Origin of the sequence: Dactylosporangium sp. NPDC051541, assembly GCF_044454505.1 — a bacterium.
Taxonomy (GTDB): Bacteria; Actinomycetota; Actinomycetes; order Mycobacteriales; family Micromonosporaceae; genus Dactylosporangium.
This window is the reverse complement of the sequence record NZ_JBITDU010000012.1, coordinates 1-54,657: the sequence shown is the minus strand read 5'-3', so window position 1 is coordinate 54,657 and position 54,657 is coordinate 1. Positions and strand designations below refer to the sequence as shown.

The 54,657-nt window shown below is 69.1% G+C and carries 63 protein-coding genes, 3 tRNA genes and 2 pseudogenes (1 of these 68 only partly in view); 42 read left to right on the top strand and 26 right to left on the bottom strand.

All coding sequences use genetic code 11. The features are described from left to right. The 9 genes and pseudogenes from ACIA8L_RS40310 to ACIA8L_RS40270 all read left to right on the top strand — a co-directional run. A pseudogene (locus ACIA8L_RS40310) lies at positions 1-999 on the top strand (cation acetate symporter); its annotated part reaches 481 nt to the left of the window's first position; the annotation flags it as partial. Between the two features lie 361 nt (positions 1,000-1,360). Then, positions 1,361-2,329, top strand: coding sequence for an NAD-dependent epimerase/dehydratase family protein (locus tag ACIA8L_RS40305; RefSeq protein WP_395912986.1), 969 nt, complete (start codon positions 1,361-1,363; stop codon positions 2,327-2,329). A gap of 201 nt (positions 2,330-2,530) precedes the next feature. Then, on the top strand, positions 2,531-3,634 hold the full coding sequence (locus ACIA8L_RS40300; RefSeq protein ID WP_395912985.1) for an LCP family protein: 1,104 nt from the start codon (positions 2,531-2,533) through the stop codon (positions 3,632-3,634). A gap of 324 nt (positions 3,635-3,958) precedes the next feature. Further along, positions 3,959-5,035, top strand: a complete 1,077-nt coding sequence (locus ACIA8L_RS40295; protein ID WP_395912983.1) for an LCP family protein — start codon at positions 3,959-3,961, stop codon at positions 5,033-5,035. A 9-nt stretch (positions 5,036-5,044) separates the two neighbouring features. Next, positions 5,045-5,383: a rhodanese-like domain-containing protein gene (locus ACIA8L_RS40290; protein WP_395912981.1), complete on the top strand. Its 339-nt coding sequence runs from the start codon at positions 5,045-5,047 to the stop codon at positions 5,381-5,383. After that, entirely contained in the window at positions 5,364-6,182 is an 819-nt protein-coding gene (locus ACIA8L_RS40285; RefSeq protein WP_395912979.1) for a glycerophosphodiester phosphodiesterase, read from the top strand. The genes ACIA8L_RS40290 and ACIA8L_RS40285 overlap by 20 nt, the downstream gene beginning before the upstream one ends. A gap of 55 nt (positions 6,183-6,237) precedes the next feature. After that, on the top strand, positions 6,238-7,725 hold the full coding sequence (locus tag ACIA8L_RS40280) for an ATP-binding protein (protein ID WP_395912977.1): 1,488 nt from the start codon (positions 6,238-6,240) through the stop codon (positions 7,723-7,725). A gap of 4 nt (positions 7,726-7,729) precedes the next feature. Continuing rightward, on the top strand, positions 7,730-8,131 hold the full coding sequence (locus ACIA8L_RS40275; protein WP_395912975.1) for an ATP-binding protein: 402 nt from the start codon (positions 7,730-7,732) through the stop codon (positions 8,129-8,131). A 99-nt stretch (positions 8,132-8,230) separates the two neighbouring features. Continuing rightward, positions 8,231-9,118 carry a DUF5926 family protein gene (locus tag ACIA8L_RS40270; protein ID WP_395912973.1) on the top strand — a complete coding sequence of 296 codons (888 nt, stop codon included), beginning with the start codon at positions 8,231-8,233 and terminating at the stop codon, positions 9,116-9,118. 11 nt (positions 9,119-9,129) lie between these two features. Here ACIA8L_RS40270 and ACIA8L_RS40265 read toward each other — a convergent pair whose 3' ends face one another. Beyond that, positions 9,130-10,320, bottom strand: a complete 1,191-nt coding sequence (locus tag ACIA8L_RS40265; RefSeq protein WP_395912971.1) for an arginine deiminase — start codon at positions 10,318-10,320, stop codon at positions 9,130-9,132. A gap of 191 nt (positions 10,321-10,511) precedes the next feature. On the opposite strand from ACIA8L_RS40265, the gene ACIA8L_RS40260 reads away from it, so the two are divergent. The 5 genes from ACIA8L_RS40260 (at position 10,512) to pheA (ending at position 13,726) form a co-directional block, all read left to right on the top strand. Then, a complete protein-coding gene (locus ACIA8L_RS40260) occupies positions 10,512-11,213 on the top strand; it encodes a hypothetical protein (protein ID WP_395912969.1) in 702 nt (233 codons plus the stop codon). A 97-nt stretch (positions 11,214-11,310) separates the two neighbouring features. Next, entirely contained in the window at positions 11,311-11,739 is a 429-nt protein-coding gene (locus ACIA8L_RS40255; protein ID WP_395912967.1) for a hypothetical protein, read from the top strand. Positions 11,740-11,821: 82 nt separating this feature from the next. Further along, a complete protein-coding gene (locus ACIA8L_RS40250; protein ID WP_395912966.1) occupies positions 11,822-12,211 on the top strand; it encodes an ACT domain-containing protein in 390 nt (129 codons plus the stop codon). Between the two features lie 36 nt (positions 12,212-12,247). Then, on the top strand, positions 12,248-12,769 hold the full coding sequence (locus tag ACIA8L_RS40245; protein WP_395912965.1) for a hypothetical protein: 522 nt from the start codon (positions 12,248-12,250) through the stop codon (positions 12,767-12,769). Positions 12,770-12,778: 9 nt separating this feature from the next. Then, positions 12,779-13,726, top strand: coding sequence for a prephenate dehydratase (gene pheA / locus ACIA8L_RS40240; RefSeq protein ID WP_395912963.1), 948 nt, complete (start codon positions 12,779-12,781; stop codon positions 13,724-13,726). Between the two features lie 25 nt (positions 13,727-13,751). Here pheA and ACIA8L_RS40235 read toward each other — a convergent pair whose 3' ends face one another. The 4 genes from ACIA8L_RS40235 to ACIA8L_RS40220 all read right to left on the bottom strand — a co-directional run bounded on the left by ACIA8L_RS40235 (position 13,752) and on the right by ACIA8L_RS40220 (position 16,195). Next, positions 13,752-14,465, bottom strand: coding sequence for an AIM24 family protein (locus ACIA8L_RS40235; protein ID WP_395912961.1), 714 nt, complete (start codon positions 14,463-14,465; stop codon positions 13,752-13,754). A 79-nt stretch (positions 14,466-14,544) separates the two neighbouring features. Then, entirely contained in the window at positions 14,545-15,270 is a 726-nt protein-coding gene (locus tag ACIA8L_RS40230) for an AIM24 family protein (RefSeq protein WP_395912959.1), read from the bottom strand. Positions 15,271-15,363: 93 nt separating this feature from the next. Then, positions 15,364-15,711, bottom strand: a complete 348-nt coding sequence (locus ACIA8L_RS40225) for a metallopeptidase family protein (protein ID WP_395913353.1) — start codon at positions 15,709-15,711, stop codon at positions 15,364-15,366. A 58-nt stretch (positions 15,712-15,769) separates the two neighbouring features. Next, positions 15,770-16,195 carry an OsmC family protein gene (locus ACIA8L_RS40220; RefSeq protein WP_395912957.1) on the bottom strand — a complete coding sequence of 142 codons (426 nt, stop codon included), beginning with the start codon at positions 16,193-16,195 and terminating at the stop codon, positions 15,770-15,772. 68 nt (positions 16,196-16,263) lie between these two features. On the opposite strand from ACIA8L_RS40220, the gene ACIA8L_RS40215 reads away from it, so the two are divergent. The 4 genes from ACIA8L_RS40215 to ACIA8L_RS40200 all read left to right on the top strand — a co-directional run bounded on the left by ACIA8L_RS40215 (position 16,264) and on the right by ACIA8L_RS40200 (position 19,069). After that, positions 16,264-16,731 carry a hypothetical protein gene (locus ACIA8L_RS40215; protein ID WP_395912955.1) on the top strand — a complete coding sequence of 156 codons (468 nt, stop codon included), beginning with the start codon at positions 16,264-16,266 and terminating at the stop codon, positions 16,729-16,731. Further along, complete coding sequence (locus ACIA8L_RS40210) at positions 16,724-17,350, top strand: hypothetical protein (protein WP_395912954.1); 627 nt, start codon at positions 16,724-16,726, stop codon at positions 17,348-17,350. The genes ACIA8L_RS40215 and ACIA8L_RS40210 overlap by 8 nt, the downstream gene beginning before the upstream one ends. 103 nt (positions 17,351-17,453) lie before the next feature. Further along, positions 17,454-18,272, top strand: a complete 819-nt coding sequence (locus ACIA8L_RS40205; protein WP_395912953.1) for an HAD family hydrolase — start codon at positions 17,454-17,456, stop codon at positions 18,270-18,272. Further along, the gene (locus ACIA8L_RS40200) at positions 18,269-19,069 is read left to right on the top strand and encodes an HAD family hydrolase (RefSeq protein WP_395912952.1); all 801 of its coding nucleotides are present in this window, start codon (positions 18,269-18,271) and stop codon (positions 19,067-19,069) included. The genes ACIA8L_RS40205 and ACIA8L_RS40200 overlap by 4 nt, the downstream gene beginning before the upstream one ends. Positions 19,070-19,116: 47 nt before the next feature. Here ACIA8L_RS40200 and ACIA8L_RS40195 read toward each other — a convergent pair whose 3' ends face one another. Continuing rightward, complete coding sequence (locus tag ACIA8L_RS40195) at positions 19,117-19,656, bottom strand: bacterial proteasome activator family protein (RefSeq protein WP_395912950.1); 540 nt, start codon at positions 19,654-19,656, stop codon at positions 19,117-19,119. A 132-nt stretch (positions 19,657-19,788) separates the two neighbouring features. On the opposite strand from ACIA8L_RS40195, the gene ACIA8L_RS40190 reads away from it, so the two are divergent. Together ACIA8L_RS40190 and ACIA8L_RS40185 are read left to right on the top strand one after the other, a co-directional pair. Beyond that, entirely contained in the window at positions 19,789-20,607 is an 819-nt protein-coding gene (locus ACIA8L_RS40190; protein ID WP_395912948.1) for an alpha/beta hydrolase family protein, read from the top strand. A gap of 109 nt (positions 20,608-20,716) precedes the next feature. Continuing rightward, complete coding sequence (locus ACIA8L_RS40185; RefSeq protein ID WP_395912947.1) at positions 20,717-21,928, top strand: ABC transporter substrate-binding protein; 1,212 nt, start codon at positions 20,717-20,719, stop codon at positions 21,926-21,928. 7 nt (positions 21,929-21,935) lie between these two features. On the opposite strand, the gene ACIA8L_RS40180 is transcribed toward ACIA8L_RS40185, so the two are convergent. Both ACIA8L_RS40180 and ACIA8L_RS40175 read right to left on the bottom strand, forming a co-directional pair. Beyond that, positions 21,936-22,328, bottom strand: coding sequence for a hypothetical protein (locus ACIA8L_RS40180; protein WP_395912945.1), 393 nt, complete (start codon positions 22,326-22,328; stop codon positions 21,936-21,938). Positions 22,329-22,350: 22 nt separating this feature from the next. Beyond that, a complete protein-coding gene (locus ACIA8L_RS40175; RefSeq protein ID WP_395912944.1) occupies positions 22,351-22,785 on the bottom strand; it encodes a PaaI family thioesterase in 435 nt (144 codons plus the stop codon). A gap of 96 nt (positions 22,786-22,881) precedes the next feature. Here ACIA8L_RS40175 and ACIA8L_RS40170 point away from each other — a divergent pair, with 96 nt between their 5' ends. Both ACIA8L_RS40170 and ACIA8L_RS40165 read left to right on the top strand, forming a co-directional pair. Continuing rightward, positions 22,882-24,231: an ABC transporter substrate-binding protein gene (locus ACIA8L_RS40170; RefSeq protein ID WP_395912942.1), complete on the top strand. Its 1,350-nt coding sequence runs from the start codon at positions 22,882-22,884 to the stop codon at positions 24,229-24,231. Positions 24,232-24,319: 88 nt separating this feature from the next. After that, positions 24,320-24,562 (top strand): hypothetical protein, encoded by a 243-nt coding sequence (locus ACIA8L_RS40165; protein ID WP_395912940.1) that lies wholly within the window; start codon positions 24,320-24,322, stop codon positions 24,560-24,562. 42 nt (positions 24,563-24,604) lie between these two features. On the opposite strand, the gene ACIA8L_RS40160 is transcribed toward ACIA8L_RS40165, so the two are convergent. Both ACIA8L_RS40160 and ACIA8L_RS40155 read right to left on the bottom strand, forming a co-directional pair. Further along, the gene (locus ACIA8L_RS40160) at positions 24,605-26,005 is read right to left on the bottom strand and encodes a hypothetical protein (RefSeq protein WP_395912938.1); all 1,401 of its coding nucleotides are present in this window, start codon (positions 26,003-26,005) and stop codon (positions 24,605-24,607) included. A 106-nt stretch (positions 26,006-26,111) separates the two neighbouring features. Beyond that, entirely contained in the window at positions 26,112-27,593 is a 1,482-nt protein-coding gene (locus tag ACIA8L_RS40155; protein ID WP_395912937.1) for a glycosyltransferase family 39 protein, read from the bottom strand. Positions 27,594-27,745: 152 nt separating this feature from the next. On the opposite strand from ACIA8L_RS40155, the gene ACIA8L_RS40150 reads away from it, so the two are divergent. Then, positions 27,746-28,075, top strand: coding sequence for a PadR family transcriptional regulator (locus ACIA8L_RS40150; protein WP_395913352.1), 330 nt, complete (start codon positions 27,746-27,748; stop codon positions 28,073-28,075). Then, positions 28,072-29,109 carry a hypothetical protein gene (locus ACIA8L_RS40145; protein WP_395912935.1) on the top strand — a complete coding sequence of 346 codons (1,038 nt, stop codon included), beginning with the start codon at positions 28,072-28,074 and terminating at the stop codon, positions 29,107-29,109. Before ACIA8L_RS40150 ends, ACIA8L_RS40145 begins: the two co-directional genes overlap by 4 nt. Positions 29,110-29,181: 72 nt before the next feature. Here the strand turns inward: ACIA8L_RS40145 and ACIA8L_RS40140 are convergent, their stop codons facing one another. The 5 genes and pseudogenes from ACIA8L_RS40140 to ACIA8L_RS40120 all read right to left on the bottom strand — a co-directional run bounded on the left by ACIA8L_RS40140 (position 29,182) and on the right by ACIA8L_RS40120 (position 31,232). Further along, positions 29,182-29,457, bottom strand: a complete 276-nt coding sequence (locus tag ACIA8L_RS40140; protein WP_395913350.1) for a transcriptional regulator — start codon at positions 29,455-29,457, stop codon at positions 29,182-29,184. Between the two features lie 14 nt (positions 29,458-29,471). Continuing rightward, positions 29,472-29,588, bottom strand: a pseudogene (locus ACIA8L_RS40135) (XRE family transcriptional regulator); the annotation flags it as partial. Between the two features lie 384 nt (positions 29,589-29,972). Further along, entirely contained in the window at positions 29,973-30,176 is a 204-nt protein-coding gene (locus ACIA8L_RS40130; RefSeq protein WP_261962032.1) for a hypothetical protein, read from the bottom strand. A gap of 376 nt (positions 30,177-30,552) precedes the next feature. Continuing rightward, the gene (locus ACIA8L_RS40125; protein ID WP_395912933.1) at positions 30,553-30,870 is read right to left on the bottom strand and encodes a helix-turn-helix domain-containing protein; all 318 of its coding nucleotides are present in this window, start codon (positions 30,868-30,870) and stop codon (positions 30,553-30,555) included. Beyond that, entirely contained in the window at positions 30,867-31,232 is a 366-nt protein-coding gene (locus ACIA8L_RS40120; protein ID WP_395912932.1) for a type II toxin-antitoxin system RelE/ParE family toxin, read from the bottom strand. Before ACIA8L_RS40120 ends, ACIA8L_RS40125 begins: the two co-directional genes overlap by 4 nt. A gap of 996 nt (positions 31,233-32,228) precedes the next feature. On the opposite strand from ACIA8L_RS40120, the gene ACIA8L_RS40115 reads away from it, so the two are divergent. Together ACIA8L_RS40115 and ACIA8L_RS40110 are read left to right on the top strand one after the other, a co-directional pair. Continuing rightward, the gene (locus tag ACIA8L_RS40115) at positions 32,229-33,215 is read left to right on the top strand and encodes an HNH endonuclease (RefSeq protein ID WP_395912930.1); all 987 of its coding nucleotides are present in this window, start codon (positions 32,229-32,231) and stop codon (positions 33,213-33,215) included. A gap of 172 nt (positions 33,216-33,387) precedes the next feature. Next, positions 33,388-34,188: a hypothetical protein gene (locus ACIA8L_RS40110; RefSeq protein ID WP_395912928.1), complete on the top strand. Its 801-nt coding sequence runs from the start codon at positions 33,388-33,390 to the stop codon at positions 34,186-34,188. 274 nt (positions 34,189-34,462) lie between these two features. On the opposite strand, the gene ACIA8L_RS40105 is transcribed toward ACIA8L_RS40110, so the two are convergent. Genes ACIA8L_RS40105 through ACIA8L_RS40095 form a run of 3 tightly spaced genes read right to left on the bottom strand, consistent with a single transcriptional unit; the run spans position 34,463 to position 36,437 of the window. Next, the gene (locus ACIA8L_RS40105) at positions 34,463-35,020 is read right to left on the bottom strand and encodes an NUDIX hydrolase (RefSeq protein WP_395912926.1); all 558 of its coding nucleotides are present in this window, start codon (positions 35,018-35,020) and stop codon (positions 34,463-34,465) included. Positions 35,021-35,046: 26 nt separating this feature from the next. After that, positions 35,047-35,919 carry a DUF5919 domain-containing protein gene (locus ACIA8L_RS40100; protein ID WP_395912925.1) on the bottom strand — a complete coding sequence of 291 codons (873 nt, stop codon included), beginning with the start codon at positions 35,917-35,919 and terminating at the stop codon, positions 35,047-35,049. Between the two features lie 29 nt (positions 35,920-35,948). Beyond that, positions 35,949-36,437 (bottom strand): GntR family transcriptional regulator, encoded by a 489-nt coding sequence (locus ACIA8L_RS40095; RefSeq protein ID WP_395912923.1) that lies wholly within the window; start codon positions 36,435-36,437, stop codon positions 35,949-35,951. A gap of 228 nt (positions 36,438-36,665) precedes the next feature. On the opposite strand from ACIA8L_RS40095, the gene ACIA8L_RS40090 reads away from it, so the two are divergent. From ACIA8L_RS40090 to ACIA8L_RS40030, 13 genes are all read left to right on the top strand, one after another. Continuing rightward, positions 36,666-36,986 (top strand): DUF6284 family protein, encoded by a 321-nt coding sequence (locus ACIA8L_RS40090; RefSeq protein WP_395912921.1) that lies wholly within the window; start codon positions 36,666-36,668, stop codon positions 36,984-36,986. Between the two features lie 10 nt (positions 36,987-36,996). After that, positions 36,997-37,368, top strand: coding sequence for an RRQRL motif-containing zinc-binding protein (locus ACIA8L_RS40085; RefSeq protein WP_395912919.1), 372 nt, complete (start codon positions 36,997-36,999; stop codon positions 37,366-37,368). Next, positions 37,365-38,033, top strand: coding sequence for a DUF4097 family beta strand repeat-containing protein (locus tag ACIA8L_RS40080; RefSeq protein ID WP_395912917.1), 669 nt, complete (start codon positions 37,365-37,367; stop codon positions 38,031-38,033). Before ACIA8L_RS40085 ends, ACIA8L_RS40080 begins: the two co-directional genes overlap by 4 nt. Before the next feature lie 15 nt (positions 38,034-38,048). Further along, complete coding sequence (locus ACIA8L_RS40075) at positions 38,049-38,855, top strand: ABC transporter permease (RefSeq protein ID WP_395912916.1); 807 nt, start codon at positions 38,049-38,051, stop codon at positions 38,853-38,855. Between the two features lie 91 nt (positions 38,856-38,946). Next, entirely contained in the window at positions 38,947-40,977 is a 2,031-nt protein-coding gene (locus ACIA8L_RS40070; RefSeq protein ID WP_395912914.1) for a cell division protein FtsK, read from the top strand. Positions 40,978-41,237: 260 nt separating this feature from the next. After that, the gene (locus tag ACIA8L_RS40065; protein WP_395912912.1) at positions 41,238-41,534 is read left to right on the top strand and encodes a hypothetical protein; all 297 of its coding nucleotides are present in this window, start codon (positions 41,238-41,240) and stop codon (positions 41,532-41,534) included. Beyond that, positions 41,531-41,836 carry a hypothetical protein gene (locus ACIA8L_RS40060; protein ID WP_395912910.1) on the top strand — a complete coding sequence of 102 codons (306 nt, stop codon included), beginning with the start codon at positions 41,531-41,533 and terminating at the stop codon, positions 41,834-41,836. Before ACIA8L_RS40065 ends, ACIA8L_RS40060 begins: the two co-directional genes overlap by 4 nt. Continuing rightward, complete coding sequence (locus tag ACIA8L_RS40055; protein WP_395913348.1) at positions 41,836-42,984, top strand: bifunctional DNA primase/polymerase; 1,149 nt, start codon at positions 41,836-41,838, stop codon at positions 42,982-42,984. The genes ACIA8L_RS40060 and ACIA8L_RS40055 overlap by 1 nt, the downstream gene beginning before the upstream one ends. Then, positions 42,981-43,718, top strand: a complete 738-nt coding sequence (locus tag ACIA8L_RS40050) for a DNA cytosine methyltransferase (RefSeq protein ID WP_395912909.1) — start codon at positions 42,981-42,983, stop codon at positions 43,716-43,718. The genes ACIA8L_RS40055 and ACIA8L_RS40050 overlap by 4 nt, the downstream gene beginning before the upstream one ends. Positions 43,719-43,722: 4 nt before the next feature. Further along, positions 43,723-44,928, top strand: a complete 1,206-nt coding sequence (locus ACIA8L_RS40045) for an AAA family ATPase (RefSeq protein ID WP_395912907.1) — start codon at positions 43,723-43,725, stop codon at positions 44,926-44,928. Then, a complete protein-coding gene (locus ACIA8L_RS40040) occupies positions 44,925-45,221 on the top strand; it encodes a helix-turn-helix domain-containing protein (protein ID WP_395912906.1) in 297 nt (98 codons plus the stop codon). The genes ACIA8L_RS40045 and ACIA8L_RS40040 overlap by 4 nt, the downstream gene beginning before the upstream one ends. 14 nt (positions 45,222-45,235) lie before the next feature. Beyond that, positions 45,236-46,495, top strand: a complete 1,260-nt coding sequence (locus tag ACIA8L_RS40035) for a tyrosine-type recombinase/integrase (protein ID WP_395912904.1) — start codon at positions 45,236-45,238, stop codon at positions 46,493-46,495. Between the two features lie 114 nt (positions 46,496-46,609). Beyond that, on the top strand, positions 46,610-47,104 hold the full coding sequence (locus tag ACIA8L_RS40030) for a hypothetical protein (protein WP_395912903.1): 495 nt from the start codon (positions 46,610-46,612) through the stop codon (positions 47,102-47,104). A gap of 112 nt (positions 47,105-47,216) precedes the next feature. Here the strand turns inward: ACIA8L_RS40030 and ACIA8L_RS40025 are convergent. From ACIA8L_RS40025 to ACIA8L_RS40010, 4 genes are all read right to left on the bottom strand, one after another. Continuing rightward, positions 47,217-47,290 (bottom strand) — tRNA-Phe (locus tag ACIA8L_RS40025). 26 nt (positions 47,291-47,316) lie between these two features. Further along, positions 47,317-47,390 (bottom strand) — tRNA-Asp (locus ACIA8L_RS40020). A gap of 26 nt (positions 47,391-47,416) precedes the next feature. Then, positions 47,417-47,489, bottom strand: a tRNA-Glu gene (locus ACIA8L_RS40015). A 121-nt stretch (positions 47,490-47,610) separates the two neighbouring features. Next, positions 47,611-48,204: a polysaccharide deacetylase family protein gene (locus ACIA8L_RS40010; protein WP_395913346.1), complete on the bottom strand. Its 594-nt coding sequence runs from the start codon at positions 48,202-48,204 to the stop codon at positions 47,611-47,613. Between ACIA8L_RS40010 and ACIA8L_RS40005 the strand changes: the two genes are divergently transcribed. Further along, positions 48,203-48,508: a hypothetical protein gene (locus ACIA8L_RS40005; RefSeq protein ID WP_395913385.1), complete on the top strand. Its 306-nt coding sequence runs from the start codon at positions 48,203-48,205 to the stop codon at positions 48,506-48,508. The two genes, ACIA8L_RS40010 and ACIA8L_RS40005, sit on opposite strands and share 2 nt — an antisense overlap. Before the next feature lie 131 nt (positions 48,509-48,639). Here ACIA8L_RS40005 and ACIA8L_RS40000 read toward each other — a convergent pair whose 3' ends face one another. The 3 genes from ACIA8L_RS40000 to crtI are packed head-to-tail and all read right to left on the bottom strand — an operon-like array spanning position 48,640 to position 51,546. Continuing rightward, positions 48,640-49,527 carry a MerR family transcriptional regulator gene (locus ACIA8L_RS40000; protein WP_395913344.1) on the bottom strand — a complete coding sequence of 296 codons (888 nt, stop codon included), beginning with the start codon at positions 49,525-49,527 and terminating at the stop codon, positions 48,640-48,642. After that, complete coding sequence (gene idi / locus ACIA8L_RS39995; RefSeq protein ID WP_395912901.1) at positions 49,524-50,054, bottom strand: isopentenyl-diphosphate Delta-isomerase; 531 nt, start codon at positions 50,052-50,054, stop codon at positions 49,524-49,526. Before idi ends, ACIA8L_RS40000 begins: the two co-directional genes overlap by 4 nt. 1 nt (position 50,055) lies before the next feature. Further along, positions 50,056-51,546 carry a phytoene desaturase family protein gene (gene crtI, locus ACIA8L_RS39990; RefSeq protein WP_395912899.1) on the bottom strand — a complete coding sequence of 497 codons (1,491 nt, stop codon included), beginning with the start codon at positions 51,544-51,546 and terminating at the stop codon, positions 50,056-50,058. 101 nt (positions 51,547-51,647) lie between these two features. Here crtI and ACIA8L_RS39985 point away from each other — a divergent pair, with 101 nt between their 5' ends. Together ACIA8L_RS39985 and ACIA8L_RS39980 are read left to right on the top strand one after the other, a co-directional pair. After that, complete coding sequence (locus ACIA8L_RS39985) at positions 51,648-52,610, top strand: phytoene/squalene synthase family protein (RefSeq protein ID WP_395912897.1); 963 nt, start codon at positions 51,648-51,650, stop codon at positions 52,608-52,610. Positions 52,611-52,621: 11 nt separating this feature from the next. Next, a complete protein-coding gene (locus ACIA8L_RS39980; RefSeq protein WP_395912895.1) occupies positions 52,622-53,872 on the top strand; it encodes a cryptochrome/photolyase family protein in 1,251 nt (416 codons plus the stop codon). Here ACIA8L_RS39980 and ACIA8L_RS39975 read toward each other — a convergent pair. Next, positions 53,865-54,203 (bottom strand): hypothetical protein, encoded by a 339-nt coding sequence (locus ACIA8L_RS39975; protein WP_395912893.1) that lies wholly within the window; start codon positions 54,201-54,203, stop codon positions 53,865-53,867. The two genes, ACIA8L_RS39980 and ACIA8L_RS39975, sit on opposite strands and share 8 nt — an antisense overlap. Between the last annotated feature and the right edge of the window lie 454 nt (positions 54,204-54,657).

Genomic DNA, 54,657 nt, shown 5'->3' with positions numbered 1-54,657 from the left:
GCATCAAGGCGGGCGACACCTTCCTGGGCATGAGCGCCGAGACTGCGAAGATCGTCACGATCGCGCTCATCGGCGTGCTGATGATCGTGTACGTCACGGTCGGCGGCATGAAGGGCACGACCTACGTGCAGATCGTCAAGGCGTTCATGCTGATGATCGGCGCCCTGATCCTGACGCTGCTCGTGCTCGCGCACTACAAGTTCAACCTGTCCAGCCTGCTCGGCGAGGCCGCAGCCAAGTCGGGCCGGGCCGACGCCTTCCTGGAACCGGGGCTCCGGTATGGCCGCGAGTTCGCCGGCAACGCGGTGGCGACGGCGTGGAGCAAGCTGGACCTGATCTCCCTCGGCCTGGCCCTGGTCCTCGGCACCGCCGGCCTGCCGCACATCCTGATCCGCTTCTACACGGTGCCCAACGCCAAGGCGGCCCGCAAGAGCGTCGTCTGGGCGATCGGCCTCATCGGCGCGTTCTACCTGATGACCCTGGCGCTCGGCTTCGGTGCCGCGGCGCTGGTCGGCCGGCAGGCGATCGTCGCGCAGGACGCGGCCGGCAACACGGCCGCTCCACAGCTGGCGCAGGTCCTCGGGCAGGACTATCTCGGCGGTGACTTCGGCGGATCGCTGCTCCTGGCGATCATCGCGGCGGTCGCCTTCGCCACCATCCTCGCCGTCGTCGCCGGGCTCACCCTGGCCTCCTCGTCCTCGCTGGCGCACGACCTCTACGCCAACGTGCTGCGCCGGGGCCGGACCGACGAGCGGCAGGAAGTCCAGGTCGCACGGTGGTCGGCCCTCGGCATCGGGGCCATCTCCATCGTGCTCGGCATCATCGCCCGCAACCTCAACGTCGCCTTCCTGGTGGCGCTGGCGTTCGCGATCGCCGCGTCGGCGAACCTGCCGGCGATCCTGTTCTCGCTGTTCTGGAAGAAGTTCAACACCCGCGGCGCGACCTGGGGCATCTACGCCGGCCTCATCGCGGCCGTCGGCATCGTGCTGATGAGCCCGATCGCCTGGGGCGGCGTCAGCAGCGCCCGCACCCCGGCAACGCTCAACGCGGCGCAGGCCAAGACCTGTGGTGTGCCCGTGGACAGCAAGCAGGTCTCCAACGCCACGGCGCTGTTCAGCTGCACGACGGCGGCGCCGATCCCGCTGGAGAACCCCGGTCTGATCTCGATCCCGATCGGCTTCCTCTTCGCCGCCATCGGGGCCCTGACCAGCAAGGAGCGGGACTCGGACAAGTACGCGGAGCTGGAGGCCCGGTCGCTGACCGGCGCCGGCGCGCACTGACGTCCATCCAAATGTGCATCGGGTCTGAGGGAGCCGCCGAGCCCTCAGACCCGGTGCCGGGACACGATAGGCTGTCGCTCATGGTCGTTGCGCAGCGTTACGGCGAGGGCCACCGTGTCCTGCTGACCGGTGGTGCCGGGTTTGTCGGATCCCACCTCGCGGATGCCCTGATCGCCCGGGGGGCCGAGGTCGTCGTCGTCGACAACTTCCTCACCGGGAGCAAGGACAACGTCGCGCACCTGCACGACAACGCGCGCTTCACCCTGGTCGAGGCCGACGTCACCGAGCCGCTGCCGGCCGTGGAGGCCCTCGGCGGGCGGTTCGACGCGATCATGCACTTCGCCTCGCCGGCCAGCCCGACCGACTTCGCCGACCTGCCGGTGGAGATCCTGCGGGTCGGCTCGGTGGCCACCCTGCAGCTGCTGGAGCGGGCCGTGGCCGACGGCGCCCGGTTCATCATGGCCTCGACGTCCGAGGCCTACGGCGACCCGCTGGTCCACCCGCAGCCGGAGACCTACTGGGGCAACGTCAACCCGATCGGCGTGCGCAGCGTCTACGACGAGGCGAAGCGGTTCTCGGAGGCGGCCGTCATGGGCTACCACCGCGGCCGCGGGGCCGACGTCGGCATCGTGCGGATCTTCAACACCTACGGCGAGCGCATGCGCCCCGACGACGGCCGCGCGATCCCGACCTTCATCTCCCAGGCGCTGCGCGGCGAGCCGATCACGGTCCACGGCACCGGCACCCAGACCCGCTCGATCACCTACGTCTCCGACCTGGTGCGCGGCATCCTGCTGCTGCTCGACTCCGGCGAGACCGGCCCGATCAACTGCGGCACCACGCACGAGATGACCATGCTCGAGCTGGCCGAGACGATCGTGCGCATATGCGACAGCTCCTCCCGCGTGGCGCTCGTCGACCGCACCGCGGACGACCCGGAGCGCCGCCGGCCCGACCTGACGAAGGCCCGTGAGCTGCTCGGATACGAGCCTCTCGTCGGTCCGGATGAGGGGCTGGCGCGCACGGTGGACTACTTCCGCAGCCGCTGACTCTCCCGGGTTCGTGCCGCGCCCGCCGCGTCGCGTGGCGCGAGGGCATCCAATTCGTATCGTTGACTTATGCCCAACACGCCTAGCTCACGCGGCCCCTCCGCGGGTCGCGCCTCGGTGCCCGGCGCGCTCGCTCGGACGTCGGGCGCTCGCGCCCGCGTCTCCGCAGCCAACGCCCCTACGAGCCCGTCGTCGCCTGGTGTGTACGGGCGGCCGTCCTCGTCCCCGCCGCCGCCTCCGAGCCGCCCCGGCCGCACGCCGGGCGGTGGTGGCGAATACTCGGGCCGCAAGAAGATCCGCCCGCGCTGGGGCCGCATCGCCCTGGTCGCCGGGGCCGGCGTCCTCATCCTGGCCCTGCTCGCCGGCATCGGCGGCTACTTCTACTACCGCAGCGTCGACGCCGGCCTCAACCGCGACGACCCGTTCTCGCAGATCACCGACGGCCGCCCGCCGAAGGTGGTCGACGGCGCGCTCAACATCCTGCTGCTCGGCAGCGACTCCCGTGACCCCGACAACGGGGGCAAGGCCGGTGAGTGGCGCACCGACACGATGATCGTCCTGCACATCCCGGCCGACCACCAGAAGGCCTACCTGATCTCGATGCCACGCGACCTCTACGTGCACATCCCCAAGAGCAAGACGACGCCGTACGGCAACACGAACGCCAAGCTCAACGCGTCGTTCTCGTGGGGCGGCACGCCGCTGACCGTGCAGACGATCGAGGAGTACACCAAGGTCCGGATGGACCACGTGCTGCTCATCGACTTCGGCGGCTTCAAGCAGGTCATCGACGCGCTCGGCGGCATCGACATGAACGTCGAGAAGGACATCACCTCCGTACACCCGCCGAAGCGGCAGTTCAAGAAGGGCATGAACCACCTCAACGGCGACGAAGCGCTGGACTACGCGCGGCAGCGATACCAGTTCGCCGACGGCGACTTCGCCCGCATGCGCCACCAGCAGGAGATGATGAAGGCCATCCTCGACAAGGCGGTCTCCTCCGGCACGGTGACCAACCCGTCGAAGCTCAACTCGTTCCTCAAGGCCGTCACCAAGGCCATGACCGTGGACAAGGACTTCTCGCTGGCCGACATGGCGCTGCAGTTCCGCAACCTGCGCAGCGACGACCTGACGTTCATGGTGAGCCCCAACGACGGCAGCAAGAAGATCAACGGCGAGGACGTCGTGGTCGCCAACAAGGAGAAGGCCGCCGCGCTCTACGATGCGGTCGCCAACGACAAGATGGGGGACTGGATGACGGCCAACGGCCCGAAGCCGTCCACCGCCCCGTCGAAGTCCAAGTAGCGGCGCTTAAATCGGACAAGCCCGGGCATGTCTCCCTCGTCGAGGGTTGCATGTCCGGGCTGTCGTCTACATCTCATTGCCTGAGCACGGTGTGAACGAGTAGAAATCGCCCATCAATGCCCGTGCCGGGGATTCGCGGTCGGCGGTTTTGGGCACGCGAACGTAGACTCGTATGGATTCCCGCCCGTGTGCGGGTGGTGGGCTCGGGGGAAGCGCATGACGGAGCTGGAAGGCACGCCCGGCACGGTCTCCGTTGCGAGCGATGGTAACCCGGAAAATGCCGAAATTTCAGGATCCGCGGCGAAGAAGGCCAAGCAGCCGAAGGTGAAACTTCCAGGGCGCGACCCGATCTGGGCCAAGCTGCTCATCGCGGCCGGCCTCATCGTCGTGCTCGCCTCCGGGACCGCGGTCGCCGGCGTCAACGCGCTCAACGCGCGCTACTCCTCCAGCGTCAACCAGTCGACGCTGCTCGGTGACAACTCCCGGGCCGGCAAGCCCGACGAGGTGCACCACAACACCGTCGAGGGCCCGCTCAACTTCCTGCTGCTCGGCTCGGACCTGCGCGCCCTCGACCCCGAAGACGGCCAGCGCTCCGACTCGATCATCATCCTGCACATCCCGGCCACTATGGACCGGGCCTATCTGCTGTCGATCCCGCGCGACCTGCGGGTGAAGATCCCGGCGTTCGCGCCGACCGACTTCCGGGGCACGTCGCACGAGAAGATCAACGGCGCGTTCCAATACGGCGGCGGGGGCGAGGGCGGCGTCCAGCTGCTCGCCGAGACGCTGCACGACCTGCTCGGCATCCAGTTCGACGGGGCCGCGATCGTCGACTTCGACGGCTTCAAGACCGCCGTCGACCTGCTCGGCGGCATCGACATGTGCATCGACCAGAAGGTCACCTCGATCCACCTCGGCTGGGACGACAACGGCAACTACCTCTCGCCGGCCAATGGCGGCCACCCGGCCGTCTACGAGCCCGGCTGCCACCACCTCGAGTCGTGGCAGGCCCTCGACCTCGTCCGGCAGCGCAAGAGCCTGGCCAACGGCGACTACGACCGCCAGAAGAACCAGCAGAAGTTCATCCGGGCCATGCTCGACAAGGCCAAGTCCAAGGGCCTCACCACCAACCCGCTGGCGGCTGACAAGTTCATCCGGGCGATCGGCCAGGCGCTGACCGTCGACACCAACGGCGTGTCGCTGGCCGACCTGATGTTCGCGCTGCGCAACGTCAGCCCCGACAACCTGATGGGCCTGCAGGTGCCGTCGGAGCCGCAGGACATCGGCGGCATCTCCTACGTCATCGGCCTGCCGGAGGCCGAAGGGCTCTACACCGCCGTCCGGGAGGACCTGCTCGACTCTTGGGCGGTCGAGAATCCCACCTGGGTCAACCACATGTAGCCTGGCTTGGTGTTCAGCCGACCTTCCCTCCCGACCACGACCGTCCGGGACGTTGCCGACGATGCCTACCTGCTCGATGTGCGCGAGGACGACGAATGGCAGGCCGGGCACGCCCCCGGCGCCGTGCACGTGCCGATGATGCTGATCCCGCACCGGATCGACGACATCCCCGAGGATCGCGACGTCGTCGTGGTCTGCCGGGTCGGCGGCCGGTCCGCACAGGTCGTCGCGTTCCTGCAGCAGAACGGGCGGGACCGCGTGATCAACCTCGAGGGTGGCATGCAGAGCTGGGCCGCTGCCGGCAAGCCCATGGTGAGCGAGGACGGCGGTGCTCCCCGAGTCGTCTGAGCCCTGGACGCCGCTGGTCTTCGCCCATCGGGGCTCGTCGCGGCGGCACGCGGAGCACACCCTGGACGCCTACCTCCTCGCGATCGAGGAGGGCGCGGACGGGCTCGAGTGCGACGTCCGGCTCACCCGGGACGGGCACCTGGTCTGCCTGCACGACTCGCGGATCGACCGCACCAGCGACGGCCGCGGCCGGGTCAGCACCCAGACCCTGGCCGAGCTCGACCGCCACGACTTCGCGTCCTGGCGCACCGACCTGTCCGGCGAGGGCCTCATCACCGGCCGGCGCGGCGGGGTGCTCACCCTCGACCAGCTGCTCGGCGTGGCCACCGACGCGGGGCGGCCGATGCGGCTGCTCATCGAGACCAAGCACCCGGTGCGATACGGCGGTGCGGTCGAGTCGGCGCTGGTGCAGCTGCTGCGACGGTACGGCCTCGACCGCCCCGACCCGGAGCGTCCCCTGCGGGTGACGGTCATGTCGTTTTCGGCCAACGCGGTCAAGCGCGTCCACCAGCTCGCGCCGCGGCTGCCGATCGTCATGCTCATCGACGTGTGGTCCGTGCCCAGCCGCATCGGCTGGCTCCCGCCCGGCAGCACGATCGGCGGGCCCGGGGTGCAGCTGCTGCGGGCCGCGCCCGAGCTGGTCGAGCGCCTCCACCGGCGCGGCTGCCCCGTCTACGTGTGGACCGTGAACGAGCCCGACGAGGTCGACCTGGTGGCGAAGCTGCGGGTGGACGGCATCATCTCGGACCGCCCCGCCTACGTGATCGACCGCCTCCGCGACATGGGCCACCGCAGCTGATACAAGTTTCGCATTCGACCTTTCAAAGCGTGACGAGGCGAGGCAGACTCGCACCATGGTCGATGGTGGCTCCGCCTTCGGTGGCCCGGTTTTCGGAGGGCTCGCCGAGGTCACGGAGGCGCTGAACTCCGGTGGCGGCGGCCTGCCCGGCGTGCAGCGCTCCGTCGAGGTGGCGGTCCTGGTCACCGGGGCGACGGGGGCGGCCTTCATCGAATACGCCGCCGACAGCGGGCGCGTGATCGCCGCCGCCGGTGGGCTGGACTGGGCTTTGGGCCGGCCCGTCGACCTCATCCACCCCGCGGTCCGCGGCCTGCTGCAGTTCGGCACCCGGGTCCGCGAGTTCCCCAGCAGCCTGATCGGCACCCCCGGCGGGCTGCAGCTGGCCGGCCGGGGCCTGGACCGGGTGATGGCCTCCGAGGCGACCGCCAACGGCACCGGCGTCGGCGTGCTCTTCGTGGCCTACGACGACGCCGAGCAGGAGTCGGGCGAGCGGGAGAAAGCCGCCCTGGGCTTCCTGGCGTCGTTCATCGGGCTGCAGTACGGCCTGGGGCGGGGCCTGCCCGTTTACAGCGATGGCCCGGCGGTCAAACCCGCGGGGGAGCCGTTCGCCCTGCTGGACACCGACCACCGGGTCCGCGCCTGGAACCCGCCGGCCGCCCTGCTGACCTCCCTGCCGGCCGAGACCGTCATCGGCGAGCCGTTCCCCTTCCCGCTGCCGGCCGGGGACGCGACCATCGCGCACAAGCTGCCCTCCGGCAGCTGGATCGAGATCCGCACCGCCCGGGTCGCGGACTCGGAGGAGCTCGCGGTGTCCTTCCGGGCCCGGCCGGCGCCGCCCGCCGACGGCCGCGACCTCTTCATCGCGCTGACCGGGCACGAGCTGCGGACGCCGGTCACGGTGATCCGGGGATACGCGGACACGCTCGTCGACCACTGGGAGTCCCTGTCCGAGGAGTCCCGCCGCGAGTCCATCCAGGTCGTCGGGCAGCGCGCCCGCGAGCTCAGCCGCCTGGTCGACCGGCTGCTCAACGCGGTCGGCGACGACGGACCGACCGTCGAGTCCACCACGTTCCTGCCGTTCGACCTGGTCGAGTCGCTGTCCGCCGCGGTCGAGGAGCTCAACGCCGAGCAGCGCCAGGCCTTGACGGTGTCGCTGCCGGAGTCGCTGCCGAAGACGCGAGGGGACCGGCCGAGCCTGGCGACGGTACTCGCGGAATTGGTGACGAATGCTGGTAAATACTCCCCAAAATGGGTACAGATCGAGCTGACTGCCGGTGCTGACCTGCGTACTGTCTGGTTCCGTATATCGGACCGCGGCATCGGCATCCGGCCGGAGCACGTGGAGCGCGCCTTCGACCGGTTCTGGCAGCTGGAGACCGGCGACCAGCGCTCGAGCGGCGGCGTCGGCCTGGGTCTTTACCTGGTTCGCCGGATCGTCGAGCGTCAACATGGATGGGTATCATTGCGACCACGTCGAGGGGGAGGGACCGTCGCCGAGGTGCGACTGCCCCGAGCTGACGCCGACGGCCCCGGGGAGGCTTGAGAGCGTGTCCACAACCATCGCGGAACCGCGCGCCTGGTGTGTCGTGGTGCCGCACCACGCCCGCGGGGCGCACGTCGCCCGGCACCGCCTCGCCGACGAACTGGACGCCCTGGTAACCGCGGACCGCCTGGACGACGCGGTCGCGATCGCGGCCGAGCTGGTCGGCAACGCGGTCCGGCACGGCGCACCCCTCCCGGGCGACGTCATCCGGGTCGCCTGGCGCCTGCTGCAGGACGGCACCCTCGAGATCCGCGTGACCGACGGCGGCTCGACGGCCGGCCCGCAGCTGCGTGTCGCCACACCCGACGCGCTCGACGGGCGCGGCCTGACGATCGTGGCCGCGCTGTCCACCGGCTGGGGTGTGGAGCGCGACGGCCTGGGCCAGTGCGTCTGGGCGACGCTGTAGCGGCATATGTCGCATTTGTGGGCTTCTTAAGGTGATTGACGCGCCGGTAGGCGGTGGTGTGCGCCCATAGCGTTCGATGAACGCCTAGGCTGGGTCGCCGTGAGCAAGCGTGCAAAGACCCCCCGTGGCCGCGCCAGCAGCGGCGAGAAGCGCGAGAAGATCCGGGACGTGTACGTCGGCCGCCCGTTCGAGGGCCTGGCCGACGAACCCGAGTGGGTCGCCCTGCGAGAGCTGGTCCCGGCCGCCTCGGCCCCGCTGAAGCTTTCCCCGGCCTTCGCCGAGAAGTACGGCGACCGCCAGGTCACGCTGGCGACGGTGCTGCCGATGGCGTGGCCGGCCATGACGAAGCCGGACGGCCGCGTGCTCATCGGCCTGCAGCGGCACGTCCAGTCCGGCGACGTCTCCCGCGACCTCGCCGTGGCCCTGCAATGTGCCCTGGAGACCCCGTCGGGCAAGACCGTGGACATCCCGGCCCTCCCGGGCATCGGCGACCGCCTGCAGGACGTCATCGAGAACGCCCCGCTGGAGATCACCATCCACGACGGCTTCGAGTTCTGGCTGGACGAGAACGCCACCGACGACCCCAACGTGCGGGCCTCCCTCGAGCGGGCCAACGCCAGCATCTTCCCGACCGTGAAGCTCGCGGCCGCGCCGGCGACGTACTGGTGCCGGGTCGCCGACCGCTCGCACGTGCGGCTGGTCCTGGGCGACGACGAGGACCCGGCCCTGGACGCGCTGTCCCGGCTGTCCGCGGCCGGCGAGCTGCTGCTCGGCGAGAACACGAAGTTCGCCGGGATGTTCCGGGCCCATGGCCTGCTGGCGCCGGTCTGGGACCTGCCGCTGGAGGTCGAGGCGGCGCACTGGGAGGGCCCGGTGGCCGACTTCGACAAGCGGTACAAGGAGGCGCTCGCGGTGACCGAGCCGCTCACCGCCACCGAGCGCCGCAGCAAGCAGGGCCTGATCGGGCGCCTCCAGCCGCTGCGGTGATCAAGCCCTGATCAAGCGCGCTGGATCGGGGCGGACATGCACCGCGGTCCGCCCCGGCCCGAGCCCAGCTCCGAGCCCGGGATCCGGATGACCTCGATACCCTGGCGCTCCAGCTGGGCGTTGGTCTCGACGTTGCGCTCGTAGGCCACACACAGCCGCGGCGCGATGGCCAGGGTGTTGTTGCCGTCGTCCCACTGCTCCCGCTCGGCCGTCACCGGGTCGAGGCCGGTGTCGATGACCCGCAGGGTGTCGATGCCCATCGCGGCCGCGGCGGCGGTGAGGAACGGCTCCGGACCCGTGCATGAATCGGGCGTGAGCGTCCACGCCCGCAGGGTGTTGGCGATGTTCGGATACATCACGACGGCATCGACGTCCACCATCGTGCAGACGGTGTCGAGGTGCATCGTGGCCCGCTCCTGGGCGATGGGGACCACCAGGACGGTGTGCGCCAGCCCGGCCGCGAAGCAGCGCCCGGCCAGCCGCTCGGCCCCGGACGGGCGGGTGCGCTCCCCGACGCCGACCGCGATCACGCCGGGCGCCAGCAGCAGGACGTCACCGCCCTCCAAATGCTCGAGCGAGGGTTCGTACAGCAACGTGGTGCCCGCGAACCGCGGGTGGTGCCGGTAGATCGCGTGGGTGAGCGTGGTCTCGCGGCGGCGGGCGTGCATGGCGAGGCTGGTGACCGCCGCCTGCGGGCCGATCCAGACGGATGAGTCCCGCGTGAACAGCAGGTTGGGCAGCGGGTCGATGACGAAGTCGCCGGGGGCCATGAGGGCGTGTACGAGGCCGAGGTCCGGTTGGGGTGGGTCAGCAGCACGGCTGGCCCCGAGCTCGGCCCGGCTCAGCCCGGCGACAAGCGTCGTGGCCAGCTCCGCGGGGGAAAGTGCAGCCAGGTAAGACCCGACCTTTTCGCGCAGCACGTCGCCGAGGCGGAAGTCGGCCAGCACCGCGGCGCTCACCTCGGCCCGGGCCGCCTCGAGGGTCAGGGTCTCGGCCAAAAGGCTTGACACGTAGAGGACCTCGACACCGTGGGCGCGCAGGGCGGCCGCGAACGTGTCGTGCTCCTCCTGGGCGCGGCCGACCCAGGGAATGCCGTCGAAGAGCAGCGAGTCGTTGTTGCGTGGCGTCAACCGGGACAGCTCCGCTCCCGGCCGGTGCAGCAGCACCGTGACCAGGCGTCCGACCTCTGTGGTGACACTCATGGGGTCACCTTAATGGTCGATCCGATATCGTCTGGTTGGCGCTATGTGAAATTCACCAGGCGACGTGAATGTGGCATTCATCCCAGTCACTCCATGTCATTCCGACCACACGTGGTGCCATGCGTGGGCCCCCTCACGTACGGTGTTTGAACACACACGCAACCGAAGCGGCGACATCGGAGGTGTGCGACATGACCGACGTCCTGTACCGCGGTCAAGATTCGCAGCCCGAAGGGTACGAGAACCGCGTCATCGTCGACGCGGGCCGGCCGACCCCCATCGACTGGGTTCGCACCCGCAAGGCCGAGCGCGACTCGCGCCGGGAAGAAGCGGCGCACAGCCGTCTCTACCGACGGGTCGGCTCCCTCATCGGGCACCTTGGCGATGAGTGGCACGTGCTGGACCTGCGCGAGCTCGGGGGCACCGAGCGCACCGGGTTCCTGGCGGTCGGGCCGGGCGGCGTGTTCGCCGTGACGGTCAAGGACCACGGGCGCAGCCGGGTCGCGTTCGCCGGAGACGTCGTGCAGATCGACGGCAAGCGGCCGCGATACGTCGAGGAGGCCCGCCGTGAGGCCCGGGCCGCGTCCGAGGCGCTGTCCCGCAGCGCGGGCGTGTCGATCCCGGTGATGCCGGTCCTCGCGTTCGCCGGCAGCGGAAAGATCAGCTTCTACGGCGTGCCTAAGGGCTGCCTAGTCACGGCCTATCACGAGCTGCCGCGCGTGCTCAACGCCCGCGGCCAGCGGCTCGCCGTGGAGACCGTCGACAAGGTGTTTGAGCTGGCCATGCACCCCGCGACCTGGTATCAGGCGGATTACAGCGAGCTGGCCGAGGGCTACCGCTGGTATCGAGCAGGTGAGCAGGTGGGCACTGACAAGCGGGGTCACGCGGAGTAGCCTCTTCGAGGTGGCCGGACGCGATGCGATGAAGATTCACGATCGGGCCCGGACACCGGGTGTTCGCATTCGCACGACCGGTGCCTGAGGAGGCGCTGTGCCGCAGCACGTCGAATTCTCCATCTCCGACCTTCCCCCGGCGGTGCCGAGCCTCGAGCTCTGGGGCGCGACCGTGGACGGAGCCGCGGAGGAGGCCTGCTTGGTGATCGACGCCGAGCAGGTGGTGGTGGCGATGTCCGCATCGTTCGAGAAGATGCTCGGCCTGGCCGACTCCCCGGTCGGCCGGCCCCTGCTCGAGGACGACGGCGTGCTCCAGCTCCTCGACTTCGGCGACGGCCAGGCGCTCGAGCAGACCGAGGTCGCGCGCATGCCCCCGGTCCTGGCGGTCACGTCGAGCCGGCTCGCCCGCGGCCTGATCCGCATCCGCTGCGCCAACGGGCCGTGCACGTTCGACGCCGTCGCCACCCCGCTCATGGAAGACGGCGTGACGGTCGGCTCGCTCACGTTCTTCTCGCTTGTGAATTAACTGCGGTCAATAAATTCACGGCAAGAGTTACGGTCGTCACGCATCCCGCCACGGAGCGCGTTCAGACCGTAATCTCCTTGTCATGCTGGACCTTGCCCTCCTGCCGGGTGACTACGCGATCTGCCGCCTGCCGGCCGGGTCCGCCATGCCCGCCGGGTTCGCCGAGGCCGGCACATCCGGTGCCGTCGTGTCGGTGACGTGGACGCCGGAGGAGGTCTCCATCCTCTGCCCGGCCGACCTGGCCCCCGCGGGCGCCGCGGTCGAGACCCCGTGGCGCTGCCTGCGGGTCGCCGGCCCGGTCCAGCTGACATTGACCGGCGTGCTCGCCTCGATCGTCTCGCCGCTGGCCGACGCCCGCGTCAACATCTTCGCCTTCTCGACCTTCGACACCGACTATCTGCTGGTCCCGGCCGTGCGGCTGAACGAGGCCCTGTCCGCCTTGTCCGCCGCCGGCCACCGCGTGACCACCTGAGTTCAAACCGCGATCCAGCACTCCTACGATGTGCGCATGCGTACCGGGGCCGCCGCACTCGCGATCGTCAGCCTTGGATGCCTGCTGGCCGCGTGCACGCACAAAGACGAGGTCGTGGCGCCGCCGGCGGTGAAGCCGAGCCGGCTGAGCCAGGAGCCGCTGGTGCCGGTGCAGCCGCAGCCGATCGAACCCACGACGGAGCGGGCGGTCCCGTCGGGGTCCGCATCCGCTTCCGGTTCGCCGAGTCCGACCGGCTTCTCGGAGGCCTACGTGGCGTTCTGCAACGGGCGGCCGAGCGGTGAGCAGGTCATCGCGGCCGTGCGCCGGGCGCGGCCGACGCTCCCCGCGGGCTCCGGCGTGACGATCCAGAAGGCGCCGGTGTGCTCGGGTGTATGGCAGTACACCATCCTGAATGTCAAAGACAGCGAGCCGATGCGCGTCATCACCAAGGGGGCGCCGACCTCGCTCGCCGTGGTCACCATCGGCACCGACCCGTGCACGGTCGAGGTGCGCGCCACGGCGCCCCAGGCGTTCTTGGACGCCGTCGAGTGCAACTAGAGTCGAACCATGCCTGGTGTACCGCCAACGCGGTTCGTGTTCCTGGGTCCGGAGGGCACATTCTCCGAACAGGCGCTCAAGACCGTTCCGGCCGCTGACCGCGGCGTCCTGACCGCCGCCCGCAGCGTGCCGGAGTGCCTGGACGCGGTGCGCGGCGGCGACGCCGACGCCGCGCTGGTGCCGCTGGAGAACTCGATCGGCGGCCAGGTCGGTGTGACGCTCGACGAGCTGGCCAACGGCGAGCCGCTGTTGATCACCCGCGAGGTGGTGCTGCCGGTGCAGTTCGTGCTGGCCGCCCGCGACGCCCGGCCGCTGGACGGCATCCGCACGGTCGCGGCCCACCCGCAGGCCGGCATCCAGTGCCGCGAGTGGCTGCGCACCCACACGCCGGGCGCGGCCGTGGTCGACGTGCTGTCCAACGCGACGGCCGCGATCGGTGCGGCCGAGGGCGAGTTCGACGCCGCGATCTGTGCGCGGATCGGCGCGGAGCGATATCGGCTGCATGTGCTCGCGAAGGACATCGCCGACAACCCGGACGCGATGACCCGCTTCGCGCTGGTCTCCCGGCCCGGCCCGCCGCCCCCGCCGACCGGCGACGACCTGACGACGCTCGCGGTGTACATCTCCCACGACCGGGTCGGAGCCCTGCTCGCGGTGCTCACCGAGCTTTCGGTCCGCGGCATCAACATGACCCGCATCGAGTCCCGCCCGACGGGGGAGCGCCTCGGGCGTTACGTCTTCTTCCTGGACTGCGGGGGCCACGTCGCCGACCTGCAGATGGGCGAAGCCCTGCAGGCATTGCGCCGGATCTGCGCCGATGTCCGGTTCCTGGGCTCATATCCCCGCGCCGACGTCCATGCCGAGCCCCCGCCCCGCCCCGCCCCCGGGCTGTCCGATGCGGACTTCGCCGACGCGGCGGCGTGGCTGCGTCGAATTCGCGGGGGCGAGACGGGGTAAGGCGAGGCGGGAAACGGCCGAGGGGTCAGCCGCCGAGGACGTTGCCGAGCAGGCCGCCGCCGCTGCTGGACTGGGCCGGGGCCGGCTTGCCCTCGCTGGGCTGGACGATCACGAAGCCCTGGCCCTGCAGCGCCAGCTGGAACAGCTCGCCCGAGCCGCCGCGCAGCATCGACTTGAGGCTCTGGTTCTTCTGGATGGTCGTCTGCAGGCTGCTCGACCAGCCCACGACGGCGTCCGTGTCGACGCAGACCGGCGCCTGCGGGCTGACCGGGATCACGATCGGCGCGCCCTCGGAGACGATCGCCAGCCGGCCCTGGCCGGTGAAGACGCAGTTGAAGAGGCCGCCGCCGAACATGCCGGCGCCGCGCACCATCTGGATGTCGTAGCGCAGCGACGGATCGAAGCAGATCACGTTGCGCCCGTTGATCGACAGGGCGTCGTTGGGCTCGATGTCCAGGATGAAGCAGTCGGCCGCGCCGGAGGCGAACCAGACCTCGCCCTGGCCGCGGACGGCCATGAGGGACACGCCCTCGCCGGTGACGGCGCGCTTGAGGAAGTTGCCGACGCCCTGGCTCTTCACCTCGAACTGCAGGTTGCCACGGAACGCGACCATCGCGCCCTGGCGGGCCAGGACCTCGCCGTTGACGGCGTACTTGACGCACTTGGAGTGTTGCAGGCTCATGCCTGCCTGGGTCGGGGGTTGGGCCATGTTCTCGGCCTTGAAGATGTCACCTCGCACGACCCGCAGCGTAGCGAACGGCAACGGCCCCGCCATGTCCTGGTGGCGGGGCCGTTATCAAAGCTTGGCGAGCGTGTGCTCAGCCGCCGAGCAGACCGCCGAGCACGCCACCCTGCTGCTGCTGGGACTGCGCGGCACCGGGCGGGGGCTCCTCCGAGGGCTGGACGACGACAAAGCCCTGGCCGGCGAAGCTCATGGTGAAAGCCTCACCGGTCGAGCGGCCCAGCAGCGTGCCCAGGCCGAGCTGGTCGGCGCGGTGGTAGCCGGTCTGCAGCGAGGCGGACCAGCAGATCGCGGCCTGCGGGTCGACGTAGGTCGGGGCGTCGACGGTCAGCACGACCGGGGTGCCCTTGGTGGTGATCGCCAGCCGGCCGCGGCCGGTGAAGACGCAGTTGAACAGGCCGGCCGAGGACATCATGCCCATGCCCTGGACCATCTTGATGTCGTACTGCAACGTGGACTCGAAGGCCAGCACGTTGGAGCCGTTGATCGAGATGGCGTCGCCCTGGTCCAGGTCGATCAGGTGCACGTCCGCGGCCCGGTCGGCGAAGAAGACGTCACCGCGGCCGCTGCACTTCATCAGCGGCACACCTTCGCCGGTCAACTTCGACTTCAGCCACTTGCCCATGCCGCCCGAGCCGAGCGCCTGGAACTGGACCTGGCCCTGGTAGGCGACCATCGAGCCCTGGCGGGCCATGATCTCGCCGTTGAGCTCGGCCTTGAGCAGCTTGGAGTTCTGCAGACGCAGGCCGGGCTGCTGCGACTCCTTCTCCATGTTTTCGGCGGCGAACAGCGCACTGCGCATGGGTAGTCCTCTCGAAGACGTACTTGAGACCGCACAGTGACGGTAGATGGTTGACGCAATGTCGACCATCGGCTTGGCGGGTTCCGTCAGGTTTCAGTCCCAGCCCAGGGCGTGGAGTCTCTCGTCGGAGATGCCGAAATGGTGCGCGATCTCGTGCACCACGGTGATCGCCACCTCGTCCACCACGTCGTCCTCATCGTCACAGATCGCGAGGATCGGCTTACGGTAGATCGAGATCCGATCCGGCAGGACGCCGGCGTAGTCCCACCCGCGCTCGGTCAGCGCGTGCCCCTCGTACAACCCCAGGAGGTCCGGGTCCTCGGGGGGAGCGTCGTCGACGACCAGAATGACCACATTGTCCATGAGGTCGAGCAGCTCCTCGGGCACCTCGTCGAGGGCCTCCCCGACGAGCTCCTCGAAACGCTCCTTGTTCATCCGCACCGGCATGCGAAGAGGGTCCCCGAAAACGGGAACCCTCTCAACAACGATTGGCGAAAGATCAGACGAGCTGTGCGTCGAGCGTGATCTCGACCGCCGCGAGCGCCTTGGAGATCGGGCAGCCGGCCTTGGCGTCCGCGGCCTGCTTCTCGAACTCGGCAGCGTCGATGCCGGGCACGTCGCCGCGGGTGGTCAGGTCGATACGGGTGATGGCGAAGCCGCCGTCGACCGGGCCGAACTGCACGGCCGCCGACGTCTCGACCGACGTCGGGGTGAAGCCGGCCTTGGCCAGGCCGTTGGAGAGCGCCATCGAGTAGCACGCGGCGTGCGCGGCCGCGATGAGCTCCTCCGGGTTGGTGCCCTTGCCCTCTTCGAAACGGGACGGGAACGAGTAGTTGCCCTGGAAGGTGCCCGAGCCGGTGGAGACGGTGCCGGCGCCGGACCGGAGGTCACCCTCCCAGCGGGCCGATGAAGTGCGAGTAGGCATGAACCAGACGCTAGCCCATTCCGTGTTGCCGGTGGGACCAGCCCGACATACGGAGGGGAGCAAAGGCGATGCAGCGCACTTTGGTGCGGGTCGGTTGGTGGATGGCGCTGTTCGGCCTGTTCGGCGGCGGTGCGTCCATCTTCGTGCCGTGGATGCGACAGCTCGTCGAGACCGGTTCGGGGCGCCGCACCGAGCCGAGCGTGGAAAGCATCACGGTGCTGAACATGCCGTACGGCCTGTGGTACGTGCTGTTCCTGTGCTCGCTGTTCGCGCTGGTGGGTACCGCCGCGATGGGTGTGGGCCGGGGACGCAAGCTGGCCGGAGTGGCCGGCCCGATCCTGTCCCTGCTGACCGCGTTCGTCGTCGTCGGGCTGATCATCACCTATGACGGCAAGGCCCCGACCGGCGGCCGGATCACCGATACCGCGATCACGGCCGGCAGCTGGCTCGGCCTGGCGTCGCTGCCGCTGCTGGGCTTCGCCTGCGGGTTCATCGCCATCGGCCGGGCCGCGGCCTACGATGCGGGGCATGCCTGAGCAGTCGCTTGAAGAGCCGGCATTAGTGGTACCGCACGAGCGTCGACGGCCGGACGTGATCGCGCTCGTGCTGCTGGCGGTGGCGTTCGGGCTGGCCGTCGCCGCGCAGTACATGCCCTGGGGCAGTGTCACCATCACTCGCGGCGACTCCGACGGGCAGGAGTACATCCTGCCCACCGGCAACTCGGCCACCCGCGCGGTCGAGGTGCCGCTCACCTACCTCAGCCCGGCCCACGTCGCCGTGTACCTCATCACACTCATCGGGGCCTTGACCGCCCTCGCCGTGCTGCTGGCCGCCACCGGCGCCGGCACCCGCCGCGTTGCCGCCGGGGTCACCGGCGGTCTGATCGCGGCGAACGTGCTCGTCCTGGTCGGCCTCAAGAGCGTCATCGACCACGCGGGCAGCGGCGAGTTCACGTTGCTGCTGGTCAACAACGCCGAATCGACTCACGGGCCGGGTTATCTCCTCGGCTACGCGGCCGCCCTGATGCTGGCCGCGACCCTGGTCATGACCGTCTGGGCCCCGGCCCGGTCGTTCGGCCGGCGGCGCGACGAGGAGCCCGAGGGCGGCGAGGCGCTGGAGCTCACGGTGACCCCTGTACCGCCGACGTTCCAGTAAACGTTCGGTCGAGTTTTATTCGCAGCCTGTCACCGGTCGCGATTCGAGAGGTACGGTTGCTCCTCCGTTCTCTAGGCAGGGCCTAGTGGAAGGAGCAGCAACGATGCGTGGTCCAGGCCTTCCCAAGCTGATCGCGACCGACCTCGACGGCACTCTCGTGCGAAGTGACGAGACCGTGAGCGACTACACCCGCGACGTTCTCGAGCGGGTGCGCGCCGCCGGCATCCACGTGGTCGGCGCCACCGGCCGCGGCCCCCGCCTGACCGAGCTGGTCCGCCACGACATTCCCGCGGCCGACTTCCTGGTCATGGGCGGCGGCAGCCGGGTGCTCGACATGCGCGACCCGGCGCGGCCGATCGTCCTGCGCGACGAGCGCCTGCCCGGCGACGTCCTGGCCGCCGTGCTGGCCCGTCTGGAGCACGAAATGGGCACCCTCTCGGTGCTGATCGAGGCCGGCGACACCCACGACGCGCCACTCTGGGGCGACGCCGACCCCAACTGGCGCTACGACGCGGTGGAGGCCCGGGTCCGGGCCGAGTGCCTGACCGGCCCGGTCATCAAGGGCTTCGCCCGGCACCCGGCCTGTCACGTCGACGACCTGCTGGCCACCGCCCAGCGCCTGATCCCGGCCGACATGGCCACGGTCACCCAGGCCGGCCTCGGCTACATCGAGATCTGCCCGCCCGGCGTCGACAAGGCCACCGGCCTGATGGTCGTGGCCACCGCGCTGGGCATCGACCCGGGCGACGTCCTGGTCTTCGGCGACATGCCCAACGACATCCCGATGTTCCGCTGGGCCGGCTTCGGCCGCGTCGCCGTCGCCAACGCCCACCCCCAGCTGAAGGCCCTGGCCGACGAGACCACGCTCACCAACGACGAAGACGGCGTCGCGACCTACCTGGAAGCTATGTTGAAGCTGTGAAACTGGTGGCTTCCGATCTCGATGGCACCCTTGTCCGCCGCGACCGGAACGTCAGCCCGCGCACGGTCGCGACCTTCCAGCGCCTGCACGCCGCCGGCATCGTCGTCGTCCTGGTGACCGGGCGCCCGATCCGCTGGATCGCCCCGGTCCACTCCCAGCTGGGCATCCCCGCGCTGGCCATCTGCGCCAACGGCGCCGCGACCTACGACCCGGCCACCGACACCATCGTCCACAGCGCCCCCCTCGAGGCCGACGTCCTGGCCGAGGCCTGCCAGCGCCTCCGCGCCGAGGTGCCGGAGGTCGTCTTCGCGGTGGAGCGCGACGGCGGCCGCCAGATGCGCCACGAGCCCGACTTCCCGGTCGGCCCGTGGGAGGCGGACCACGAGTCGGTCGGCCCGGCCACGCTCGACGAGATCCTGACCCGCCCGGCGGCCAAGCTCCTGGTCCGCGCGGGCGTCCAGGCCCCGGACGAGTTCACCGCCCGGGTCGGCGCCTGCCTGACCGGCCTGGCGGAGGCCACCAACTCCTCGTCGAGCGGCATGGTGGAGGTCTCGGCCGCCGGCGTGACGAAGGCGTCGGCCCTGGCCCGCGTGGCCCGCACGCATTCGGTGGCCGCGGCGGACGTGGTGGCGTTCGGCGACATGCCCAACGACCTGCCGATGCTGACCTGGGCCGGCCGCGGCGTGGCGATGGCCAACGCCCACCCGGCCGTCCGCGCCGCCGCCGCCGACGTCACCAAGCACTCGAACGAGGACGACGGCGTCGCCGAGTATCTGGAGCGCGTCTTCGGCATGTGAAAAAGCGGGCCCGGGCGACCGCTCGCCCGGACCCGCGGAGTCGTGATCTATAGGTATTGGCCGGTGCCCGTCACCGTCGGGCCGCCGGGCTGGGCGCCCGGTCCGCCGGGGCCGCCCATCAGCGCGGGGCGGCTACGCATCTGCTCCAGCTGGACCCGCGCGGCCATCTGCTGGGCCACCAGCGCGGCCTGGATGCCATGGAACAGACCCTCCAGCCAGCCGACCAGCTGGGCCTGGGCGATGCGCAGCTCGGCCTCGCTCGGGGTGCTGCCGTCGTCGAACGGCAGCGAGAGGCGCTCCAGCTCCTCGCGCAGCTCGACCGCCAGGCCGTCCTCCAGCTCCACGATCGAGCGGCGGTGGATCTCCTTGAGCCGCTGGCGGCCGGCCTCGTCCAGGGGCGCGGCGCGGACCTCTTCGAGCAGCTGCTTGATCATGCTGCCGATGCGCATGACCTTGGCCGGCTGCTCGATCAGCTTGCTCGGGTCTTCCGCGTTCTCGTCGTCGCCGGTGGACATCGTCCCCAGCGGCCGCCCGTCCGGGCCCACGACCAGCACGGTGCGCGACTCGTCCTGCGCCTCTTCTGCCATAACTCCCAGTCTTACGCACGTCCGCCCACCGCAAACATCCGGGCCCCGGCCCGGTTCCGGTCGGCGAAGCCCGTCCGCCCCAAACGACACGGCCCCTGTTGCCACCCTTCGTGACGCGATAACGTACGCCCGGTGACGACCGATCCCCGGGATGTGCTGAGCCGGCCCGCCTCGGAGCCGGACTTCACGCTGCGTTACGGCGAGCACCCCGATCATGTGGCTGATGTGCGGCTCCCGGCAGTACCAAATGCGCCGCTTGTGATTTTTGTGCATGGTGGTTTTTGGCGTCACGAGTTTGATCGGTCCCACACGGGACCGCTCGCCGTCGACCTCGCCGCGCGCGGGTATGCCGTGGCCACGATCGAGTTCCGGCGGACCGGGCAGACCGGCGGTGGGTGGCCGGGCACGTTCTCGGATGTGGCCGCGGCGGCCGTCGCGGTGCCGGACCAGCTGGCGAAAGAGGTCGCGCACCGGGGGCTGCGGCCCGTGTCGGTGGACCGGCCCATCATGGCCGGGCACTCGGCCGGCGGGCATCTCGCGCTGTGGTATGCCTCCGTGGCCCCGGACGCCGTCGGTGGTGTGGTCGCGCTGGCCCCCGTGGCCGATCTCACCCGCGCCTACGAGCTCGATCTCGACGCCGGGGCCGTGGCCGACCTGCTCGGCGGGGGACCGGACGCGGTGCCGGACGCCTACCGGTCGGCCGACCCGATGCGGAACCTGCCATCAGGTGTACGCACAGTGATCGTGCACGGCACGGAGGACGACATTGTGCCGGTTGAGCTGTCCCGGGAGTACTGCCGGGCCGCACGCCGGGGCGGGGACGACGCCACGCTGGTTGAGCTGGCCGGGGTCGAGCATTTCGGGGTCATCGATCCGCTGTCGGCGGCGTGGCCCGCGGTGCTGGCCGCGTTCGGGACGGTGACCAGGGGCGAGACTGCGGACGGCGATTGACTGGCCGCCGCGATGGCGGTACAAACCCCCCTGGGTTGTAGGCTCGTGGCTCGCTAGGAGCGCGGGCAGTCCACACCCGCGTCCGCGCGGGTCCCGGGGAGGAAAGCACGTGTCCCACCTGAACCGCCGCCAGGCGCTCCGGCTGTTCGCGGCCGCGGGAGCGGCGGGCCTGACCGCGCCGATCCTGTCCGCCTGCAGCAGCTCCGACAGCTCGACCGACAGCACCGCGGTGCCGAGCGGACCGCCGATCAAAATTGGCATGATCGTCCCGCAGACCGGCCAGTTCAAGGACTTCGGCAACGAGCTCGACAACGGGTTCAGCCTCTACCTGCAGCAGCATGGCACCAAGCTCGGTGGCCGGCCGGTCACGCTGGTCAAGGCCGACGAGGGCGAGACGGCCGACAGCGGCAAGGCGGCGGCCGCCAAGCTGATCAACGACGAGAAGGTGCTCGCGCTCACCGGCGTGGCCAACCCGGCCGCGATGCTGGCGATGGCCGGCGACATCGAAAACGCGAAGATCCCGCTGATCGGCTCCAACGCGTCGCCGAAGGCGCTGCAGACCATGAGCTTGAAGTACAACTGGCGCACGTCCTTCGTCTCGGACGAGCCCGGCTTCGCGATCGCCCGCTGGGCCGCGCAGAACGCCGGTGGCCAGCTCGCCGTCTGCGGGCAGACCGGGCCCGGCGGCGACGACGATGACGTGGCGAGCTTCGTGGAGCAGTACAAGAGCGCCGGGGGCAACATCGCGGGGCAGGCCCGCACGGTCGGGTATGGCAGCAAGGACTTCGGCAACATGCTCAACGCCGTGAAGTCGGCCAACGTGCAGGCGGTCTACGCGCTGTTCAACGGCGCCTCGGCGGTCGAGTTCGTGAAGCAGTTCCGCAACATGCACTTCCCGGCCAACGTCAAACTGTTCGGCTCCGGCCCGCTGACCGAGGGCTCCGTCCTCAAGCAGCAGGGCGACTCGGCGAAGGACATCGTCACGGCGCTGAACTACTCGCCCGACCTGGACAACGTGGCCAACCGCCGGTTCGTCGCCGACTACCAGAAGGCGTTCGGCACGGTCCCGTCGACCTACGCGATGGCCTCCTACGACGCCGCGGCCGTGCTGGACAAGGCCATCGCCGACGCGACCAGGAGCCTCGACTCCGTCAACCTCAACGCGGCGATCGGCCGGCTGGGCCAGATCGACAGCCCGCGCGGAGGGTGGCAGTTCTCGCAGACAAGAACACCACTGCAGCGTTGGTACCTCCGGCAGGTGCGCAACGACGGCGCGGTGCTCTCCAACGTGCTGACGGCCGAGCTGGCCACCCGCGGCTAGGCAGTTCTTATGCGGCTCCGCGCCGCTTCAACGTGGCGACCGCGGAGCCGGCCAGGGTGAGCAGGCATTCGGGGAGTTTGCCGTCGACCAGCGCCACGGTGAACAGGGCCGTGGCGCTCGGGACGTCCTCGTTGGCATACGCGCTCACGAACCGCGCCACCCAGCGCTTGTCGTAGTTGGCGTCGTCTATGTCCGGGAAGTCCAGCCGCCACGGGCCGCGCGCCAGGTTGTCGCCAACCATCTCGCCGGCGAGGCGCCACGCGACGTCATACGCGGCGCTCATGCCACGCCGGTCAACCACCGCGTCGAACGTGTGCGTCACGGCGTCCTCGTCGCCCGCGAGCGCCGACTGCAGGACCTGAGCGGCGTCCTGAAATGTCTCGTCTCCCGGGTCATCCACGCCGCAACCGTATGTCGCGACGTCAAGCCCCGCTGTGCTCTTTCGGGGCTGATCCGCGGCGCAGTGCACAGGTCAGACGGGCCGTGCAGACCCGCTCGCCGTCCTCGTCGGTGATGACGATCTCGTAGGTGGCCACAAGGCCGCCGAGCCGCAGCGGCGTGGCCACACCGGTCACCAGACCGCGCTTGGCCGACTTGTGATGGCTGGCGTTGATCTCGATGCCGACGGCGATCCCGTTGTACAGCTGACCGGCGTGCAGGGCGGCCCCGACCGAGCCGAGTGTCTCGGCGAGAACGACCGAGGCGCCACCGTGGAGCAGGCCGTACGGCTGGGTATTCCCCTCTACCGGCATGGTCCCGACGACCCGCTCGGGTGAGGCTTCCAGCAGGACGATGCCCATGCGCTCGGGCAGATGGCCCTCCATCGAGACGCCACCCGGTGCTTCTTGATCAGCCATACCCGGGAGCGTACCCGCGCCCCCGCTCAACTCCTGGCCGCGTCCGCGCTATGGTGCGCACGGCAGCTTTCGGGTGGTCCTGGGGAGGAGAAGCCAATGCGTGCACGGCCGGTCACCGCCATAGTGGGAGCGCTCACGGCGATGGGAGTGCTGCTCGCCGTTTCTGGCTGCGCCTCCGGCGACAAAGACGACGAGGGCGCGGTCCCGCAGGACATCCGGCTGTATGGCACGGACGGCAACATGGCCAACTCGTTCGGCGACGCGCTGAAGGACTCCCCGGCCGTCCTGAACGGGATGAAGGGCACGACACCGCTCACGCCGCTCAGTGACGACTTCAAGCGCCGGGTCAAGTCGGTCGACTCGTCACTCACCGACTTCAACTACTCGGGCGAGGCCTACGACGCCGTCGTGATCGCCGCCCTGGCCGCCGAGACCGGCAAGTCGGTCGAGCCGACCGTCATCGCCAAGCAGATCGTCGGCGTCACGACCGGCGACAACACCTGCGACAGCGTCGCCACCTGTCTGACCGCGGCGAAGTCGGGCAAGGACTTCAAGTACCGCGGCATCTCCATGCGCAGCAGCGGCTTCACCAACGTGGGGGAGCCGTCCGCGGCCATGTACGGCGTGCTCAACTTCGGCACCAGCAACAAGATCGACGACGCCAAGACCGAGTTCGTCGGCGCCGGCGACCAGACGAAAGAGGACAAGACCGCGCCGCCCGCAGCCACCAACCCGGGCAACAAGGGCGGCGCGAAGCCGGCGCTGAAGTACGGCCTGCTCCTGCCCAAGACCGGCGCCCTCGCGTTCCAGGGCCCGCCGATGTTCGCCGGGGCCAAGCTGGCCATCAAGGAGATCAACGACGCCGGCGGCGTGCTCGGCCAGCTCGTGCAGGTCGTGGAGGGCGACGACGGCACCAACCCGGAGGTCGCCAAGGCCACCGCGGCCGGGTTCATCGCCCAGGGCGTCGGAGTGATCATCGGGGCCGGCGCCTCGGGTGTCAGCGCGGCCGTCATCCCGCAGGTCGTCCAGGCCGGCCGGGTCATGATCTCGCCGTCGGCGACGTCCGACGCGCTGACCAAGGTCGACGACAAGGGCTTCTTCTTCCGCACCTCCCCGCCGGACAACCTGCAGGCCAAGGCCGTCGCGGACATCATCATGCGGGACGGGCACACCAAGGTCGCGATCATCGCCCGGGACGACTCCTACGGCACCGGCCTGGCCGACGGCGTCAAGGCCGACCTCACCGCGGCCGGCATCCGCCCGGATAACATCCTGGTCAAGAAGTACGAGGCGAAGGACAAGTACGAGAAGGCCGACGGCTCGGCGCTGTTCGGCCCCATCGCCGGCGAGATCAAGGGCTTCGGCGCCACCGGCATCCTCGTGGTCGGCTTCGACGAGTCCGCGCTGGCGATCAAGGCGCTGGTCACCTCGGGCGTCAAGGTCTGATCTTCTGTCCGGTTCCTGGCTCGCGCGCCGCTCGTCCAGGGCCTACCGTGAACCCGATTACCCCTAGTCAGGTGAGAGGACCCACCAGATGACCGACAACGAGACCGTCGAGACCCGCGGCGACGAGCGCGTGGAGCTGCTCGTGGGCGACACCAACAACGACGGCAAGCCCGACCTCTGGGCGATCGACACCGACGGGGACGGCAAGGCGGACCTGTTCCAGTTCGACACGAACGGCGACGGCAAGGTCGACATCACCATGAGTGACCTCGACCAGGACGGCACCCCCGACGCGGTCGTCGACGGCGACGGTGGCCTCCCGCCGGCGTAGGGTCCTTCGTTTCTTGATCTGCCGGGCGGCGCGGGTTGACCATCACCCGCGCCGCTGCGCGTCCACGTAGTCCCGCCACTGCTGCTCCAGCTGCGCCCGGGTCACGCCGAGCACCTCGCGGGCCACGGAATCGACCTCGGACAGCCGCAGAAAAGCTTCATAAAACGCCACAAGCTTGTCCTGGCCGTACTGCTCCGCGATCATCCGGCACGCGAGCCAGCCGGCGACATAGTTTCGCGGCTCCTCGTAGAACTGCTTGTCGTCCGGGAACGCCGTGATCGCCAGGTCCCCGAGGGCCTGCCGGATGCCGGCCGCGGCGAAGTGCCCGTCCCGATAGGCGACATACTCGGCGAACCCCTCCACCACCCAGCGCGGCGTGTAGGGCCCGGTGACCGGCCCCATGGCCGCGTGGGTGAACTCGTGCGTGAGGTCGTGCTGCAGCTCGCCCTTGGCCGCGGACAGTTCACTGGGGTTGAACACGATCCGCGTGGTGGCGTACGCCGGCCGGTTCGCCCACTCGACGACCGCTGAGTAGTACGGCACCGCGATCGCCGCGACCTGCGCCACCCGGTCCTGCGACTCGGCGAAGTAGGTGTCGAAGATCCGCCGATCCGCGACCGCCGTCAGCAGCACCTTCCCGTCCCACCCGCCCGGCTTGACCGCCGCCACCTGCTCCAGCCCGGTCGTGGCCAGCTCGAGCAGCCCCTGGCCGCCGTCGGCCGGCCCGGTGTCGGCGGAGATGACGGCGGTGACCCGCGCATTGCGCACCACGGCGATCGGCCCCGCGGCGTCCCACGGCTGGCCGGCCTCACCGGTGGGCAGGTCCTTCCCGGCCCCGTCACCGGCGATGACCCACTTGTGGCCGGTGAACGCGAACACGGCCAGCCAGGGCGTCGCCACCGGCCGGCTGTCGACCCCGTCGATCCGGTGCCGGACCGTGACCGGCACGACCCGGACGGCGGCGTGGTACTGCTCGAAGGCCCCCGGTGGCAGGAACGCGGCCATCTTGACGACGGACTGCGGGATGCGCTCGAACTCGAGCTGCGCGAACGGCAACTTGGTGAGGTTGTCGAACTCCTGGCGCTGCCGTTTGGTGAAGGCCGGGTCGCGCTGGTCCACGTCGGCCATCCACTCCTCGGCGTCCTTGCGCTGGACGGCTTCGGTGCGTCGTTGCAGTACCAGATCAATCGCTTTGGCATCGACTTCGACCCAGGTCGCCGCCGTCGGCGCGCGTCCGCCCCCGCGCAGGGCCGCCGCCGTCGCCACCCCTCCGGCCACCGCTACCGCCGCGCTGAGGACCAGAAGCGCGCACAGGAGGGGCCAGAGGTAGCTCCGTCGGGGCGGCGGCAGCTGGAGGCTGGGATACCACGGACTGGGAAGCCCCTCGCCGTAGGCCGCGGGCGTCAGCTCCTCGGGCGGTCGCTGCTGCTGAGGGATCGTCACGTGGCCTGCCGGCGTCGGAGGAGCGGACCCACATCCTCCGCCACCCCACACACCGTTGTCGAGTCTGCCTATTTGCGGTGTTTCACGTGCAACATTGCGTGACGGCCTAGGCCGGGGCGGGTGTGTCGGTTCGCGCCACGAGCAGGACCGCGCGCCCGGTGCGGAACGTGTAGGTCTGCTGGATCTTGTACTGCTGGCTGATGTACTTGATTTTCCAGCCCGGCGCGGTCAGCGGGTCGTTCGGCGCCCCGAAGGAGCCGGCGGCCGGGCCGATCAGCCAGATGCGGGGGACCTTGGTCAGCCTGCCCTGGATGTCGTTGAACTCGGTCGCCTCGAGGGTCCCGTTGGCGGCCGCCGTCTGCTTCATCAGGCGGTCCGGGGGCTGGGCCGTGCGGTTCCACTCCAACTGGCCGAGGTAGTGCGTGAGCGTCGGCCGCATCGACCAGGCGTAGTCGGTGTAGACGATGACGTCGCCCGCGGCCGCGTTGGCGTGGATGGCCGAGGCCATACCGCGGGTGTCAGGCGAGTTGTTCGTCTGCCGGACCGACTGCTGCATGGGCAGCGACAGGAACGCGAGCGCCACCACGATGGCCACGATGCGCGCGAGGCGCGGCACGGCGACCGCCTGCACGTGCTCGGCGGTGATGGTGGCGGCGGCCAGGACCGCGAGGGGCGCGAGCAGGAAGATGCCGTATCGCGGCACCCACACCGGCGCGACCAGCGAGACCCCGATGACCACGACGATCGGCACCGCGACCAGCGCGAACAGCTCGGCGTAGCGGCGGGCCGGCAGGGCCGCGTAGGCGGCGACCGCCAGCCCGACCAGCAGGTAACCCACGGGCGGGCTGAACGTGATGTCGCCGGGCAGCGTGACGATCGTCTTCCAGGTCGGCGTCTCCACCCAGTGGAGCTGGGAGTATCGCTGGTCCCGGCCCATCCACACGAGCGGCGCGACGACCACCAGCGCGGCGCCGACCGCGGGAATTGACCACAGGAGCCGATTGTCGCGCTCCTTCCACCAGGCGATCGCCAGAATCACCACGTGCGCGGCCAGCACGGAGAGCGCCACCAGGTGGAATACCCCGGTGAGGGCCACGCAAAGGCCATAAAGCGCCCAGCGCCACCAGGCCGGATTCCGCACGGCGGTCAGCAGCAGCAGGGAAGAAAGCGTCGCGAAAAGGAACGCGAATGCGTAGGGCCTGGCGGTATGGGCGAAAAGCACCAGACTGGGGAGCGTCGAGCAGATGATGCCCGCCACGATTCCGGCCGCTTGTCCAGCGACCCGCCGGCCGAGCTCAGCGGTCACCCCGGCGCCGGCCGCCATCGCCAGGAGTGAGGGCAGGCGCAGGGCCGCGTCGGACTCGCCGAAAATCTTCACCACGCCGATGAGCAGCAGATAGAAGGGGGCGAGCACCGCGTCCTTGTAGCCGGCCAGATCGAAAAGCTCGCCGGTCGACCGGGTCGCGGCGGAGAGCGTCGCCCCCTCGTCGAAGTCGAGCGAGGTGCTGGTAAGCGAATAGCCGGCGACCACCAGCATCACGACGAAACCGACGCTGAAGGGAACGAAAACGCTTTTGCTGTGGCGCACCGACTCTCCTCCCGTGAGATACCGGGGAGACTATAGAACCGACAAGATCCGCGTAGCCCCCGCCGCCGTCGAGTGCATGGCCTTTCAGGCGGCCGGCTACCTTACGGTTGCCGATATGCATCGGTAGCCGTAAGGTCCACGCCATGGCTGCCATGCGGGAACCCACGTTCCTCATCCTGACCGCCCTCGCACCCGGGGCACTGCACGGCTACGGGCTCATGCAGGAGATCGGTGAGCTGTCCCGCGGAGAGGTAGTGCTCGGGGCCGGGACGCTCTACGGGGCGCTCGACCGGCTCGCCGAGCAGGGCCTCATCGCCGTCGATCGGGAGGAGGCCGTGGACGGGCGGCTGCGCCGGTACTACCGGCTGACCGACGACGGCGCCGCCGCCCTCGCCGCCGAGGCGGAGCGGCTGCGACGGCACGCCTCCGCCGCGGTCACGCGGCTACGGCGGCGGGGCTACCCCGGTGCGGTGACCGCATGAACCACGCGCTGCGCCGCCGGTACGGGTGGCTGATGCTGGCCTATCCGGGCGCCTACCGCCGCGAATACGGGACCGAGATCGTCACCACGCTCATGGACGCCGCCGGGCCCGGGAAGGAGCGGCCAACCGCCGGGGAGGTTCGGGATCTGCTGCTGGGCGGGCTGCGGCAGCGGTTCCGGCTGCCGGTCGGGCGGCTCATGATGGCCGCCGCGGTGTTGACCGCGCTCACCGCCGGGGCGCTCGGCGCCGCCGCCGGATCGGCGGCCGGGTGGGCCACGCGGCCGGCGCCGCCCACCGACGCGGCCGTCGTCGAGATCGTCGGGCTGGCGGCGGCCCGGCCCACCCGGATCGACGTATCGCGGCAGCCGGAGGCCTACGGACTGCGGTACCAGATCATGACCGGGTTGGTAGCGGCGAACATCCCCTGGTCGGCCGAGCAGAGCGCGGCCCGGCTCGAGGCCGCGGGCTGGCGGGTCCACCCGCCGGTGACCGGGACGACGGAGGTCACCTACCTGGACCCGAGCGGCTCCACGACCCTCACACCTCGGACGACGGATCTGTTCGCGGAGCGCGACGGCATCCTGATCGACGTCTCCGCCGTGGGTTCCCGGGACGGCGGCGACGATCTCACGCTGCGCGTCGTGCCCGCCGAACCCGCACCGGTCCTGCCGCTGACACTGCTCGGCGCGGCGCTCGGCCTGGTCGGCGGCTGGCTGCTCGCGGGCCGCCTCGGCTACCGGCTGCGCCGGGCCCAGCTTTGGCAGCGGGCCGCGATCGGCAACCTGGCGGGCGTGGCCTGGCTGCTGCTCGCACTACCGTCGATGGGCGTCTACTACCTCACCTGGCGAGCCGTCTCCAGACTGGCACACAGCACCGTGCAACTGAGCCAGGCCGCATACAACGGCTACGTCTACGATCTCGGCCTGAGCCCGTTCGCCGCCGCTGGGCTGCCGCTCGCAGCGGTCGTCGTGATCCTGGCCCTCGCAGCCCGCCCACGCCCCGCGGTGCCGGACCAGCCCAACGTGGCGAGCTAGCACAGACCCACCGTTCCACCGTCGCGGAAGGCACGGAGGTTCGGGTCCGAGCGCCGGCTCCACTCACGGCGGTCAGGCGATGGCGGTGCTGTCGCCGTCTTCGAAGTGGATCGCCTGGTGGAGGCGTCCGCCCAGGGCGACGGCGTAGCGGGCGAGGACTTCCTGGCCCGAGACCTGGCCCTGCGCGATCTGTGAGACTCGGCCTTTCGTGACGCCCATGCGGTCGGCGCGTTGTCGAGCGCCACGATGAGCCAGGTAGCAGTCGGGCTGCGCTTCGCGCTTTCCCTGTAACCCGCCAGCGTGCGGTCCGGCTGTGGCACGCCTTGTGACCGTCCGCCGCCCGAACAGCCCGCCATCGGGGCCTCCCACTGTCCCGCCTTGTCGCCGGCGACAAGCAGGATGCTGGACCGCCAGGGGTCGAAGCCGAACAGGATGCGCATCGTTACTGGTCGCAGCTCTTTGAGGTTGGCAAGCGTCGAACGATCCAAGCGCGCACTTCATCGACGACGTAGATGCCCTACTCCGATGTGGTCAGGTAGATGGGTGTAGCGAACGCCATACCGACCCGACCGTCCGCCGCCCGTGCTGGTTAGCCGTTGCTACACGCGTTGCTACACGACGCCGGCCTTCAGACGATGCACCAGATCAGGTGTCGACCCGCACGAGCTGAATGCTGATGACCTCGTTCCCGTCGTGGAAGTTCATAGGCACCCGGCAACGGATCGCCCGGCGCGAATGGGTCGGCGAGGGTCGGGACCGGCTCATCGAGGAGATGGAAGATCGCACGTTGGACTGTCCATCGCAGTTGCTGAGGAAGCGCCTCGATCTGTTGCCATGCCTGCTCGGGAAAACGTATTTGCCGTTCAGGCACGAATTCCCCATGCCTCGGCCAGCTGCTCCCGCGTGAACATGCGAGCCTCGTCGCCGGCTCCGGGACCGCGGTCCGCCCGCATAGTTGTCAACGCGACGTCGCGTGCAGCCTCGCGGCGGAGACGCTTGAGCTCTGCCTGCATGGCATCGAACTCAGCCCGGGGGACCGTGATCATCTCGATCGCCTCGCTGGTCACGCTGTGCCTCCACTCCCGCCACCACCGCTGACTGGGCGCCACTCAACGATACGCCCGCCCGAGAAGACGCGGCAGGTCCGCGGCCCGCGAGTCCGACCGTCCTCTGCCGCGCAGAGCGCTGTTGCACATGGGCGAGCGAGGTGGCGGAGGGCGGACATACAAAGACCCCGACCGCGTTGCCGCTGGTCGGGGTCTGTAAAGCCCGGCGAAGAGCTTTGCGGGCAGGGGCGGGTCGAACCGCCGACCTTCCGCTTTCCAGGTCTGAGCAGCCCAGCACCGCCGACCGTCCAGGGCTGCGATCTGGTCTGGCCCGGATCGGCGGTGGGTGCGCTTGTGCGCAGCCGTTGCTACACGCGTTGCTACACGGCGCCGTAGGTCAGGCGATGGCGGTGATGTCGCCGTCTTCGAAGTAGATTGCCTGGTGGAGGCGGCCGCCCAAGGCGACGGCGTAGCGGGCGAGGACTTCCTGACCCGAGACCTGGCCCTGCTCGATCTGCGAGACCCGGCCCTTGGTGACGCCCATGCGATCGGCGACCTGCTGCTGCGTCAACCCGCGACCTCGGCGAGCCTCGGCGAGCCGATGCCCGGTGACCTCGGCCAGCAGCTGCTGCTTGCCAGCCGCAACGGCTTCCTCGCCGCCAGCCTGCTCCACAAGCTCGCCGCGAATGTCACTCCAGCGCACGTAACTGCTCATCGCTGACCCTCCTCTTCCTGTGCCCGTTCTTTCAGGTAGACCTCGTAGCGCTGTTCCGCGAGCGGTATCGCTTCCCGATACCAGGCTTCCCACTGCCCCGCCTTGTCGCCGGTAACAAGCAGGATGCTGGACCGCCACGGGTCGAAGACGAACAGGATGCGCATCGTTCCTGGACGTAGCTCTTTGAGGTTGGCGAGCGCCGAATGAGTGATGGTGTCGACGAGCGGTCGTCCGAGGCTTGGTCCGTTCTCCGCAAGGGCGTCGATCGCGAGCACGACGCTGGCCTTGGCTGACGGTTCCAGTGCGTAGATCCAGGCGCGCACCTCGTCGACGACGTAGATGCCCCACTCCGTTGTGGTCACGGAGACGAGTGCAGCGAACGCTATACCAGGTCGACCGTCCGCTTCCGGGCATTCCGCCTTTGCTACGTGGATGATCGCGGTGGCGGGCGGGCGCATACAAAGACCCCGACCGCGTTGCCGCTGGTCGGGGTCTGTAAAGCCCGGCGAAGAGCTTTGTGGGCAGGGGCGGGGTCGAACCGCCGACCTTCCGCTTTTCAGTGCCACGGTAGATCGTCCGTCAAGGTCATGAGAGGTCCGCGACGTCGGGCGGAGCCCGTACGAACACGTCAACGGACGGGCCTGCACGCGGGTGAATGAGACCAGAACTGAGACCACGGCGGGCGTCGGAAACTTGGCGGGAGCAACGGGGCTGCGGCGCGTCTTACGTGTCCCAGGGTGCGTTGCATGACATACTGCTTTCGCTGGCGGTCGAGGGTTGTGACCTCGCGCCTGCGCCGCAAGTCCTCCGCAACCGCACCCTATGCGCGGCGGTGGAGGCCGCCGGTCTGGACGCCGGGGTTTGTCGAACTTGCGGTTTGTGTAACCAGCCATACACACACAACTTCATTCGATGCGCATTCGGCGCTCGGCACGGATCTCGTCTACAGGTAGGGCTGTAGATCATCGAGACTCGCTGCTGAGGGCCTTTTTTGCGTCTCAGGCACGGATGCGGAGAGGGGGTGAATTAGGCCGTGAGTCGCTGGATGGCACGGGCGGTGTGCGCCGCTCTGAAGAGCTGGAGCTCCACCGCCCGTGCGTGCATCCTGTTGCTGGTTGCGTCAGCCGCAGGAGGCGTGCTCCTTGCCGTCTACCAGGCCGTTCGTCACAGCTAGGTCCTCTTTGGGCAGGGATGCGCCACAAGCGTAAGCCCTGAACTGCCGGTAGGCGCTCACATACACGGTGAGCGTCTACCTGTGCTGAGCGTCGGCCGACCGATGCCGGCGGGATACTTATGGGTTTCAGGGCCTTGATCCGTCTGGCCAGGTGCTTCGTTGTTCTACATTTATGCTCTCCGGCATGGCCTTCGCCGATGTCACCAGAGATGCCGTCCTCGCCGCCGTCGACGAGTTCGACCGGCTCGGACGCGAGGGGTTTCTCCGCATTCACGGCTTCGGGGCAGCGAAGGCGTACTTCCTTGAGCACGCTGACCGGCTCTACGACTCGAAGGCGATCTTTGGTGTCGCGCACGGCATTAGCGGTGCTGGCCCGTGGCGTTCGGACGACTTCACCGGTGGTGATAAGACCGTGGCCGAGCGACTGCGTGCCCTCGGGTTCACCGTCATCTTTGTCCGTAACCCCGACTGGACCAGAGATGAGATCATCCTGGTCTGCGAAGCGGTCGAGGCAAACGGCTGGCGTACGATCGCTCTGGAGAATCCGGTGGCCATCAACATCTCACAGCTGCTGCAGAGCCCGGCCATCCATCCGGTGCAGGGCCGCCGATCCGACTTTCGCAACCCGGCCGGCGTCGAGCGTAAATCAAATGATCTTGTATCACGACTTCCGAACCACAAGCCCACGAACGGAAGCCGCCTGGATGCTGAGGTGCTGCAGGATTTCCTTACTCGGCCGAACGAGATGCGCGCTCTGGCTGCCTCGATCCGGCAAGCTCTGCTCGACTGGAGCGAGGATGCAGCGGATATCTCCGAGCTGGATGTTGACGATGACGGAGTGGAGGAGGGTGGGGTACTCCTCAAAGAACACCTGCGCCGCGAGCGCAGCCCGAAACTCAAGGCCAAGAAGCTTGAGGACGCCAGAAAACGCGGCGCCGCGTTGGCCTGCGAGGCGTGCGGCTTCGACTTCTACGCCACCTACGGCGACCGAGGTCGCGACTACATCGAATGCCACCACCGAACGCCGCTGGGTGTCACCGGAAAGACACGTACGCGTTTGGTGGATCTAGCCCTGATCTGCTCAAACTGCCACCGCATCATTCATCGCACCCGCGACTGGCTGACGGTGGAGCAGCTCGCGCTGCTTGTGGCGAGCAACCGTAGGACGTAAGTGCACCACGTACCGCTTCGTGTCAATCTCGTCTGTGAGTGGCCGGACCCGCTGACTTGCTGAGGCTTGCCCGAGTCGTGATCCACCCATTCGTGGCACCACGTCAGCGCGACAAATTGAGTTACGGTCCTGGCCTGCTCGCGAGTATCGTGATTGCAGACTTGGAGGATCGATGCAAAACAAGATGCCGCGTTCGGGCGACCTCGCGCTCTATGCGGAGAAGCTTCACCCGCGGATCAGTGAGTTGAATTTGACACGCTGCTATCTTTGTGGATTAAGCTTGGAAAATTCTTCTACTTCCCCTGACCACATTATTCCTCAAAATATATTTGAGAAGGGATCGGGAAACCGACCTTTTTTGCCCACTCACGCGACGTGCAATAACGCCAAGTCACGTGATGATGAGTGGTTCAAGCGGGTTGTCGATTTGATGGCCGCTTCTGGCAGCCCCGTTGCTGATGCTAGTGCGCAGCAATTTCTAGATAAAGCACTACTGGAGTCGCATGACGCATATGTAATCGGCGCCAAGGTGCGGAATTTCAGATTGGCGAGACGCTTACTTCGCCCCGCTCGGTCGGATAGTCTCCAGGTCACGTACGACGGAATGGTAGTACCACAAATTAGTCTCGGCGAGGAAAATGCAGCTCGACTGCACGCGTACATCGCTTCACTGTGCACCGGACTCTTCTTAAGAAACGTGCCAGACGCTGAGCCTTCTTTCCCAACGGTAAACTGGGTGCAATATGCGCAAGCAGAGTTGACTGGACGTGGACGCCTTGTTCACGAGCAGGCGTCGGAGCTGACGCGGAGCGCGTCTACTGACGGCACCATGTTCTGCCAGCGTTGGAGCACGGAAGGGCGAGGTGGACCTTCGACAGTACTTTACCTAGGAAGCGCGCTGGCCGAAGACTCCTCAAGAGGCTTCGTTTACGTGCAGTTCTACTCAGCTGTGGGATTTTTTGCCATCTTCTAGATGTCGGATCGTCAACCGTTGAACCGCCTCCGGCCGTTTGCATTGCTGGCTTCCGGGTTCGCGACCGCGTGGGAGGGCTGATACCGCGGGCCGCCCTGGAGCTGGCTGGAAGGCAAGAGCGCTGGAACACAGGGGCGCCGCTCTGTTTCAGCAGGGCCAATAGATGTTTCGTGCCCGGGGCGGGGACAGACGAGGCCATTGTCCCCACTGTTTCCACTGCTCAGAGGCTTCTAGGGACAGTAGGGACACGAGGGACTCTTGTCCCGCGGCCCGCCTATCGTCGTGCTTCGAGCGCCTGCTGGGCGAGCAACAACCCACCGAGGGTCTCAAGCCCGTGAATCGTGCGCCCCAACGCTGAGATCGCTTCGTCGAACGGCATGACGACGACGCTCATGTCGAAGTACTTCTCGATCTCGGTGTCGCCCTGCGGAGCCCCGGCACTGACGACCGGCGAGGCCAGGTAGAAGTGCACGTACTTGTTAGTCTCGGACGGCAGCGAGTAATACGGGCCGAGTGGCTGGATCTCGCCGCCCTCGGCCATCACGTGGCCCGTCTCCTCGACGAGCTCGCGGAGCGCCGCATCGCGCGGGTCTTCGCCCTCTTCGGTTACGCCGGCTGGGAGCTCGAGCGTGTCGCGCTTCAGGTTGTGCCGGTACTGCTTGACCAGGATGACGTTGCCCTCGGCCGTGACGGGAACGACCATCACGCTTGGTGTGCTGTGGACGTAGTACCAGTCGATCTCCTGGCCATCGGGCATGCGGAGCACTTCGTGCACGAACTTCTTCGGCTTTTCGAGCAGGACGTCGGTCGAGACGAGTGTCGCGTCCTTCATCTTCGCCACCCAATTGGCTGAGCCGCTCATGCCGTCCATTCCTCTGCTAGATCCCACATGGTTTCAAAGTGCCTGGTGTAGCGACCGAACATCTTGCCATCGGCTGACTCGCGCAGTTCGAAGGTGGGCGAGTTGCTGCCGACGAAGAATCGAAGGTAGGGCGTGACGAGCATCCGCCCGTCGGCGCGCACGATACTCACGGTTGGCGGCGCGTTGTACGTCCTGACGTGCATGCGCCCTTCGCATCGAGTGCTCATCTGCCGGAAGCGTGTCAGGGCGGCCCGGATGCGGGGGCTCAACGTGCCGGCCGGGTTGCCCTCGTCGGCGTCGATGTCGCCGGTGCCCGTGTACTGCGGATCGAGGAGCAATACGCGGATGTCGCATCCCGCCTTGGCCGCAGCCGCAAGAATCTCCGGCACCTCGTCGTCCAAGGCATAGCCGTACTCGGCCATGCCGTAGAGCCAGATGTGACCACGCGAATTGCGGATGATGTTGTTCCACTCCGGTCGGGCAATGAGACCACGCATTGCGTACGCGCGGACTACATCCGGCGAGCCCATGATGCGTTCGAGGTCGCCCATCATCGTCGACAACATGCCGACCATGCGGTCAGCGTCAGAGTTCAGCGCGACCGGCAGCACGTCGTGCGGGCCGTCCTGCGAGGCAAGGCCAACGGCGAGCAGGACGTCACCCGGCGGTACGGCGCGGGTCTCCCATCCCTCGACGATCTCCGGAGACGGTGACCAGCCCAAGAGCGGCGCGAGCACATCCGCGAACTCGTCGTAGTCCAGGCCGAGCTTCTGGCGCGCCGCCGCGACCTGGCCGCGAGCCAGGGAGGCCAGGTCCGGCTTGTAGGCCGCGTGCCGACGCAGGTCGACGACGTTGTGGTCGCTGCTCACGCGTGTCCCCGTCCGCGCTGGGCCATCACTCACGCCGACCTAGTGGCAGAGCCACGCGACTTGCGCGGCTTCGCTCCCGCACTCCGGCCGGCATCTTCGTGCGGGTACGGCAGCCCCATGCGTCCGTACAGGTCCATGATCTGACCCTGCAGCACGCCGACCTGGCGGCGTAGCTCCTGGACTTCGGTGGTCACGGTTGCGGCGAGTTGCTCTCGGAGCTGCTGCACCGTCTCATTGAGGTTCGCGAGCTGGGCGACGACATCCGGGCTGGCGACGTCGGCGCGCGGCTTCGGTTTCTCCTGGACGTAGACGCCCTTGCCGGGCTGGCCGATCAGGACCCCTTCGTTCTGGAGATCTCTGATCGCTGCCCTGACCACGGTGATAGAGCCGTTGTAGTGGGCCATGAGCGTCGTGGTTGACGGGATCGGCTCTCCGACCGGATATGTCCCGTCGACGATCTTCCGGCGCAGGTCATCGGCAATCTGCTGGTACGCGGGCTGTCCTGTGATCGCGGTCAAAGTCAGCGCCTTCCGTGCGTGGTCGTTCCCAGTTCATCACATCGGCTTGCCATCTGCACAGGGGGCACTTGACACGCCATATGCATATGGTCCACTATGTGCATATGGTGCTTGACGGCGCCGGGACGGCGGAACCGGCTTCGGCTGTACCGCCCTTCTGCGGGCCGTCTGTGCACGGGATCTTTGACAACTTCATCGGGCCGCACCTCCCGGAAAAGGTTGCCAAGCATGGCTTTCCGTCCATGCACGCAAGACCGCCCGTGCCGAAACAGGCTCCCATCAACGCTTTTCGAACTCATTGGAGAGATCGTGAACCACGAACGTGATTCGACAGAGCCGAGCGCCGTCGATCTGGAGGCGATCGAGGACGAGATGCCGCTGATCGAGGCGGAGATCGGTCTGCTCGACGTACAGATCAGGATCATGGCGGCACACGGGCCGGTAGACGAGGTAACCGCGCAGCGTCTCCGCCGGTCGCGTGACGCGGTGATCGCCGAGTCGCTGCGCTGGTACGTCCGCCGGTACAACGCGACGCGCCGGGCCGCTTGAGGACCAGGCCGTGAGCCGCGTCCGCGCACGCTTCCATGACCCAGCCGGAGCTCGGTACGGCATCCCAACTTTTTGGTGGCTCGGCGCGCCCGAGGGCTACGCCACCCGCCGCCAACTCCGCGCCCGTGGGCTGCGGCCCGGGGGTCAGCCGGTCGCCGCGCAGGTCATGTGGGCCGGTGTCGGCGGGGAGCGGGTCGCCTACCTGTACCGCGTCGACCTGGCCAAGCCCAAGCGCACCGCGACCCCCGCGCAGCGCCGAGCAATCGGGTGCGCGTTGCTGGCTCGCCGCACCTGCTCGACCTGCCACAACGTACGGCCGTACTTCATCCCGCGCTCGCTCGGCGAGTGCCTCGACTGCGCCCCGGGAGGGCACCTCCTATGAAGACCCTTGCCTACACCGCGGATGCCTCCGGCCCGGTCCTGCTGCACGTCGGCGTCTCGGCCGGCGCGGTTCGAGTGAACGTGGAAGACCGCGAGTTCGCCGAGGTCACAGTGACCGCCGACGCCGACATCACCGACCGCGCCCGCTTCACCGGGGGCTACCAGTTCCTGAAAGTGGAGATGCCCAAGGCGCCGCCGCAGCACGTTGGCGGGATCACCCAGATCGCTGGCGTCAACGTCGGGATGGTCGTCGGCGTGGTCTACGGCGATCTCGTAATGCATACCGACGGCATCGTCGTCGGCGGGTTCGGCGGCGCCGGGCCGATCGTCGACATCCGGTTGCCGCTGCACAGCTCGCTCTACGCCGAGACCGTCTCCGCGCCGGTGTCCGCCACCGGACCGCTGCTGACCGCCTACGTGCAGACCACCTCCGGCGCCATCGACCTGGACACGGTCGCCGGTCCCTCGCTGCAGAGCGTCTCCGGCCGCATCCGCATCGCCAATCTGCTCGGCATCGGCTCCATCAAGACCATCTGCGGCGACATCGCCGTGACCGCCGACGACCCGAGCGAACTCAACGCCCACACCATCTCCGGCGACATCCGCGTACGCGGCCCGATCCGGCTCCACGCCCACACCGTCTCCGGCCGCGTCCACACCAACTGAGAAGGAGCCCATCAAATGACCGCCGCCACCGCCGCCAGCGCCTACCCGCCGCCCATCGTCGCCCTCCTCCCGCAGGCCCACGCGCTCGCCGAGCGCCTCGGGCACACCCCGTCCCGCAACGCCCTCATGAAGGAATTCAAGATCGGTGCCCCGAAAGCCACCGCCGTCCTGGAAGCGCTCACCGCCCAGGAGGTCGCCACCGCCCCATCCGCGCCGGAGCCGCCCGTAGCGCGCCCACTGCACCTCGTGCCGGACCTGGAGCCGGACGCCGAGCCCACCGAGGCACCCGCGCCGATCGACACGTTCTCGGTCGCCGACGCGGTTGAGCCGGAGCCGCTGGCCACGGGGGACGGACACCCAGGCACCAACATCACCACCAACGCCGTCCGGCCGACCCGCAAGCCGCGTTCCTGGCCGGTCATGCTGCTGGCCCTGCCCGCGTTCGTGGCCATCTGGTCCGGGTGGGTCGGCCTCGGCGAACTGACCGGGTTCGGCGTGGTCCACCCGCTCCCCGGGATCTGGGACGGCTTCACGCTGAACACCGCGATCACGCTGCCGATCGGCGTGGAGACCTACGCCGCGTACGCCCTCGCGGTCTGGCTCACCGGCACCGCGCCGGCCGCCGCCCGGTCGTTCGCTCGCTGGTCCGCGATCGGCTCTCTGGTCTTCGGTGGCCTCGGCCAAGTCGCTTACCACCTGCTGACCGCCGCAGGCATCATGCACGCTCCGTGGTGGATCACCACTGCGGTTGCCTGCCTGCCGGTGGCCGTGCTGGGCATGGGCGCCGCCCTGGCCCACCTGATCCACGCCAACCACGAGTAGCTCTGCCCGGTGCGCGGCCCACACAGGCCTAGGAACCTCGGCCGCGCACCGGTCCCCAACCCCTCCATCAGGAAGTCTGGAGATCTTCAGCATGACGACCAACGAACCGGACCGCGAGCACCCGAACGGGTTCGACTGGAACAAGGCAGAAGCAGACGTAGCCGACGTCGTCGACCTCGACGCGGCCCGCGCCCGCCGCGACGGTACGAGCGCTGCAGGACACTTCGACGTCGCCCTCGACGACGAGCCACAGCCGGGCGGCGTGCTGGTCGACGCTCCGCCAGCCGATTCGAAGGGCCGCCGTCCGATCATCCCCACCCGGCTGGTGGGCTGGCAGAACTTCAAGGCGACCCTGCGAGACATCGCCGAGGACGTGTTGCACCGCGCGGGTTACCACGCGGTCCGGGCGCCCTGGTACGGCATCCAGGCCGGATTCTGGGCCAGTGTCGGCGTGTTCAAGCTGCTCGGGCGGCAACTGCGCTGGTGGTGGCTGTCCGAGCAGTACGGGCTGCGGCAGCGCGCAGCCGACGACAACGACCCGCAAACCTGGTACAAGCTGCACCGCGAGGTTAAAGCCACCCGCACATGGCGCGGCATCGTCCTGGCCGCCGAGCTGGTCGCGGTCGGTGTTGGCGGCCCGGTCGCTTATGCCCTGGCCCCATGGTGGGTCGTTGGCCTGGCCGCCGCCGGTGCGGTGTGTGGCCTGGCTCGGCTCGGCCACCCGGAAGACAAGCCGATCCTGCGGCCGGCGGTAGTCGCCGGGCGGTACCGACGCGTCAATCCCGACATCATCCTGCGTGCCTACTACGCCGCCGGGCTCGGGCATCCGGATAAGCCGCACCAGCAGGTCACGTTCGGGTCCACGATGTCCCGCGACGCGACCGGTTCGGGTTCGCAGGTGGTCATCGACCTGCCGTACGGCAAGACGTGGGAGGACGTGCTTAAGGCCAAGGGCGCCGTCGCCTCCGGTCTGGACGTGTCGGTGAACCAGGTGTTCCTCACCCGCGACCCGTCCTCGCACCGGCGGCATGTGCTGTTCGTCGCCGACCGCGACCCTCTCGCAGTGCCGGCCGGGCGGACGCCGCTGTTGGACGGCAAGGTTCGCGACATCTGGGCACCAGCGCCGCTGGGGCTGGACGAGCGCGGGCGCAAGGTCGAGCTGCTGCTGATGTGGATCAGCGTGTTGGTCGGTGCGCAGCCGCGCAAGGGCAAGACGTTCGCGACCCGGCTCCTCGCGCTGTATGCGGCGCTGGACCCGTACGTGCGGCTCATCGTCGTGGACGGCAAGATGTCGCCGGACTGGGACAAGTTCCGCCTGGTCGCGCACCGCATGGTCTTCGGGACCGTCCCGAACAGCCGCGACAACGACCCGGTGGAGCACCTCCTGGAAGTGCTCCGCGAGGTCAAGGCCCACATTCAGGAGGTCAACGACTTCCTCGCGTCGCTGCCGACGTCCGAGTGCCCGGAAGGCAAGATCACGCGAGAGCTGTCGCGGAAGTACCCGCAGCTGCGCGTCTGGATGCTCGTGATGGAGGAGTTCCAGGCGTACTACGAGCTGGACAGCCAGGAGATCAACAAGGAGATCGCCGCGCTGCTGTCGTTCATCATGGCCGTGGGTCCGTCCGCCGGCGTGATTCTGCTGTCCTCCAGCCAGAAGCCGGGCGGTATCGGCGCGGGGGATGTGGGGCGGCTGTTCAACCGCTTCCGTGACAACCACGCCGTGCGGTTCGCCCTCAAGTGCGGCAACCGCATCGTGTCCGAGGCGATCCTCGGCGGGGAGGCGTACTCCGAGGGCTACGACGCCTCGGCGCTGCCCAACGGCCCCGCAGTACCGGGGCGTCGGCTACCTCTACGGCGCCACCGACGACACCCCGACCGTGCGGACCTACCTGGCCGACCACGGCGACGCCGAGCGCATCCTCACCGCCGCGCGCAAGCACCGCGAGACGGCCGGCACGCTGTCCGGCGCGGCGATCGGCGAGACCATCACCCGCGACATGCGCGACACCCTCGCCGACGTCCGAGGCGTGTTCCTGGCCGGGGAGAAGGGCCTGCACTGGCCGGTCATCGCGGCCCGGCTCGCCGAGCGGCTGCCGGAGCACTACGCCGATATCACCCCTGACGCGATCTCGGCGCAGCTCCGGGACCGTGTACCGAGCGTGAACGTCAAGGTTCGCGGCGAGGTCCTCCGCGGCGCCCGGCTCGCCGATATCGACGGGGCGATCGACCGCCGCAAGAGCGCCTGAACGGTAGCGGCGGCCCTGCTACCGGTAGCGCCGCCGCTACCCACCCCGCTACCAACCTGGCCAGCCGCTACCCACGCAGGTAGCGAGTAGCGCCAGCGGCCCTCTGCGCCCAAAAACAGCCTCTGGAGGCACTTCCGTGTCCGTCCTTGCCGCTACCACTACCGGCCACCCGGCCGCCCTCGGACTCCTCATCCTCGCTTCGGTCGGCATTACGTTCGGTTACCTGCTCGCCTGCTGGCTCTGGCCGTTCGTGGCCTGCCGCCGCTGCTCGGGCAGCGGCAAGCGCCGCGCCCTGTTCGGCGGCCGAGCGTTCGGCATCTGCCGCCGCTGCGACGGCACCGGCCGCCAACTCCGGCCCGGCCGCCGCGCTATCAACTACCTGCGCACCGTCAAGGCCAACGACCGCAGCAACCGCACCGGCGGCACCCGATGACCGCCCTCAACCACCGCCACATCGGCACCGTCCGCCGAGGCGACCACCCCGAGTGGTGCGCGCAGGGGCACCGCTGCGGCCTCGACGAGCACCGCGCCACCCCGCTCACCGTCACCGTTCCCGGTCTCGGCCGCGCCACCCTCACCCGCGTGCACGCTAACGACGGCCGGGAGCATGCAGAAGTCCTCCTGACCGTCGCCCTTGCCGCCGACGAGTCCACCGCCCGCGTGCAGCTGCTCGGCGTCGTCCGTGACCTGAAGACCGTCATTGGCCGCGCCGCCGACGTGCACCGGGCGGCGTGATGGCGTTCCTCGACTGGAGCACCCACCGCAACGGCCCGCTTCAGCCCTGCCGCATCTGCCGCGCTCCGGCGCTTATGCGCGACGAACACGGCGAGCCATGCCACAAGGCATGCGCAGAGGCTGTCGCCGACACACAAGTGCCGCCCGACATGCCGGAAGTCCCAGCCGACTTGCTGACCCTTGGAGTGTCCAATATGGAGCTTCGCCCTGATCCTGAGACATTGCTGCGCAACGCTTTGACGGCTGCCGAGCGTGGCTGGCACGTCTTCCCGGTCGCGGTCAACGCCAAGCACCCCGCGTTCCCCGATCACGACGCCGAGCGTTGCACCGGCCGAGACCCGCGCTGTGCACGAGCGGGCGGGCATGTCGGCTGGGAGCCACGGGCCACCGTTGATACCGATCGCATCTCGCGGGCGTGGTCCCGCACGCCGTACAACGTCGGAATCGCGTGCGGCCCGTCCGCCCTCACGGTGGTCGACCTCGACGTGCCCAAGCCGGGCCAGGAGCCCCCGGCCGCGTTCGTCGGTGATCGGCACGGCGCGGCCGTGCTGCACCACGTCGCGGCCGAGGCCAGGCAGCCGTACCCGGACGGCACGCACACCGTGATGACTGGCCGGGGCGGGCAGCACCTCTACTTCACCCATCCGGCGGACGGCCCGGCGCTGCGCAATTCGGCCGGCAAACTCGGCTGGCTGATCGACACCCGCGCCCACGGCGGCTACGTCCTCGGCGCTGGGTCGATCGTCGCCGGACGACCTTACAAGACCGCGGCCGACGCTGACCCGGCACCGCTGCCGGAGTGGCTGGCAGAGCGGCTGCGGCCCGCGCCGCTGCCGGAGCGGCGGTTGGTCGTGGTCGAGCTCGCCCCTGACCGACGTGGCCGGTACCTCACCACGGCGGTTGAGCGAGAGTGCGAGCGGGTCGCCCGCGCCGGGACGGCCCGCAACCGGGAACTCTACGCCGCAGCCGTTGCCCTCGGGCAGTTGGTTGCCGGTGGAGAGCTGCCCGCCGACTACGTGGAGCGGGAACTCACGAGGGCGGCCGAGGCGTGCGGCCTGCACACCGACCCGCCACCCGGACAGGTCCTGCGGACTATCGCCAGCGGCCTGCGCGCCGGACAGCGTCGCCCGCGGAGCGTGGTGGCGTGAACGGCGTTGAGCCGCTCAACGTGCTGGAGCTGTTCGCCGGGATTGGCGGCCTGTCGCTCGGGTTGCAGCGGGCCGGGATGCGCGTCGTCGGTCACGTCGAGATCAACCCCTTCTGTCGCGCTGTTCTGCACAAGCATTGGCCGGAGGTGCCCGCCCATGACGACGTCCGTACCGCTGTCCAGTGGTGGCGTTCCGAACCCCGGCCTCAGGTCGATGTCGTGGCCGGCGGTTATCCCTGCCAGGGAGAGTCGGTGCTCGGCCACCGCCGAGGGGCCGACGATCCGCGATGGCTCTGGAAGCCGATGGCCGAGGTCATCGCCGATCTACGACCGCGATACGTCATCGGGGAGAACGTCCTCGGCCACCGCACCCGCGGGCTCGGCACCGTCCTGCGGGACCTGCGACGACTGCGATACACCGCCCGCGCCGGCGTTGTCCGAGCTTGCGCAATGGGCGCCGCACACCCACGAGCCCGGCTGTTCGTCCTGGCCCACGCCGAGGGCAGCGGACGCCCGCCGCGGTGCCTTGACCCCCGAGACGATCACCCGCAAGCAGCAGACGCGCAAGAACGGCCTGAGCCTTACCGACGTCATCGGTGGCCGGCCGAACCCCGAGTGGGTCGAGTGGCTCATGGGGTTCCCGCCCGGGTGGACCGACTTGCAGGCCTCGGCAACGCCGTCGTCCCCGCCGTCGCCGAGCACATCGGCCGACTCCTCACCGACGACCGGAGGTGACCCCATGACCAGCAGCAGCAACGAGGAGGCGACCGTGTACGACGTCGACCAACCCGACGACGACCGGCCGGCAGCCGTACCGCACTTGCGCGTCGTCGACTCCACCGACGCCGACGTGCTCGGCACCCGCCGCAACCCGGGCCGGATCAAGACGTCATGGTCGGCGACCGACCTCATGGCGATGACGTTCGACCCGCCGCGCTGGGCCGTCCCCGGCCTTATCTGTGAGGGCGTTTCCCTGCTATGTGGGCCGCCGAAGGTCGGCAAGTCGTGGCTGGCGCTCGCCCTCGGCCTTGCCGTCGCCTCCGGCGGCCGGGCGTTCGACTCCATCCCGGTTGAGGGCGGTCCGGTGCTGTACCTCGCACTCGAGGACACGCCCCGGCGGTTGCAGTCGCGCATCGCGACCGTGCTCGGCGGGCAGCCCGCACCGGCCGCCCTGACCCTCGCCACCGCATGCCCGCCGCTGCCGCAAGGCGGTGACGAGGCGATCGCGAATTGGCTCGACCGCAACCGCGATGCTCGGATGGTCATCATCGACGTCTTCGCCAAGCTCCGTGGGGCCAGCGCGCCGGGCGCCTCGGCCTACGACGCCGACTACACCGCTGTGGGCCGGATCAAAAAGGTCGCCGACCACTACGGCATTGCCGTGCTCATGGTCCACCACGTCCGCAAAGCCGCCTCAGAGGACTTCCTCTCCGAGGTGTCCGGCACCAACGGCATCGCCGGAGCGGCCGACGCGACGCTCGTGCTCAAACGCCCCCGCGGGCAGGCCGATGGGGTCCTGCACGTCACCGGCCGCGATGTCGACGAAGCCGAGTACGCGCTGGGGTTCCAGCCCGCCTCAGGCGCCTGGTACATGCTCGATGGCCCGGCGCAGGACCACGCAGTAGGCGACACCCGCGGCAAGATCCTGCGCTGGCTGCGCGACAACCCCGGCTCACGGCCGAAGGTCATCGCCGAAGTCACCGACACCGACTACGAGCTGGTCAAGAAGACGCTTCAGCGCATGCTCGCCGACGGCCAGGTGATCGCCGACGCCCGCGGCTCGTACCGCCTCCCCGGCGCGGTGGGGGACAGCGCACACGGGAGTGTCCCTCCTGTCCCCGCTGTCCCCGAACTGGCCATGAGCAGCGCCAACAGCACATCAACTCAGGGACACCGCAGGGACGAACTGTCCCTGCGGGCGCAGAACTGGGGAGAACCGCAGTGACCGCCCTGAATGGCCGACACCGCCCGACCGGTACGCCGAACACACTCGAACCGCAGATCTTGCCCCAGCAGCGCTCACACCGGGCCGCCAGCCCGATACCGGCGCCTCTGCTCCTGACCGTCGAAGAGGCTGCCGCTCGCCTCCAGATCGGCCGGACCCTCATGTACGACCTGCTTCGCACCGGCGCAGTCGCATCTGTACAGGTCGGACGCCTGCGCCGGATTCGGCCGGCCGATTTGGAGGCGTACACCGCTTCCCTCACTCCCGATGTCCCCGACGCCCAGGCCGCTTGAGAGGAACCGAGCTGATGCCAAGGAAGAAGCGCGCGGAGGGCACGCGGGCGCCGAACATGACGGCGAGTGTGTACGAGGGCAACGACGGTCGCTGGCACGGGCGGGTGACCATGGGCGTGCTGGACAACGGCAAGCCCGACCGGCGGCACGTCAGCGCCAAGACGGAGGCCGAGGTCTGGAAAAAGGTCCGTGACCTGGAGAACGACCGTGACGCGGGACGGATCAAGCGCCCTGGTCGCGCCGGGACGGTCGAGACATGGCTCACGCACTGGCTGGAAGCGATCGCTGCGGGCAGCGTACGGCCGAAGACGTTCGCGGGCTACCAGACCGCCGTCAAGCGACACCTGATCCCTGGTGTGGGCGCGCATCGGCTCGACCGGCTCCAGCCCGAACACCTTGAGCGGCTGTACACGGCGATGCGCGAGCGTGGCCTCAAGCCCGCCACTGTTCACCAGGTGCACCGGACAGTACGGACCGCGCTCAATGAGGCGCTGCGGCGCGGCCGGATCGTCAAGAATCCGGTTCGGGACGCCAAGGCGCCCCGGGTGGTCGAGGAGGAGATCGAGCCGTTCACCCTTGCGGAGGCGCAGCGCATCCTTCGGGCGGCGGCTGGTCGACGCAACGGCGTGCGGTACGCCCTGGCGCTCGCTATCGGCCTCCGTCAGGGTGAGGCCCTGGGGCTCCAATGGCGCGACGTCAACGCCGAGGCCCACACGCTGACCATCCGTCGAGCGCTCCAGCGCCACACCTGGCGGCACGGCTGCGGCGGGGTGTGCGGGCGCAAGCGTGGCGCGGACTGCCCGGACCGGCGCGGGGGAGGGCTGGTCGTGGTCGACACCAAGTCGCGTGCCGGCCGACGCGTCGTCGGCGTTCCCGGCCCGCTAATGGCCGCGCTGGGAGCACACCGCGAGCGGCAGAACGTCGAGCGGGCAACCGCAGCCGACCTGTGGCAGGACGACGGGTGGGTGTTCGCCCAACCGACCGGAAAGCCCGTCGACCCCCGAGCCGACCATCGCGAGTGGCGCGAGTTGCTCACGGAGGCCGAGGTGCGCGAGGCACGGCTACATGACGCCCGCCATACCGCCGCAACCATGTTGCTGGTGCTCAAGGTGCCGACCCGTGCCGTCATGGACGTCATGGGCTGGTCTCAGGCCAGCATGGCGACGCGCTATCAACACGTCCCGATCGAAGTCCTCAGCGGCATCGCCAAGCAGGTCGAGGGGCTCTTGTGGATTGCTGGCGAATCGACGAGCGAGCAGGCTGACTTGGCGTAACCTTTTGTGCCCCTTCATCGTTATTTGATCGTTTCGCGGGGCCTATCAAGGTCAGGATAGGCCCCGCTTCCTCTCGGCGACCCGTCAGGGCGCACCAACCCGGAAGGAGTGCCCATGGATAAGACGGCACTCGAAAAAGCGATGCAGACCGTCTACAACGTCATCCCGGAGTTCAACGAGACCTACGTCAAGCCGCCGTTCGACTTCCTCGTCCGGGTGGCCCTGTTGCTCGGCTCCGAGGAGGCGTTGTGGGGTTCGATGCAGACTGGCGACGATGAGGCGATCGTCGAGGCCGTGGTCTTCAGTGAGACCCGTGTCGTTCACGCGCTTCGCGCTGACGATCAGCTCTCGGTTCGAGCGTTCCGCCGAAACGACCTGACGGACCTCGCGATCGACGGCGTAGGCGCTGAGGAGTTTAGGAACGACTGGGTCACGACGTGGCCGGGGAGCCCCCGCCTTACGGCGACCTATCGCAACGGCGCTGTGCTGCGACTGCCGATGTTCCGAGGGACGCTCACCCAGCCCATCCGCCGTCACTTCGACAGCTTCTTTCCGCAGCTCGTACAAGATCTCACTCCCGGCCGAGACCACGACACGACGACCGAGTGAGACCAGAATCGAGACCAAAGATCATCTAGTCGGCGCATAGACCACCGAACGACAAAACCCCCGACCGGCGTTTCCGCTGGTCGGGGGTCGTAAAGCCCGGCGAAGAGCTTTGTGGGCAGGGGCGGGGTCGAACCGCCGACCTTCCGCTTTTCAGGCGGACGCTCGTACCGACTGAGCTACCTGCCCAGGATGACCCAAACGAGTGGGCCTTGCGGTCCTGACGGGACTTGAACCCGCGACCTCCGCCTTGACAGGGCGGCGAGCACTCCAACTGCTCCACAGGACCTAGCTTTGCATGAAACTGTAACTCCGTACCCCCAACGGGATTCGAACCCGTGCTACCGCCTTGAAAGGGCGGCGTCCTGGGCCGCTAGACGATGAGGGCGGCCCCGCTATCATCGCATATCGCACGACTAACGCGGTGTTGCTCCCATCCGGCCCCGCCGGAGGCTTTCAGAGCATACGTGACCCCTCACATGTTCTCCAAATGAGTATCCACCGCTGGGTCACACAGGCATCGCTACCAGCGTGAACTTGCCCTTCAGCTCCGGCAGCAAGGTCTTGTACGCGGCCACCGTGGCGCTGCGGTCGCCGCCTCCGTCGTGGGAGAGGACGATCGAGCCGGGCTTCGTGTTGTTCCTCACTGTGGAGCAGATGTGGTTGGTCATCTGCTGGCCCTGCCATTTTTTCAGGTTCCAGTCCCACGGGTCGACGTTCCAGCCGAGTGACTTCATGCCCAGGTCGGCGGCGATTTGGACGGCCTGGGGGGTGAAGTTGCCGCCGGGGTGGCGGAAATATTTTACGACCGCCCCGGGCACGGCCTGCTGGATTGCGTCGTTGGTCTTCTGCAGGTCGGCCCGGATGACGTCGGCCGACTTCTTGCCCAAGGACTCGTCGTGCTTCCACGTGTGGTTGCACAGCGTGTGACCGTCGGCCACGATCTGTTGGACGTACTGCGGGTACTCCTGGACGTTCGCCCCGATCACGCAGAACGTGGCCTTGATGCCCTGGTCGCGCAGCATCTTCAGGATCGTCGGGGTGTCCGGGCCGGGGCCGTCGTCGAAGGTCAGCGCCACCGTCTGGTCACCGGTCGTACGGATGATGCCGTCGGAGGGGGCGCTGGACGAAGCCGAAGCGGACGGCGAGGCCGAGGCCGAAGCGGAGGCCGACGCCGACGGGGAAGCCGAGGTCGACGGGCGAGCGGAGGGAGAGGCGCTGCCACCGGGCGCGGCGATCTGGTGCGCGACCGGGTCACCGCCGCCCTGGCCCCCGACACCCGGCGCGGACCCGGAGCCGGACGCGTGCCACGAAGCGGCGGAGGGAGCGTCGGACGAGCAGCCCGCAACAAACAGAGAAACGCTGATCACCGCTCCCAACGCGGCGAGTCGTACACGAGGCATGTGAGGCTCCGAGGGGTCTTTGAGGTTTCCCTGACGGAGCGACACGTTACGGATTCGAGATGATGAGTGACCTCCAGCGTTCAGGCCGTGGCACGAACCGGGGAGACCGGGAGCAAGGCACTTTTACGCAGATGACTACGTAAGTGCTGACGTCAGTGCGACCAAGGCGTCGCTCAGGCTGTCCGGAAGGGCCACGCCCGCTGGTACGGACGGTCGGTCCCAGCCCGGGCCGCCCGCCGCCACCACCAGTGGCCGCGCCCGCTCGGCCAGGATCGACGCCAGCTGCTCGGGGCCGCCGGTGGCCCGGATCTGCGACCAGACGAGCACGGCCACCGGTCCGGTCCGGCGCACGGCCGCGGCCAGAGCCTCCGGCGGCACCCGCGCCCCCAGCGACCGTGCCGGCACACCGTCCGCCGCCAGGGCCGCCGCGACCGCTTCGATGGGCAGACTGTGCTGCTCGTCGTCCGCACAAGCCAGAAGAATTCGCGGGGGTACTCCGGCCGGCGGGCGCGGCACCGCGCCGAACACGGCACTGATGCAGCCCGAGACGAGGTGCTCGACCTCGACGAGCTCCCCGGTCGCGGCGTACCGCTCGCCGATGCCGGCCAGGACCGGCCTGAGGATGCCGTCCCACGCCGCGATGACCCCGAGCTCGCGGACCGCCTCGGCGATCCGCTGACGCACGGCCGGCGCGTCCAGTCGCATGGCCGCGCGGTTCAGGCCACGAACAGCCAGTACCAAATCCGGCGCATTTGAAGACGACGTGACCGCCGCCGCGTCCGTGCCCGGAATCGGCCGGCGGGCCCAACGGGCGGCCTCGGCCGGCGCGACGCCCTCGAAGATCAGGCGCTGCATGAGCTCCAGGCGTTCGATGTCCTGCTCGGTGTAACGCCGGTGGTGCCCCGGCTCGTGCAGCGACGGACCCATCCCGTAGCGCTGGTGCCACGTGCGCAGTGTCGTCACGGCGACGCCGAGCCGCCGCGCCACGGCCCCGGCCGAGTAGGCGGCGGCGGGGTTGTTCATCCGGCGGCCGACCGCCACGCGTCGATCACACCGGCCAGCCACGGCGCGTAGAAGTCGGGGAACCGCTTGAGCCGGTCGGCGAGCTCGTCCGGGTGGACCCACTCGACCTCGGCGACCTCGTCCGGGTCGGCGCGGACGTCACCCTCGTAGGGGCCGACGAGCACGTGGTCGTATTCGAACTCGACGCGCCCGGAGTCAGGATCGTCGGCCTGGTAGAGGTACACCCCGACCTCCTGCAGCGGTGGGGCGGAGACGCCGAGCTCCTCGCCCAGCCGGCGCGCGGCCGCGGTGGCGACGGGCTCGCCGGGGGCCGGGTGCCCGCAGCAGGCGTTGGCCCAGCGCAGCGCGAACCGGGTCTTCGCCGCGGCGCGCTGCTGCAGCAGGATCCGGCCGTCGGGCGCGACGAGCAGCACGGAGAAGGCCCGGTGGAGCCGGCCGGGGGACCGGTGGGCGGCGTCGACGGTGGCGTTGCCGTCGGCGGTGCCGTCGGGCCGGACCAGCTCGACCAGTTGCGATTCGCGAGACAAGTTACTCCCCGGTGACACGGCTCGCCGCGAGGCGGCCGGAGATGAGCACCATGGGCACGCCGACGCCGGGCTGGGTGCCCGAGCCGACGAAGACCACATTGGACAGTGTGGGGTGGAGGTTGCCCGGCCGGAAGGGGCCGGTCTGGCGCAGGGTGTGCGCGGCGGCGAACGGGGTGCCGGCGGCCATGCCCTGGTCGGCCCAGTCGGCCGGCGTGATGAACTTCGACACCTCGATGCCGTCGCCGAAGCCGACGTATCCCCGCTGCTCCAGCGTCTCGATGAGCTCGCTGCGGTAGGTCCCGGCGAGCGAGCCGCGCCAGTCGAGGAGCTTCGCGGTGAGGTTCGGCGTCGGGGCCAGCACGTAGTAGGTCTGCTTGCCGTCCGGCGCGAGCGACGGGTCGGTGTGTGTGGGGTTGGTGACCAGCAGTGACGGGTCGCTCATCAGCCGGCCCTGGTCGATGACCTCGTCGAACGACTCGCGCCACAACCGTCCGAAGTGGATGTTGTGGTGCGCGATCGCGCCGTAGGACTGGCTCGAGCCGACGTGCAGCACGACGCAGGACGGCGAGTAGCGCAGCGGCCCGAGCAGCGGGTTGCGCCATCTGGTCGGCGGGAGCAGGTCGCGGTAGGCCACCGGCAGGTCCGGGTTGAGGACCACGACGTCGGCCGGGAACCGGCGGCCGTCCGCGGTGGACACTCCGGTCGCGCGGCCGTTGCTCACCTCGACCCGGTTCACCTCGGCACCGTAGACGATCTCCACGCCGTGCTTCTCGGCGACGCCGGCGAGCGCCCGGGGGACCGCGTGGATGCCGCCCTCCGGGAAGTACACCCCGGCGACTGAGTCGAGGTAGGCGATGACCGCGTAGAGCGCGAGGGCGCGGTGCGGCGAGACGCCCGCGTACATCGCCTGGAAGGAGAAGATGCGGCGGGTCCGCGGGTCCTTGAAGTAGGAGTCCACCTTGGACTGCAGCCGGCCGAAGCCGCCGCGCCGGATCAGCCGCCACAGGTTGGCGGTGACCAGGTCCTGCGGCCGGTCGAGGTTGCGGTCGATGAAGTCGTCGCGCTCCAGGGCCCAGAGCTCGCGGGCGTGGTCGACGAAGCGGAGGTATCCGTCCGCCTCCCGGGACCCGCAGACCCGCGCGACCTCGCCGGCCATGCGGGCGGTGTCGGCGATCACGTCAAGGGTCGAGCCGTCGGGGAAGTGGGCGCGATAGGCCGGGTCGAGCTTGCGCATCGGCAGCCAGGTCGCGAGGTCCTCGCCGACCGTGCCGAGCACGTCTTCCAGCAGCTCCGGCATGGTGAGCACGGTCGGCCCGGTGTCGAACTCGTAGCCGTCCAGCTCCAGCCGCCCGGCCCGGCCGCCCGGGTGGTCCTCCCGCTCGAGCAGGGTGACGCTGCGTCCGGCGGCCGCGAGCCGGATGGCGGCGGCGAGCCCGCCGAGCCCGGCCCCGACGACCACAACGCGATCCGTCCGGCCCTCAACGGTTCGCATGGTGTCCCCCTGTGGGTTTCGGGTAGCTGTGCTGGCAAGGGTAGCGTAGGCTCGCCGTTGCGTCGATTCGTGCGTCGATTCGAGGCGAAACTGGAGGTCAGATGGATGCGTCCCTAGCCGCAGCGTACGAACGGTGCCGCGCGCTGCATCGGTTCCACGGTCGCACCTACTACCTCGCGACGCGACTGCTGCCCGAGTGGAAACGTCGGCATGTGCATGCTTTGTACGGTTTTACGCGCTACGCGGACGAGATCGTCGACCGCACCGAGGGCGGCACCCCGCAGGCCCGGGCCGAGGAGCTGGCCGCGTGGTCGGCCGAGTTCCTGCGCGGCCTGCGCGGCGGGCACACCGACGACCCGCTGCTGCCGGCCGTCCTGCACACCATTCAGGTGTTCGACATCGACCTCGAGGACTTCCGCAAGTTCCTCGAGAGCATGGCGATGGACCTGACCGTCACCGACTACGAGACGTACGACGACCTGCTCGTCTACATGGAGGGCTCGGCCGCCGTCATCGGCACGATGATGCTGCCGATCCTCGAGTCGTCCGACCGCGCCGCCGCCCGCGAACCGGCCCGCCAGCTCGGCCTGGCCTTCCAGCTCACCAACTTCATCCGAGACGTGGCCGAGGACCTCGAGCGCGGCCGCGTCTACCTGCCGCAACAGGACCTGGCCGAGTTCGGCGTCACGCGGGCCGACCTCGAAGAGGCGCTCGCCACAAAGCGAAGTTCGGAAAAGATCAAGCAGCTGATTCGGTACGAGCTGAGCCGGGCCAAACGCCATTACGCGCTCGCGGCGCCGGGAATCCCGATGCTGGCGCCCAAGTCGCAGGCGTGTATGCGGGCCGCCTATCGGCTGTACGGCGGCATTCTGGACGAGGTCGAGGCCCAGGACGCCGATGTGTTCGCGCGGCGGGCGACAGTACCCAAATGGAAGCGTTTGGCGGTTGCTTTGTCCTGCATCGTGGCCCGCCCGGGCACTCCCGTGCCGGCCGCGTCGATTGTGGAGGTTCCGCAGCAGCGGGAGGGCGCGGCACTGCTGGACCTGCGGGGCACCGCCGCATGAAGACGTGCGTCGTGCTGTTCACCCGCGACTTACGCGTGCACGACAATCCCGCTCTGTCGGCGTCGGTCAGCGCCTTCGACCGTGTACTGCCGCTGTTCGTGCACAACCCCGCGCTGGCTTCCGGTGCCAATCGGGCGCGCTTTCTGACCGGGGCGCTCGACGATCTGCGCTCGGCCTTGCAATCGCGCGGCGGGGATCTGGCGGAGCTGCGCGGCGACCCGGTCGACGAGGCGATTCGGGCAGCGAAGGCGGTCGACGCCTCGGCGATCGCGATCGCGGCGGACGTGAGCGGTTATGCCCGGGCCCGGGAGACGCGGCTGGCCGAGGCGTGTGCCGCGGCGCGGTTGGCGTTCAAGACGTTTCCCGGGGTCACGGTCGTGCCCCCGGCGGCGGTCCGGCCGGGCGGGGGCGGTTCGCATTACAAGGTGTTCACGCCGTACTACCGCTCGTGGGAGGCTTTCTCCCGGCGCGATGTTCTGGGCGCTCCGCGCAAGGTCGCGCTGCCCGACGATGTGCCGAAGTCGTGGCTTTCCTCCGCGGTCGGCAACCTCGGCGAGACGTCCGGGCGCAAGCAGTTGTCCTCCTGGCTCGCCGATGTCGCGGCCTACGATGAGAACCACGACAACATGGCCGCGGACCGGACTTCCCGCCTGAGCCCATACCTGCATTTCGGGTGCCTGTCCCCGCGTGAGGTCGTGGAGCGGGCGCAGGGCCAGGAGGGCGCCGAGCCGTTCATTCGCCAACTGTGCTGGCGCGACTTCTATCACCAGGTGCTGTCGGCTTTCCCGGATCTGCGCCGCAAGCCCTACCGCGCCAGTGCGGTCGAGGAATGGCGCGACGAGAAGGACGCGCTGCAGGCGTGGCAGGAAGGTCACACCGGCATGCCGATCGTCGACGCCGGCATGCGCCAGCTCCTGGCCGAGGGCTGGATGCACAACCGGGCCCGCCTCATCACCGCCTCCTATTTGACGAAGCATCTGAACGTCGACTGGCGGGCCGGCGGCGACCACTTCTTCGACCTGCTCCTCGACGGCGACGTGGCCAACAACTACGGCAACTGGCAGTGGGTCGCCGGCACGGGCAACGACACGAAGCCGTACCGGCGATTCAGCCCACTGCGCCAGGCCGAACGCTTCGACCCGACCGGCGACTACGTCCGCCGCTATGTCCCGGAGCTGGCCCACATCCCCGGCAAGGCGATCCACCAGCCGTGGGAACTACCCGCTCCGGAACGCCGCGGTTATCCAGCGCTCCTCAAGTGAGCTCATTGCGTTTCGGCGACACCACTTTCGCCCGTCCGATTGCCGGATTGACCGCCGCGTCAAACCACCCGCGCTGCCGATCGTTGCGATCCCAGTCCCTCTTCCCCGCCCTTGGTCGCCCAGCGTTGAGCGTGACGCCGGCGGCCCGGAGACTGGCCCCGGGAACCCGCCGCGGCAGCAGCCCGTAGGTATTGAGCGTCCACTCGGCGGCCTTGCGGAAGTCGCACGGATAGCTGCTGCCGCAGGCGGAGCAGTCCTCTGCGTTGAGCGAGGGCAGATGCACGGCCACGACCTGCTGCGCGGCCAGAACCCCGGCCTGTGAGTACCCCACGGTTTGTTGAACCACCTTTCGCGCGTGCACGTAGGTTGGAGTAGGAGGGCGGGTTCGCGTCGGGGGCAGCCAAGGGTCAGTTGGCTGCCTGACGGCGCACCCGCCCGTTCACCCGACCGCGCGAGCCCCCACGCTCAGGGGCCCTGGGCACAGCGCCAACGGGACTACCGAATCGTCCATTCTGCACGTGCAGATTGCAATAACTTGTGGCCCAACGGCACCCGGATCTGCCTCGGGACCACTCGAATGGGTGACACGCCTGGCCGCCGCACCCCTCTAGTTGCGCCGATCGCCCAACCCCGAAACAAAGGCGGCACCCGAACCACCCTCGCGCGCGACTGCATCGGCACCTTATGGGCTAGTACTCCAGCCCGGGTTCGTTATCTAGGCATGGTTGTCGATGGTCTGGCGGCGGCGGTAGTGGCTGATTTTGGCGCGGGCTTGGTGGCGTCGG

Coding starts and splice junctions, on each gene's coding strand:
- ACIA8L_RS40305 (WP_395912986.1), top strand. CDS start 1,361: ATGGTCGTTGCGCAGCGTTACGGCGAGGGCCACCGTGTCCTGCTGACC.
- ACIA8L_RS40280 (WP_395912977.1), top strand. CDS start 6,238: ATGGTCGATGGTGGCTCCGCCTTCGGTGGCCCGGTTTTCGGAGGGCTC.
- ACIA8L_RS40265 (WP_395912971.1), bottom strand. CDS start 10,320: ATGAGTGTCACCACAGAGGTCGGACGCCTGGTCACGGTGCTGCTGCAC.
- ACIA8L_RS40260 (WP_395912969.1), top strand. CDS start 10,512: ATGACCGACGTCCTGTACCGCGGTCAAGATTCGCAGCCCGAAGGGTAC.
- ACIA8L_RS40250 (WP_395912966.1), top strand. CDS start 11,822: ATGCTGGACCTTGCCCTCCTGCCGGGTGACTACGCGATCTGCCGCCTG.
- ACIA8L_RS40245 (WP_395912965.1), top strand. CDS start 12,248: ATGCGTACCGGGGCCGCCGCACTCGCGATCGTCAGCCTTGGATGCCTG.
- pheA (WP_395912963.1), top strand. CDS start 12,779: ATGCCTGGTGTACCGCCAACGCGGTTCGTGTTCCTGGGTCCGGAGGGC.
- ACIA8L_RS40230 (WP_395912959.1), bottom strand. CDS start 15,270: ATGCGCAGTGCGCTGTTCGCCGCCGAAAACATGGAGAAGGAGTCGCAG.
- ACIA8L_RS40220 (WP_395912957.1), bottom strand. CDS start 16,195: ATGCCTACTCGCACTTCATCGGCCCGCTGGGAGGGTGACCTCCGGTCC.
- ACIA8L_RS40215 (WP_395912955.1), top strand. CDS start 16,264: ATGCAGCGCACTTTGGTGCGGGTCGGTTGGTGGATGGCGCTGTTCGGC.
- ACIA8L_RS40210 (WP_395912954.1), top strand. CDS start 16,724: ATGCCTGAGCAGTCGCTTGAAGAGCCGGCATTAGTGGTACCGCACGAG.
- ACIA8L_RS40205 (WP_395912953.1), top strand. CDS start 17,454: ATGCGTGGTCCAGGCCTTCCCAAGCTGATCGCGACCGACCTCGACGGC.
- ACIA8L_RS40195 (WP_395912950.1), bottom strand. CDS start 19,656: ATGGCAGAAGAGGCGCAGGACGAGTCGCGCACCGTGCTGGTCGTGGGC.
- ACIA8L_RS40175 (WP_395912944.1), bottom strand. CDS start 22,785: ATGGCTGATCAAGAAGCACCGGGTGGCGTCTCGATGGAGGGCCATCTG.
- ACIA8L_RS40170 (WP_395912942.1), top strand. CDS start 22,882: ATGCGTGCACGGCCGGTCACCGCCATAGTGGGAGCGCTCACGGCGATG.
- ACIA8L_RS40165 (WP_395912940.1), top strand. CDS start 24,320: ATGACCGACAACGAGACCGTCGAGACCCGCGGCGACGAGCGCGTGGAG.
- ACIA8L_RS40150 (WP_395913352.1), top strand. CDS start 27,746: ATGCGGGAACCCACGTTCCTCATCCTGACCGCCCTCGCACCCGGGGCA.
- ACIA8L_RS40145 (WP_395912935.1), top strand. CDS start 28,072: ATGAACCACGCGCTGCGCCGCCGGTACGGGTGGCTGATGCTGGCCTAT.
- ACIA8L_RS40125 (WP_395912933.1), bottom strand. CDS start 30,870: ATGAGCAGTTACGTGCGCTGGAGTGACATTCGCGGCGAGCTTGTGGAG.
- ACIA8L_RS40115 (WP_395912930.1), top strand. CDS start 32,229: ATGGCCTTCGCCGATGTCACCAGAGATGCCGTCCTCGCCGCCGTCGAC.
- ACIA8L_RS40110 (WP_395912928.1), top strand. CDS start 33,388: ATGCAAAACAAGATGCCGCGTTCGGGCGACCTCGCGCTCTATGCGGAG.
- ACIA8L_RS40105 (WP_395912926.1), bottom strand. CDS start 35,020: ATGAAGGACGCGACACTCGTCTCGACCGACGTCCTGCTCGAAAAGCCG.
- ACIA8L_RS40090 (WP_395912921.1), top strand. CDS start 36,666: ATGGCTTTCCGTCCATGCACGCAAGACCGCCCGTGCCGAAACAGGCTC.
- ACIA8L_RS40080 (WP_395912917.1), top strand. CDS start 37,365: ATGAAGACCCTTGCCTACACCGCGGATGCCTCCGGCCCGGTCCTGCTG.
- ACIA8L_RS40075 (WP_395912916.1), top strand. CDS start 38,049: ATGACCGCCGCCACCGCCGCCAGCGCCTACCCGCCGCCCATCGTCGCC.
- ACIA8L_RS40070 (WP_395912914.1), top strand. CDS start 38,947: ATGACGACCAACGAACCGGACCGCGAGCACCCGAACGGGTTCGACTGG.
- ACIA8L_RS40060 (WP_395912910.1), top strand. CDS start 41,531: ATGACCGCCCTCAACCACCGCCACATCGGCACCGTCCGCCGAGGCGAC.
- ACIA8L_RS40055 (WP_395913348.1), top strand. CDS start 41,836: ATGGCGTTCCTCGACTGGAGCACCCACCGCAACGGCCCGCTTCAGCCC.
- ACIA8L_RS40045 (WP_395912907.1), top strand. CDS start 43,723: ATGACCAGCAGCAGCAACGAGGAGGCGACCGTGTACGACGTCGACCAA.
- ACIA8L_RS40035 (WP_395912904.1), top strand. CDS start 45,236: ATGCCAAGGAAGAAGCGCGCGGAGGGCACGCGGGCGCCGAACATGACG.
- ACIA8L_RS40030 (WP_395912903.1), top strand. CDS start 46,610: ATGGATAAGACGGCACTCGAAAAAGCGATGCAGACCGTCTACAACGTC.
- ACIA8L_RS40005 (WP_395913385.1), top strand. CDS start 48,203: ATGATGCCGTCGGAGGGGGCGCTGGACGAAGCCGAAGCGGACGGCGAG.
- ACIA8L_RS40000 (WP_395913344.1), bottom strand. CDS start 49,527: ATGAACAACCCCGCCGCCGCCTACTCGGCCGGGGCCGTGGCGCGGCGG.
- crtI (WP_395912899.1), bottom strand. CDS start 51,546: ATGCGAACCGTTGAGGGCCGGACGGATCGCGTTGTGGTCGTCGGGGCC.
- ACIA8L_RS39985 (WP_395912897.1), top strand. CDS start 51,648: ATGGATGCGTCCCTAGCCGCAGCGTACGAACGGTGCCGCGCGCTGCAT.